63 protein-coding genes and 1 tRNA gene (1 of these 64 cut by a window edge) are annotated in these 53,928 nt (G+C 65.1%); 36 read left to right on the top strand and 28 right to left on the bottom strand.

Translation table 11 applies throughout. From position 1 onward, the window contains the following. The 5 genes from WFP39_RS11855 to WFP39_RS11835 form a co-directional block, all read left to right on the top strand. A protein-coding gene (locus WFP39_RS11855) for a hypothetical protein (protein ID WP_336919856.1) crosses the window boundary here: on the top strand, positions 1-162 show its 3' portion. It extends 144 nt beyond the left edge of the window; 162 of the gene's 306 nt are visible here — the last part of the coding sequence; the start codon falls outside the window, past its left edge; it ends in the stop codon at positions 160-162. 31 nt (positions 163-193) lie between these two features. Further along, the gene (locus tag WFP39_RS11850; RefSeq protein ID WP_336919855.1) at positions 194-436 is read left to right on the top strand and encodes a helix-turn-helix domain-containing protein; all 243 of its coding nucleotides are present in this window, start codon (positions 194-196) and stop codon (positions 434-436) included. Between the two features lie 159 nt (positions 437-595). Further along, positions 596-2,314, top strand: a complete 1,719-nt coding sequence (locus WFP39_RS11845; RefSeq protein WP_336919854.1) for a site-specific integrase — start codon at positions 596-598, stop codon at positions 2,312-2,314. Further along, the gene (locus WFP39_RS11840; protein ID WP_336919853.1) at positions 2,311-3,363 is read left to right on the top strand and encodes a hypothetical protein; all 1,053 of its coding nucleotides are present in this window, start codon (positions 2,311-2,313) and stop codon (positions 3,361-3,363) included. The genes WFP39_RS11845 and WFP39_RS11840 overlap by 4 nt, the downstream gene beginning before the upstream one ends. 2 nt (positions 3,364-3,365) lie before the next feature. Continuing rightward, the gene (locus WFP39_RS11835) at positions 3,366-4,973 is read left to right on the top strand and encodes a recombinase family protein (RefSeq protein ID WP_336919852.1); all 1,608 of its coding nucleotides are present in this window, start codon (positions 3,366-3,368) and stop codon (positions 4,971-4,973) included. Here WFP39_RS11835 and WFP39_RS11830 read toward each other — a convergent pair. Both WFP39_RS11830 and WFP39_RS11825 read right to left on the bottom strand, forming a co-directional pair. Then, positions 4,944-5,020: transfer RNA gene (locus tag WFP39_RS11830), tRNA-Arg, on the bottom strand. The genes WFP39_RS11835 and WFP39_RS11830 overlap by 30 nt on opposite strands. Positions 5,021-5,100: 80 nt before the next feature. Next, complete coding sequence (locus WFP39_RS11825) at positions 5,101-5,520, bottom strand: DUF6152 family protein (protein WP_336919851.1); 420 nt, start codon at positions 5,518-5,520, stop codon at positions 5,101-5,103. Positions 5,521-5,733: 213 nt separating this feature from the next. Between WFP39_RS11825 and WFP39_RS11820 the strand changes: the two genes are divergently transcribed. The 12 genes from WFP39_RS11820 (at position 5,734) to WFP39_RS11765 (ending at position 16,319) form a co-directional block, all read left to right on the top strand. After that, complete coding sequence (locus WFP39_RS11820; protein WP_336919850.1) at positions 5,734-6,519, top strand: hypothetical protein; 786 nt, start codon at positions 5,734-5,736, stop codon at positions 6,517-6,519. Positions 6,520-6,580: 61 nt separating this feature from the next. Next, complete coding sequence (locus tag WFP39_RS11815) at positions 6,581-6,961, top strand: hypothetical protein (protein ID WP_336919849.1); 381 nt, start codon at positions 6,581-6,583, stop codon at positions 6,959-6,961. 46 nt (positions 6,962-7,007) lie between these two features. After that, a complete protein-coding gene (locus tag WFP39_RS11810; RefSeq protein WP_336919847.1) occupies positions 7,008-7,511 on the top strand; it encodes an MmcB family DNA repair protein in 504 nt (167 codons plus the stop codon). Positions 7,512-7,621: 110 nt separating this feature from the next. After that, entirely contained in the window at positions 7,622-8,341 is a 720-nt protein-coding gene (locus tag WFP39_RS11805; RefSeq protein ID WP_336919846.1) for a sterol desaturase family protein, read from the top strand. 8 nt (positions 8,342-8,349) lie between these two features. Then, a complete protein-coding gene (locus tag WFP39_RS11800) occupies positions 8,350-8,763 on the top strand; it encodes a DUF2141 domain-containing protein (protein ID WP_336919844.1) in 414 nt (137 codons plus the stop codon). A 119-nt stretch (positions 8,764-8,882) separates the two neighbouring features. Continuing rightward, a complete protein-coding gene (locus WFP39_RS11795; RefSeq protein ID WP_377923270.1) occupies positions 8,883-10,259 on the top strand; it encodes a PAS domain-containing protein in 1,377 nt (458 codons plus the stop codon). A gap of 61 nt (positions 10,260-10,320) precedes the next feature. Next, the gene (locus tag WFP39_RS11790; protein WP_336919842.1) at positions 10,321-11,715 is read left to right on the top strand and encodes a M48 family metalloprotease; all 1,395 of its coding nucleotides are present in this window, start codon (positions 10,321-10,323) and stop codon (positions 11,713-11,715) included. 10 nt (positions 11,716-11,725) lie between these two features. Next, positions 11,726-12,418: a DsbA family protein gene (locus WFP39_RS11785; protein WP_336919840.1), complete on the top strand. Its 693-nt coding sequence runs from the start codon at positions 11,726-11,728 to the stop codon at positions 12,416-12,418. 147 nt (positions 12,419-12,565) lie between these two features. Then, on the top strand, positions 12,566-13,822 hold the full coding sequence (locus WFP39_RS11780; protein ID WP_336919879.1) for a sensor histidine kinase: 1,257 nt from the start codon (positions 12,566-12,568) through the stop codon (positions 13,820-13,822). Next, a complete protein-coding gene (locus WFP39_RS11775; protein ID WP_336919838.1) occupies positions 13,819-14,619 on the top strand; it encodes a LytR/AlgR family response regulator transcription factor in 801 nt (266 codons plus the stop codon). Before WFP39_RS11780 ends, WFP39_RS11775 begins: the two co-directional genes overlap by 4 nt. Before the next feature lie 138 nt (positions 14,620-14,757). Next, on the top strand, positions 14,758-15,621 hold the full coding sequence (gene nadC, locus WFP39_RS11770; protein WP_336919837.1) for a carboxylating nicotinate-nucleotide diphosphorylase: 864 nt from the start codon (positions 14,758-14,760) through the stop codon (positions 15,619-15,621). Then, positions 15,618-16,319 (top strand): ribonuclease T2 family protein, encoded by a 702-nt coding sequence (locus WFP39_RS11765; protein WP_336919836.1) that lies wholly within the window; start codon positions 15,618-15,620, stop codon positions 16,317-16,319. The genes nadC and WFP39_RS11765 overlap by 4 nt, the downstream gene beginning before the upstream one ends. A 4-nt stretch (positions 16,320-16,323) precedes the next feature. Here WFP39_RS11765 and WFP39_RS11760 read toward each other — a convergent pair whose 3' ends face one another. Further along, entirely contained in the window at positions 16,324-16,782 is a 459-nt protein-coding gene (locus tag WFP39_RS11760) for a nucleoside deaminase (protein ID WP_336919835.1), read from the bottom strand. 140 nt (positions 16,783-16,922) lie between these two features. Between WFP39_RS11760 and rpmB the strand changes: the two genes are divergently transcribed. After that, on the top strand, positions 16,923-17,210 hold the full coding sequence (gene rpmB, locus WFP39_RS11755) for a 50S ribosomal protein L28 (protein ID WP_336919834.1): 288 nt from the start codon (positions 16,923-16,925) through the stop codon (positions 17,208-17,210). A gap of 67 nt (positions 17,211-17,277) precedes the next feature. On the opposite strand, the gene WFP39_RS11750 is transcribed toward rpmB, so the two are convergent. From WFP39_RS11750 to xseA, 4 genes are read right to left on the bottom strand one after another with little or no spacing between them, the layout of a single operon-like run. Beyond that, on the bottom strand, positions 17,278-18,204 hold the full coding sequence (locus tag WFP39_RS11750) for an esterase-like activity of phytase family protein (RefSeq protein ID WP_336919832.1): 927 nt from the start codon (positions 18,202-18,204) through the stop codon (positions 17,278-17,280). Positions 18,205-18,227: 23 nt separating this feature from the next. Continuing rightward, the gene (locus WFP39_RS11745) at positions 18,228-19,097 is read right to left on the bottom strand and encodes a M23 family metallopeptidase (protein ID WP_336919831.1); all 870 of its coding nucleotides are present in this window, start codon (positions 19,095-19,097) and stop codon (positions 18,228-18,230) included. Then, entirely contained in the window at positions 19,094-19,297 is a 204-nt protein-coding gene (locus WFP39_RS11740; protein WP_336919830.1) for a DUF2093 domain-containing protein, read from the bottom strand. The genes WFP39_RS11745 and WFP39_RS11740 overlap by 4 nt, the downstream gene beginning before the upstream one ends. Before the next feature lie 27 nt (positions 19,298-19,324). Beyond that, the gene (xseA, locus tag WFP39_RS11735) at positions 19,325-20,773 is read right to left on the bottom strand and encodes an exodeoxyribonuclease VII large subunit (RefSeq protein ID WP_336919828.1); all 1,449 of its coding nucleotides are present in this window, start codon (positions 20,771-20,773) and stop codon (positions 19,325-19,327) included. Between xseA and purD the strand changes: the two genes are divergently transcribed. Further along, the gene (purD, locus tag WFP39_RS11730; RefSeq protein ID WP_336919827.1) at positions 20,772-22,070 is read left to right on the top strand and encodes a phosphoribosylamine--glycine ligase; all 1,299 of its coding nucleotides are present in this window, start codon (positions 20,772-20,774) and stop codon (positions 22,068-22,070) included. The genes xseA and purD overlap by 2 nt on opposite strands. 185 nt (positions 22,071-22,255) lie before the next feature. Here purD and WFP39_RS11725 read toward each other — a convergent pair whose 3' ends face one another. Further along, complete coding sequence (locus WFP39_RS11725) at positions 22,256-23,257, bottom strand: adenosine kinase (protein ID WP_336919826.1); 1,002 nt, start codon at positions 23,255-23,257, stop codon at positions 22,256-22,258. A gap of 82 nt (positions 23,258-23,339) precedes the next feature. On the opposite strand from WFP39_RS11725, the gene WFP39_RS11720 reads away from it, so the two are divergent. The 3 genes from WFP39_RS11720 to WFP39_RS11710 all read left to right on the top strand — a co-directional run bounded on the left by WFP39_RS11720 (position 23,340) and on the right by WFP39_RS11710 (position 25,534). Continuing rightward, positions 23,340-24,035 carry an EI24 domain-containing protein gene (locus WFP39_RS11720; protein WP_336919825.1) on the top strand — a complete coding sequence of 232 codons (696 nt, stop codon included), beginning with the start codon at positions 23,340-23,342 and terminating at the stop codon, positions 24,033-24,035. Between the two features lies 1 nt (position 24,036). Continuing rightward, positions 24,037-24,525 (top strand): hypothetical protein, encoded by a 489-nt coding sequence (locus WFP39_RS11715; RefSeq protein WP_336919824.1) that lies wholly within the window; start codon positions 24,037-24,039, stop codon positions 24,523-24,525. Positions 24,526-24,589: 64 nt separating this feature from the next. After that, positions 24,590-25,534 carry a hypothetical protein gene (locus tag WFP39_RS11710; RefSeq protein ID WP_336919823.1) on the top strand — a complete coding sequence of 315 codons (945 nt, stop codon included), beginning with the start codon at positions 24,590-24,592 and terminating at the stop codon, positions 25,532-25,534. On the opposite strand, the gene WFP39_RS11705 is transcribed toward WFP39_RS11710, so the two are convergent. From WFP39_RS11705 to WFP39_RS11665, 9 genes are read right to left on the bottom strand one after another with little or no spacing between them, the layout of a single operon-like run. After that, on the bottom strand, positions 25,531-26,013 hold the full coding sequence (locus WFP39_RS11705; RefSeq protein WP_336919822.1) for a hypothetical protein: 483 nt from the start codon (positions 26,011-26,013) through the stop codon (positions 25,531-25,533). The two genes, WFP39_RS11710 and WFP39_RS11705, sit on opposite strands and share 4 nt — an antisense overlap. A gap of 4 nt (positions 26,014-26,017) precedes the next feature. Then, on the bottom strand, positions 26,018-26,374 hold the full coding sequence (locus tag WFP39_RS11700; protein ID WP_336919821.1) for a HesB/IscA family protein: 357 nt from the start codon (positions 26,372-26,374) through the stop codon (positions 26,018-26,020). Next, on the bottom strand, positions 26,375-26,872 hold the full coding sequence (locus WFP39_RS11695) for an SUF system Fe-S cluster assembly protein (protein ID WP_336919819.1): 498 nt from the start codon (positions 26,870-26,872) through the stop codon (positions 26,375-26,377). Further along, the gene (locus WFP39_RS11690) at positions 26,872-28,086 is read right to left on the bottom strand and encodes an aminotransferase class V-fold PLP-dependent enzyme (RefSeq protein WP_377923271.1); all 1,215 of its coding nucleotides are present in this window, start codon (positions 28,084-28,086) and stop codon (positions 26,872-26,874) included. Before WFP39_RS11690 ends, WFP39_RS11695 begins: the two co-directional genes overlap by 1 nt. A 2-nt stretch (positions 28,087-28,088) precedes the next feature. Beyond that, complete coding sequence (locus WFP39_RS11685; RefSeq protein ID WP_336919816.1) at positions 28,089-28,841, bottom strand: SufD family Fe-S cluster assembly protein; 753 nt, start codon at positions 28,839-28,841, stop codon at positions 28,089-28,091. Then, complete coding sequence (gene sufC, locus WFP39_RS11680; protein ID WP_336919814.1) at positions 28,838-29,581, bottom strand: Fe-S cluster assembly ATPase SufC; 744 nt, start codon at positions 29,579-29,581, stop codon at positions 28,838-28,840. The genes WFP39_RS11685 and sufC overlap by 4 nt, the downstream gene beginning before the upstream one ends. Positions 29,582-29,584: 3 nt before the next feature. Continuing rightward, positions 29,585-30,115 (bottom strand): endonuclease domain-containing protein, encoded by a 531-nt coding sequence (locus WFP39_RS11675; RefSeq protein WP_336919813.1) that lies wholly within the window; start codon positions 30,113-30,115, stop codon positions 29,585-29,587. Continuing rightward, positions 30,115-31,635: a Fe-S cluster assembly protein SufB gene (sufB, locus tag WFP39_RS11670; protein WP_377923269.1), complete on the bottom strand. Its 1,521-nt coding sequence runs from the start codon at positions 31,633-31,635 to the stop codon at positions 30,115-30,117. Before sufB ends, WFP39_RS11675 begins: the two co-directional genes overlap by 1 nt. Beyond that, positions 31,632-32,069, bottom strand: coding sequence for an SUF system Fe-S cluster assembly regulator (locus tag WFP39_RS11665; RefSeq protein ID WP_336919876.1), 438 nt, complete (start codon positions 32,067-32,069; stop codon positions 31,632-31,634). Before WFP39_RS11665 ends, sufB begins: the two co-directional genes overlap by 4 nt. A 384-nt stretch (positions 32,070-32,453) precedes the next feature. Between WFP39_RS11665 and WFP39_RS11660 the strand changes: the two genes are divergently transcribed. The 4 genes from WFP39_RS11660 to WFP39_RS11645 all read left to right on the top strand — a co-directional run bounded on the left by WFP39_RS11660 (position 32,454) and on the right by WFP39_RS11645 (position 38,814). After that, positions 32,454-33,485 carry a quinone-dependent dihydroorotate dehydrogenase gene (locus WFP39_RS11660; RefSeq protein ID WP_336919812.1) on the top strand — a complete coding sequence of 344 codons (1,032 nt, stop codon included), beginning with the start codon at positions 32,454-32,456 and terminating at the stop codon, positions 33,483-33,485. 10 nt (positions 33,486-33,495) lie between these two features. Beyond that, entirely contained in the window at positions 33,496-35,211 is a 1,716-nt protein-coding gene (gene ggt, locus WFP39_RS11655) for a gamma-glutamyltransferase (protein WP_336919811.1), read from the top strand. Positions 35,212-35,309: 98 nt separating this feature from the next. Next, the gene (locus WFP39_RS11650) at positions 35,310-37,109 is read left to right on the top strand and encodes an AMP-dependent synthetase/ligase (protein WP_336919809.1); all 1,800 of its coding nucleotides are present in this window, start codon (positions 35,310-35,312) and stop codon (positions 37,107-37,109) included. 82 nt (positions 37,110-37,191) lie between these two features. After that, the gene (locus WFP39_RS11645) at positions 37,192-38,814 is read left to right on the top strand and encodes a cation:proton antiporter domain-containing protein (protein ID WP_336919807.1); all 1,623 of its coding nucleotides are present in this window, start codon (positions 37,192-37,194) and stop codon (positions 38,812-38,814) included. Positions 38,815-38,820: 6 nt separating this feature from the next. On the opposite strand, the gene WFP39_RS11640 is transcribed toward WFP39_RS11645, so the two are convergent. From WFP39_RS11640 to WFP39_RS11625, 4 genes are all read right to left on the bottom strand, one after another. After that, positions 38,821-39,351: a hypothetical protein gene (locus WFP39_RS11640; RefSeq protein WP_336919805.1), complete on the bottom strand. Its 531-nt coding sequence runs from the start codon at positions 39,349-39,351 to the stop codon at positions 38,821-38,823. 103 nt (positions 39,352-39,454) lie between these two features. Then, the gene (locus WFP39_RS11635) at positions 39,455-40,237 is read right to left on the bottom strand and encodes a thiazole synthase (protein WP_336919804.1); all 783 of its coding nucleotides are present in this window, start codon (positions 40,235-40,237) and stop codon (positions 39,455-39,457) included. Between the two features lie 42 nt (positions 40,238-40,279). Continuing rightward, positions 40,280-40,495 (bottom strand): sulfur carrier protein ThiS, encoded by a 216-nt coding sequence (thiS, locus tag WFP39_RS11630; RefSeq protein WP_336919803.1) that lies wholly within the window; start codon positions 40,493-40,495, stop codon positions 40,280-40,282. 22 nt (positions 40,496-40,517) lie between these two features. Next, positions 40,518-40,913, bottom strand: a complete 396-nt coding sequence (locus WFP39_RS11625; RefSeq protein ID WP_336919802.1) for a MerC domain-containing protein — start codon at positions 40,911-40,913, stop codon at positions 40,518-40,520. A gap of 125 nt (positions 40,914-41,038) precedes the next feature. Between WFP39_RS11625 and WFP39_RS11620 the strand changes: the two genes are divergently transcribed. The 5 genes from WFP39_RS11620 to rpsI all read left to right on the top strand — a co-directional run bounded on the left by WFP39_RS11620 (position 41,039) and on the right by rpsI (position 44,395). Beyond that, positions 41,039-42,127: a COX15/CtaA family protein gene (locus WFP39_RS11620; protein WP_336919800.1), complete on the top strand. Its 1,089-nt coding sequence runs from the start codon at positions 41,039-41,041 to the stop codon at positions 42,125-42,127. Further along, positions 42,124-42,444 (top strand): divalent-cation tolerance protein CutA, encoded by a 321-nt coding sequence (gene cutA / locus WFP39_RS11615; protein ID WP_336919799.1) that lies wholly within the window; start codon positions 42,124-42,126, stop codon positions 42,442-42,444. The genes WFP39_RS11620 and cutA overlap by 4 nt, the downstream gene beginning before the upstream one ends. Before the next feature lie 62 nt (positions 42,445-42,506). Then, positions 42,507-43,250 carry a hypothetical protein gene (locus tag WFP39_RS11610; protein ID WP_336919798.1) on the top strand — a complete coding sequence of 248 codons (744 nt, stop codon included), beginning with the start codon at positions 42,507-42,509 and terminating at the stop codon, positions 43,248-43,250. Positions 43,251-43,412: 162 nt separating this feature from the next. Beyond that, positions 43,413-43,892: a 50S ribosomal protein L13 gene (gene rplM / locus WFP39_RS11605; RefSeq protein ID WP_336919797.1), complete on the top strand. Its 480-nt coding sequence runs from the start codon at positions 43,413-43,415 to the stop codon at positions 43,890-43,892. Then, positions 43,892-44,395 carry a 30S ribosomal protein S9 gene (gene rpsI / locus WFP39_RS11600; protein ID WP_336919796.1) on the top strand — a complete coding sequence of 168 codons (504 nt, stop codon included), beginning with the start codon at positions 43,892-43,894 and terminating at the stop codon, positions 44,393-44,395. Before rplM ends, rpsI begins: the two co-directional genes overlap by 1 nt. A 94-nt stretch (positions 44,396-44,489) precedes the next feature. Here the strand turns inward: rpsI and WFP39_RS11595 are convergent, their stop codons facing one another. From WFP39_RS11595 to WFP39_RS11585, 3 genes are read right to left on the bottom strand one after another with little or no spacing between them, the layout of a single operon-like run. Next, entirely contained in the window at positions 44,490-44,876 is a 387-nt protein-coding gene (locus tag WFP39_RS11595; RefSeq protein ID WP_336919795.1) for a response regulator, read from the bottom strand. Positions 44,877-44,927: 51 nt separating this feature from the next. Further along, a complete protein-coding gene (locus WFP39_RS11590) occupies positions 44,928-45,755 on the bottom strand; it encodes a metallophosphoesterase family protein (RefSeq protein ID WP_336919793.1) in 828 nt (275 codons plus the stop codon). Between the two features lie 50 nt (positions 45,756-45,805). Continuing rightward, entirely contained in the window at positions 45,806-46,072 is a 267-nt protein-coding gene (locus WFP39_RS11585) for a hypothetical protein (RefSeq protein WP_336919791.1), read from the bottom strand. A gap of 278 nt (positions 46,073-46,350) precedes the next feature. On the opposite strand from WFP39_RS11585, the gene WFP39_RS11580 reads away from it, so the two are divergent. Next, complete coding sequence (locus tag WFP39_RS11580; RefSeq protein WP_336919790.1) at positions 46,351-46,668, top strand: UrcA family protein; 318 nt, start codon at positions 46,351-46,353, stop codon at positions 46,666-46,668. Positions 46,669-46,745: 77 nt separating this feature from the next. Here WFP39_RS11580 and WFP39_RS11575 read toward each other — a convergent pair whose 3' ends face one another. From WFP39_RS11575 to WFP39_RS11565, 3 genes are read right to left on the bottom strand one after another with little or no spacing between them, the layout of a single operon-like run. Next, complete coding sequence (locus tag WFP39_RS11575; protein ID WP_336919788.1) at positions 46,746-47,495, bottom strand: LytR/AlgR family response regulator transcription factor; 750 nt, start codon at positions 47,493-47,495, stop codon at positions 46,746-46,748. Continuing rightward, complete coding sequence (locus WFP39_RS11570; protein ID WP_336919787.1) at positions 47,492-48,802, bottom strand: sensor histidine kinase; 1,311 nt, start codon at positions 48,800-48,802, stop codon at positions 47,492-47,494. The genes WFP39_RS11575 and WFP39_RS11570 overlap by 4 nt, the downstream gene beginning before the upstream one ends. Positions 48,803-48,855: 53 nt before the next feature. Further along, on the bottom strand, positions 48,856-50,376 hold the full coding sequence (locus WFP39_RS11565) for a fumarate hydratase (RefSeq protein WP_336919786.1): 1,521 nt from the start codon (positions 50,374-50,376) through the stop codon (positions 48,856-48,858). Positions 50,377-50,553: 177 nt separating this feature from the next. Between WFP39_RS11565 and WFP39_RS11560 the strand changes: the two genes are divergently transcribed. Genes WFP39_RS11560 through WFP39_RS11545 form a run of 4 tightly spaced genes read left to right on the top strand, consistent with a single transcriptional unit; the run spans position 50,554 to position 53,537 of the window. Continuing rightward, positions 50,554-51,165 (top strand): protein-L-isoaspartate O-methyltransferase family protein, encoded by a 612-nt coding sequence (locus tag WFP39_RS11560; protein WP_336919784.1) that lies wholly within the window; start codon positions 50,554-50,556, stop codon positions 51,163-51,165. A 2-nt stretch (positions 51,166-51,167) separates the two neighbouring features. Beyond that, complete coding sequence (locus tag WFP39_RS11555) at positions 51,168-52,631, top strand: TolC family outer membrane protein (protein ID WP_336919783.1); 1,464 nt, start codon at positions 51,168-51,170, stop codon at positions 52,629-52,631. 46 nt (positions 52,632-52,677) lie between these two features. Beyond that, a complete protein-coding gene (locus WFP39_RS11550) occupies positions 52,678-53,118 on the top strand; it encodes a DUF2497 domain-containing protein (protein ID WP_336919781.1) in 441 nt (146 codons plus the stop codon). Between the two features lie 5 nt (positions 53,119-53,123). Further along, the gene (locus tag WFP39_RS11545) at positions 53,124-53,537 is read left to right on the top strand and encodes a (2Fe-2S) ferredoxin domain-containing protein (protein ID WP_377923268.1); all 414 of its coding nucleotides are present in this window, start codon (positions 53,124-53,126) and stop codon (positions 53,535-53,537) included. A gap of 4 nt (positions 53,538-53,541) precedes the next feature. Here the strand turns inward: WFP39_RS11545 and WFP39_RS11540 are convergent, their stop codons facing one another. Then, complete coding sequence (locus WFP39_RS11540) at positions 53,542-53,850, bottom strand: hypothetical protein (protein ID WP_336919874.1); 309 nt, start codon at positions 53,848-53,850, stop codon at positions 53,542-53,544. Between the last annotated feature and the right edge of the window lie 78 nt (positions 53,851-53,928).

The following is a 53,928-nucleotide window of genomic DNA, read 5'->3' as shown; positions in this document are numbered from 1 at the left end:
AAGCGCAAGCGGAAAGGCCATCAGGATGCACCGTCAAACGTCAGCAGCTCAAGCGTTGTCAGCAACCTCCCGACGAACCTTCCTGTGCTGCGTGACGAAGTCGCAATTCTGCGCGCGCATCTGTCACACGAAATCGATCAGATCCTTTTTGGTGAACAGTGACCGCGCGCGTCGTCCAGGAGAACACGTCGCTATGCCCTTCAAACTGAAAAAGAAGCCCACTGCTCCCAAGACCAAGCCGACCGCACCCTCAGCGAAAAAGCCGAAAGAGTTTTTCACGGTCGCCGAACTGGCAGTTCGGTGGAGCGTATCAGAACGACAGGTTCGTCGATGGATCGAGGAAGAGAAGCTCATCGCTCACCACTTTGGTCGGGCTGTTCGCATATCGGCCGCAAACGTTGCACTGTACGAAGCAAGCTGCGCTGTGGGCGTCTGACGTCTCGTCCTGTCATGTGATCGGGGGCGGGATCGGCGCAACGGTGAAACACTAAAGCCCCATTTTCAATAAAAATGGATGCTGGGAACATCACCAAAACGTCCCCCTGACCGCCCCTGTCATCACCAGTCATCAACCTACCTAGAGGAGGGCTTCACCATGCCTTCGCATGGCACCCCCACGTTGACCTTCGCCGCATTGATCCGCCTGATCATGGGGCGCGAGGAAATACCCCTAGCCAAACGGAGTGAGTTATGTTCCGCCATCAGGAAATTCGCCGAAGTTTGCAGCCTTACGCCGGGTGATATCATCGCCGATCCGGCAATCATTCGCGCCTTGGCCGCAAAGGCACCGTGGCTGCTCAGAGGCTATTCAAAGGGCAGCTGGGCGAACATCATGTCACGTGTTCGCAAGGCGCTGGAGCTTGCCGGGGTAAAAGTTCATCGCCAGCGTAGGAATTTCACCCTGAGCCCCGCTTGGGAAGAGCTCGTAGCGCCCCTGTCTACGCGTGACCGACGCGATATCCGCCGCTTCGCTGGCTGGTGCTCGGTCCGAGAAATCAGCCCGCAAGACGTCACGCCTAGCACCTTCGAGCAGTTCTACGCCTACCTTGAGCAGCAAATGATCCAGCGCAATCCGCGCGAGCGCGGGCACGTGGCCCGACGCGCGTGGAGCCGAGCAATCGCCTTGCCAGGATCGCCCTACCAACCAGTCCCCGCGCCCGAACCGATCACGAAGTGCGCTTTACGTTGGGAGGATTTTCCGCAAACCCTGCAAGACGAGGTCCGCGCCTACGCGGTGAAAGCAGTCACAGCCGACCCGTTCGATGAAGGGCATCGGCCGATCAAGCCAATAACGCTGAGTAACTACCTGACTCGGCTGCGGGTGATGGCCACGACGCTAATCGAGGCAGGCGTCCCAGTCGATCGCTTCCAGACGCTTGCAGACCTGATCGATCCGTCACTGGTGAAGCGAGCCTTCACGCTTAGGCTTCCAGACGGGGAGATTGATGACAGAGCACGCAAGGATTTGGGCGGAATGGCTGTCGGCGCGCTCAGTGTCGCCCGATATCTCGACCTCGATGATCACACGAGGGAGGAGCTCAAAAACCTAGCGAGGAAGGTGCGCTTCCGTTCGAGTGGCATGTGCGAGAAGAACAAGGCACGCCTGATCCCGCTGTTCGATCCGTTGGTCCGGCGAAAGCTTCTCAACCTTCCAGTCAGGATCGCAGATCAACTCGGCAAGGTGAAAGAGCCGACCGTGCGTCAGGCGCAGCAAATGCAGATGGCCGTACTGCTGGATTTGCTGCTTCATGTGCCATTGCGCATCCGTAATGTCTCGGAGCTCGACATCTCGAAAACCATCGTTCCTCCGGTAGCTGGCAGCGTCGGAAATTGGCGCATCGCAATCGATGCAACCGACGTGAAGAACGGATGGGCGATTGATGCCGAGCTTGGGGATGAGCTTGGCGACATGCTTGATCGCTACGTGAACGTCTTCCGGCCCGTCCTTTCAAAAATGCCGAGCACAGCGTTCTTCATCAGCCAGAGCGGCCTTCGCAAGGGGCCATCAGTGCTCTCGAAACAGCTTGCTGCGTTTGTGCGCCGGGAAATCGGCGTCACAATCCACGCTCACCTTATGCGCCATCTCGCCGCACACCTCTACCTGATCGCCAACCCCGGTGACTACGAGACGGTTCGCCGCCTGCTTGGGCACAAGCACCTCGAAACAACGGTCAGCTTCTATGAGGGGCTGCTGACGGATGACGCTTTCGCCCGGTACGACGCGCTGATCGCGGAGCTGCGCAAACAGGCGGACATCAAGTCGTCAAAACCTTCCAACGACAGCGACGACCTCGAAGAGGGGGACTTCCTGTGATCAAGCAAGCCTTCTCTCCGCTTCCAGTCGACGAATGGCCGGATCGTGATCAATCCTTGTGGGATGAAGCCAAGCAGTCTGCTGGACCATTCGACGACGACGACGGATTTGCTGCCAATTGGCGTCCTCCGACCATCAAAGGCTGTGAGCGTGGCTACGGCGTCTGGCTTGGCTGGCTCGCGACCAACGGACAGCTAAATCCCGATCTTCACCCGTGCGATCGCATCACGAAAGACCGGATCAGTGCGTTCGTGCTGGAATACGGGGTCGGCCGGGCGGAATTGACGGTCGCGGCCACCATCCGGAATTTGGCCTATGTGCTGCGTGCCTGCGCGCCGCCTCATGGTGTTGAATGGCTGACGAAGCTTGCGCACCGTATGATGAACCGTGCGAAGCCCTCACGCCCAAAACTGCCTCGGATGGCCCGCGTGACCGATGTCGATCTGCTCGCCGAACAATTGATGTCCGCGGGTCTGCAACAAATGCGGAAGGGGCAAAGGAGCGGTGCCGTGGCATACCGCGATGGCCTGATGATCGGCTTGCTGATCAATCGCCCAATGCGGCTCCGAAATCTCGCAAGCCTGCGGATCGGCCATAGCTTCATAATTGACGACTTTGGCATGAGGATGATCTTCACGCCCGAGGAAACGAAAAAAGGTGTGCCGCTCGATTGGTCCGTGCCCGAAAGGCTCGAACCCGCTGTACTCACCTACCTCGAAGAGGTCCGACCCGCCCTCTTGAAGGAGGGAATTGACGATGAAGGTTGGTTCTGGGTCGGACGGCGGGGCCGTCGGATGCCGGATACCGACATCAGCATTCGTGTGACGAAAACCACTCGTAAGCATCTCGGCCGAGACCTCTCGCCGCACTTGTTCCGCGACTGCGTTGTCACAGAAATCGCTTTAGAGCGCCCCGAATGGATTGGCCTCAGCAAGAACCTGCTGGGGCACAAGTTGCTGGCTTCCAGCCAGAAATACTACAACCAAGCCACCAGCTTCACGGCCTTCGCCCGCCATGGCGATGTCATCCGCGAGTTTCGAGGGAAATGACGATGACCCGCGCAGCCATCTACGTCCGCGTCTCCACCGTCCGGCAGGCCGAGCGCGATCTCTCGATCCCTGACCAGATCGCGCAATGCCGGACATGGTGTCAGCGCCATGACATCGAGGTCGTGCGCGTGTTCTCGGAACCGGGAGCTTCGGCACTCGACGAGGACCGGCCCGTCTTTCAGGAAATGATCCACACCGCCCGCCGATCAGACAAGCCGTTCGACATGGTGGTGGTACACTCCCTCAGCCGGTTCAGCCGGGACAGCCTGCATTCCGAGCTCTATGTCCGCGAGCTGCGCAAGGCAGGTGTGGAACTGGTCTCGATCACGCAGGAGGTGGCGCAGGACGCCTCAGGGGAGATGTTCCGCAAGCTTCTGCACATCTTTGACGAGCACCAGAGCCGGGAGACTGCAAAGCACGTTCACCGGGCGATGCTGGAAAACGCGCGGCAGGGTTTCTGGAACGGCGCGAAGCCACCCTACGGCTACGGTGTCGAGATCGCGGAGCGGCGTGGCAACAAGGACAAGAAGGTCCTCGTCATCGACGAAGTCGAGGCGCGGATCGTACGGATGATGTTCGATATGGCATCAGGGGCTCAGGGAAAGCCCATGGGCATCAAGGCCATCGCCACCTGGCTCAACGAGAGAGGCATCCTGCGAAGGGGCCGTAAATTCACTACCGGTGGTGTCCACGCGATCCTGACGTCCACCACCTATCACGGACTGCACCACTTCAACCGCAAGGACAGCCGCAACGGCAGGCCTCGCCCGCCGTCGGAATGGGTGGCCTTCGAGGTCCCCGCCCTGATCGACGAGAAGACCTTCAACGCGGTGCAAGCCCTGATGCAGAGCCGGTCACCGAAACGGATTGCCCCGCGCGTCGTCAACTCGCCTACTCTCCTCGCCGGTATAGCCCGCTGTGGGCATTGCGGGTCCGCCCTTATCCTCAACACCGGGAAAGGCGGGCTCTATCGCTACTACTGCTGTTCCCGGCGTCTCAAGGAGGGTTCCTTGAGCTGCAAAGGCCTGCGCGTGCCCATGGACAAACTCGACGACCTCGTAATCGGCGAGGTCACGAAGCGGGTCCTGCAGCCCCAGCACCTTATGGAACTGCTCGGCGAATATCTCCGCACCGCCATGGAGCGCGAGGACCGGAACCGCGATCGGCTCCGCCAGATGCGGCATGACCAAAAGGAAGCCGAAGCCGGGATCGCCCGTCTTCTGGAGCTGGTCGAGAAAGGGCTGATGGACGCAGGCGACGCATCACTGCGCGACCGTCTGGTCAATCTCCGCTTCCGCCGGGACGAGCTGGCCGACGAGATATCCGACCTCTCCCGTCGTCTCACTATGGCCGAACCCGTGATCACGCCGGAGAAGATCGAACAGATCGCAGTACTGTTGCGGGAGAAGCTGTTCAGCGGCTCGGCCGACCTGCGGCAAGCTTATGCACGGCTGCTGCTCAACGAGGTGCGGGTCGATGACCGGCAAATCCGCATCAGCGGCTCCAAAGCCGTGCTGGCACGAAGCGCATCTGCAGGTGTGGGCGAGACCACACCTGCAGTTCTATCTTTTGTTCGGGAATGGCGCACCCGACAGGATTCGAACCTGTGACCTCTGCCTTCGGAGGGCAGCGCTCTATCCAGCTGAGCTACGGGTGCGTGTCGCCGCCGCCTAGCAACGGGCGGGCGATGCGCCAAGCTTAAATCTGCTCTGCTTGCCTTGGGCCCTTGGGAAAAGGTCAGTTCTGCACCGATCCGCGTTCGCCGAATTGCGACAGGCGGCGACCGTCGGGCCGCGTCACGGTTACGTTGAAGCCGCCGTTACGCCCGTCACGCAGCGGGTAATGCGTCAGGCTGATCACCTGGCCTGGTGCGAGCGATGTGCGCGACCAGCCGTAACGCACCAGATGGTTGGGGCTCATCCCTTCGAACGCCCAGCGGTTGCCCTGCGCATCGCGCACATAGAGGAAGGTGTGCGGATTGGTCCATTCCCAGCGTTCCACCGTCACGTTCTGCATGGTGACTTCCTGCCCCCAGGCGAACATTGCGGTCGAATGGTGCGCCGATCCCGGAACCGTCATCGCGGCGCCGCCCGCCAGGGCCAGTGCGGCGGCCAGCGCGGCAAAGCGCATCCGGCGGCCAGTGGTGGTGCTTTTCATGCGTCTTCTCTCCTCGCGACAGGTCACGCACCGCGTGCCCGAGCTTCCCGGCGCGCATAGTGCCAGCATTGGCCGGACAGAATCAACCCGCCTGCTTGACTTGATACGAATTGCGACATCAATTGCATGGGCAAAGGCAACGCAGGCGGTAATGCTGATGCCGCAGGATCGCGCAAGACCGATCGCGCAAGACGACGAATGGGGAGGGACGGAATGAACTTGGCCATTAACCGGGCAGGCTGGGTGAAACGTGTAGCGGTCAGCATGGCGGGCGCAGCGGTGCTGATAGCACTGCCTGCCATGGCGCAGGACACGTTCACGCCGCCCCGCGCCACGGCCTATGCCGAAGCGACGGCGCTGCCCGACTGGACGGGCATCTGGTATCCCGATTGGGGCGCGCTGTTCTCCAACCGCGCGGTACCGCCCGTGCTCACGCCGCAGGCGCAGGCCGCTTACGACGCTTATCGCGAATCGATCCGTGAGAACGGGCCGAATCAGGAAGCGCAGGCGCAGTGCCTGCCGCCCGGCATTCCCGGCGTGATGCAGCAACCCTATCCGATCGAGATCCTGTTTTCGCCGGGGCGGGTGACAATCCTGACCGAAGCCTACGACCAGATCCGCCGCATCTATACCGATGGGCGCGGCCATCCGGAGGAGCCGGACCTGTTCTTCAACGGCAATTCGATCGGCTTTTGGGATGGCGACACGCTGGTGATCGACACGATCGGCCTGCATCCGCGCACCAATATCATCGCCGGCATCCCGCATACCGAAAAGAGCCATGTGCACGAACATATCTGGATGCCCGCGCCCGGCCAGCTGATGGTGGAATATACGATCACCAATCCGGACGTTCTGGCGCGCCCCTATGTCACGCGCATTGCCTACCGGCTCGATAACGAATTCCCCATGCGCGAATATGTCTGCGCAGAGAACAACCGGCTGGAATCGGGCGAGCACGGGGCAAATATCGATCTGGGCTTTGACGATATCGAATAGTGGCGGCGCGCGCGGCGCCTGCTAACCAAATCGCAAGGCCGCGCGCGCTAGACTGTGCGCCATGGCAACAGCAGCGCCCCGCCCCGAACATCCGGCAAGCCCGAATACCACCAGCCTGCGCTGGGCGGCGCTCAGCGATGCGGGCGCGGTGGTGGCGGCGCTGGCCGGGGTCGGACCGGAAGCGCCTGACCTTCGCCTGCGCAATTTCCCGCTGCTCATCCGTGAATGCCCCGCCTGGCGGCGCCAGTTGGCGCTGAACGCGGTGGACGATCTGGCGGCGGTCATGGAGCCGGGGATTGCCGCCCTGCTGGCGATCAATGCGCGCGGGGCCGACCCGCGTCCTGCGGCGCGCGCGCTGTGGGCCGAATTTCAGGCGGCCCGCACGGCCGTGCTGGCCCTGCTGCCACAGACCGGCGGAATGGGGCCGCTGCGCAGCGCATAAGCACGCGCGGCTTGACCGTGTTCCTCTTTCGTTCCATCTTCGCGCCATGCTCGATTCGCCCGCACTTCCTGCCGCACCCATTTCTGGCCCACGCGCGCTGGCGGTGGCGCGCGGGATTGGCCGCCTGTTTGCGCGCAACGGCATCTGGGTGATCCCCGAAATGCCGCTACGCAATGGCCGCCGCGCCGATCTGATGGGGCTGGATGCCAAGGGGCGCATCGTGATTGTCGAAATCAAGACCGCGCGCGGCGATCTGATGGGCGATGGAAAATGGCCCGATTACCTCGACTTCTGCGACCGGTTTTTCTGGGGGCTTCCGCCCGAACTGGATCGCGCCTGCCTCGACGGGGACGATTTCCGTCCGGATATGTGCGGGGTGATCGTGGCGGATGAATATGATGCCGAGATTATCCGCCCTGCCCCCAGCCACCCGCTCGCACCCGCGCGGCGCAAGGCCGAGGTGGAAAGGCTGGCCCGTGCCGCCATGCGCCGCCATGCCGTGCTGACCGATCCGCATTGCGCCGCCTGGGCCAGCGGCCACGCCGAATAGCGGCAAGGCGCGCCTTCGCGTGATCGGGCGGCAACGCGCTGGCAAGCAATGCCGGTATACCCGTCGCAAAGGCTTTGGTCTGCTGCACCGGGTTTGCTAACAGGGCTGCGATGCTGCTTGCGATCTTCTTTTCCGCTCTGGCGATGACCTTGATCGTGGGTCTGCGCTATCTGGCAACCAGCGGCCTGTTTGCCTTTGCCACCTCGCGCGTGCGCCCCGGCCTGTACAAGGGGCTGGATGCGCAAATCCGCCGCGAAATCTTCTGGTCGCTTGCCTCGGCGGCGATTTACGGCGTGCCAGCGGGCGTGGTCGCGTGGATGTGGCGGGATCTGGGCTGGACGCGCATCTATACCGACTGGAACGCGTTTCCGCTCTGGTATCTGCCAGTTTCGCTGTTCCTCTATCTGTTCCTGCACGACACCTGGTTTTACTGGACGCACCGCTGGATGCACATTCCGCGCTGGTTCAAGCGCGCCCATGCGGTGCACCACGCCAGCCGCCCGCCCACCGCCTGGGCCGCGATGAGCTTTCACCCGATCGAGGCGCTGACCGGCGCGATTGTGATCCCCGCGCTGGTGTTTCTGGTGCCGATCCATGTCGCCATGCTGGGGCTTGTCCTGTTGATCATGACCGTTATGGGCGTGACCAACCACATGGGGTGGGAGATGTTTCCGCGCTGGCTTGTTCATTCCCGCGCAGGGAATTGGCTGATAACGGCCAGCCACCACCAGCGGCATCATGACGAGTATCTATGCAATTTCGGCCTGTATTTTCGTTTTTGGGACAAGTTATGCGGCACCGATCGCGGTCTTTCGCCCCGCTCGCTTTAGCTGCGCTGGTGGCAACGGGTCTGTCCGGCCCGGCATCCTCGGTCGAGGTGACGACCAGCGTGCGCGTGGCCGTGTCCGATCTGCGCAATGGGCAGGGGCTGGTTCAGGCCTGCCTCACCGCCTTTCCGCAGCATTTTCCCGATTGCCGCGACGATCCGCAATCGCACCGGCTGACCGTGCCGGCGCGGGCCAATCTGGTGCTCGAATTCGACCGCGTGACGCCCGGCACCTATGCGGTGTCGCTCCTGCATGATGAAAACAGCAACGGCCGCGCCGACCGGATGCTGATGATCCCGCGCGAAGGCTTCGGCTTTTCCCGCGATGCGCCGGTGCGCATGGGGCCGCCGGGCTTCGACCAGGCCTCGTTCCCCGTCGGCACCAGCCCGGTCACCAAGACGGTGCGGATGCGCTATATGCTGTAATGGCTGTGCGGCCTTGGCCGTTTTGTTGCGCCAATCCGCAAGGTTCCCCGCGCAACTTCACCGAAAATTTACCACAAGCGTCCAGAAGAAGCCCCTAATTTAACGGGGATACGCCTTCGATGGACAGCATGCGCAGCGCTTTTGATTCGCACGATACGGCCTTGGATGACGAGGTCGTGCACGACGCCCCGCCCGCGCCCGTTGGCGGGGACGAGCGCCGGATGCAGGTGCGCGCCTACAATTTCTGGGCCAGCCTGCTCGATAACCGCAATTTCCCCCATGTCGACGATCTCGACCCGCTCAGCCTGCCCGATTTCGGCCCGCACGGCGTGCTGCTCGACTTTTCCACCGGGATCGAAAACCCGGCGGTTGCCTTTCTGGGCGAAAAGCTGGCGCAGGAATGCGGCGGCGATGGTGCGCCCATCCGGATGCTCTCCGATGTGCCCGCACGCTCGCTGCTGTCGCGCATAACTGACCATTATATGCAGATCCTCGCCAACCAGGCGCCGATCGGGTTCGAGGCGGAATTCGTCAACCAGCGCGGTTCCACCATCATGTATCGCGGCATCCTGCTGCCCTTTTCCAGCGATGACGAGACGATCGATTTCATCTTCGGCGTGATCAATTGGAAGGAACTGGCCGACGCGCAGATGGCGGACGAGTTGCTGCTGGAAATCGACCAGTCGCTTGCTGCCGAAACGGTGCCGCCGCGTGCCGCGCCCGAACCGCTGCCGATGGCCGACTGGGCCGATGGCCCCGCCGCCGCCATCGCACCGGCTCAGCCCGCCTATGCCGCGCGCGATCAGCATGGCCTGCCCGTGCCGTCCTTCGGCCTTGATGATCCGGACGCCTTCGATCAGCCCGAAGCCGGGGCACCGGTGGGCGCGGCAATGGGGCTGGCCGATTGGCTGGCCGCCGCGCGCGAGCAGGCCCTGCAGGCGCGGAGCAACGAAGACCGCACGCGCGGCGCCTTGTATGAGGCGATCGGCCGTGCCTATGACTTCGCGCTGGCCGCTGCCGATGCTCCGGAAGAATTTGCCGAACTGGTGGCCGATGCAGGCCTGCCGATGCAGAGCCGCGCGCCGATGACGCCGGTGGTGAAGCTGGTCTTCGGCGCGGATTACGACAAGACGCGGCTTGCCGAATATGCCAGCGCGCTGACCCATGCCCGCCGCGTGGGGCTGGGCCAGGGCGAACTCGCCGCCTATCTGGCGCGGGCCGAAGGCGGGTTGAAAGGCGTCCTTGCCGAAGAACGGCGCCTGCGCCGCGAAGGCACGCCGGCCAACTCGCGCCGCATGGCAACCGGCCCGCGCAGGGCGATTGCCAGCCGCCTGCGCGCACTGCCCCCGGCTCCGCTGGATGCCGTGCCCGGCGAAGGGGCGGAATTCGCGCTCATCCTGGTGCGCCGCACGCCCGAAGGCACGGTGGCGCTGCTGGGCGAAGTGCCGCAGGACATTGCCCTGATCGAACGCGCGGCGCGCAAGCTCACCGGCTAAACGCGCCCGCAACCTGCCATCTTCATTTTGCGTTCAGGGGCGGGCGGGTTACCAAGGGGCCATGCGCCCCCTGCTTTCCCACTCCGTGCCGCGCCTTGTGGCGCATTGCGCTGCGGTTTTCGCGCTCCTGCTTGCCAGTGTGCAGCCAGCCGCCGCGCAAAGCATCCTGCGCGATGCCGAGACCGAGCAATTGCTGCGCGACATGATCGACCCCCTTGCCGAGGCTTCGGGCCTTGGCGCCGGATCGGTGGAAGTCGTGCTGGTGAACGACAATTCGATCAACGCTTTTGTGGCAGGCGGACAGCGCGTCTATATCCATACCGGGCTGATTGCCGCTGCGGATACCGCCAACGAGGTGCAGGGCGTGATGGCGCACGAGCTGGGCCATATCACGGGCGGCCACATCATCCGCTTCAGCGAAGGGGCGGGCAATGCGATGCGCATCTCGCTGCTGTCGGCGCTGGCAGGCATTGCCGCCGCGCTGGCGGGCGGGGGCGAGGCGGCGATGGGCGTAATGGCGCTGGGCCAGCAGATGGCAATGGGCCAGTTCCTCGCCTTCACCCGCACGCAGGAAGCCAGCGCCGACGCGGCGGGCGCGCAGTATCTCTCCGCCGCAGGGATCTCCGGGCGCGGCAGCCTGGAGTTTTTCCGCAAGCTGCAAAGTTATGAATTCCGCCGCGGCATCAGCCAGGATCGCGAATATGAATATGCGCGCACCCACCCCATGTCGGGCACGCGCATCGCGGCGCTGCGCGACGGATATATGGACGATCCCGCCTGGGATACGCCCAACGATCCGGTGCTGGAAGAACGGTTTCAGCGGATCAAGGCCAAGCTGTTCGGCTTTCAGGCAACGCCCGAACGCACATTGAATGCCTTTCCCGTCTATATGACCGGGGTGCCCGCCCGCTATGCCCGCGCCTATGCCTATCACAAGGATGCGCGGATCGAACAGGCGCTGGCCGAGACCGATGCCCTGCTGGAGATGGAGCCGGACAATCCCTATTTCCTTGAACTCAAAGGTCAGATCCTGCTCGAATCGGGCCGGCCGCTCGAAGCACTGGCGCCGCTGCGCCGGTCGGTCGAACTCACCAATGCGGACCCGCTGATCGCGCCGATGCTGGGCCATGCGCTGCTTGCGACAGAAGACCCGATCCATTTGGAGGAAGCCGAACGCGTGCTGCGCGCCGCCGTGGGCCGCGACCGGCGCAATCCCTTCGCCTGGTATCAGCTCGGCGTGGTTTACGGCCAGCGCGGCGATATTCCGCGCGCGCAGCTTGCCAGCGCCGAGCAGCAGATCATGAGCGGCAATCCCCGCAGCGCACTGATGAGCGCGCAGGGTGCCGAACAGGGTCTCCCCATGGGCTCGCCCGACTGGCTGCGCGCACAGGACGTGGCGATCGAGGCGCGCGCGCAGATCGAGAGGCAAGTTGAACGGCGCGGCAATCGCGACTAGCACCGGGATCATGCGCTGGATTGCCACAATCGCCGTTTCGCTGCTGGCCGGGTTTGCCGGGGCGGCGCTGTTCACGCTCACCCCGCTGGCTGACCGGGCGGGGGAGGCGTGGCTAATGCGCGATCCCGAAGTGCTGACGCGCGCAATGGACGAATTGCAGCGCCGTGCCATGGCAGAGCGGATTGCCCCGGTGCGTGCGGAAATGGAAACGCCCTTCCCTGGCGCGGTGCTGGGCAATCCGCAAGGCACGGTGACCCTGGTCGAATTTACCGATTACGCCTGCACCTTCTGCCGGCAAAGCGTGGCCGATGTGGACGCGCTGATCGCCGCCAATCCCGATCTGAAAGTGGTGATCCGCGAATTGCCGATCCTCTCGCAGGACAGCGTGGATGCCGCGCGCATGGCGCTGGCCGCCGCGCAGCAGGGCCGCTTTGCCCAGTTCCACGCCGCGATGTTTGCAGCTGGGCAGGTGACGGCGGACACCATCACCGCCGCCGCCACGCAGGCGGGCGTCGATCTGGCGCGCGCCCGCGCCGCCATCGATGCGGGCGTTTTCGACAGCCAGTTGCAGAACAATGTCTTTCTGGCCCAGACGCTGGGCATCAATGGCACGCCGTTCTTCATCGTGGGCGACCGGGCATTGAACGGGGCGGTTGGCCGCGAGGCGATTGCCCGCGCGCTGGACGAGGCCCGTGCCTCGTAATGCGCACAAGACAGGAGGGCGCGCCCTTTGGCAGTGACCCGCTTTTCGTCCATCCGGCGGCAATCGCGCCCTGCGGGGAAGGGGGCGGGCGGCGGCACCACCATGTCTGCGCCGCAGCCGGCGGGCGGCATCAGAGGCGGCGCGTCGATGGCGGCGCTGCCTTTCCGCCCCACGCCTTTTTTTGCGGACAAGAACCGGGCCTTCTGGCGCCTGCAACTGATCGGCTGGGGCGGGGCGATGGCGCTGCGGTCGGCCACCGCGCTCACGAACAATCCGGACCGGCCGCTCGACTTCCTGGTGCTGGTGACGATCGCCACGATCACCGGCTTTTCGATCAGCCTGATCCTCTCGGTCGTCTACAGCTACCTCATCACCCGCCGCCCGCTGATCACCTGGAGCCTGACCGCGCTGGCGCTGGCGGTGGCGGTGTTCGTGTCAGCCTTCATCAACGCCTGGACGATCAGCCTCAGGCCCGAAGCGGCCGATACCAGTTTCACCAGCCTGGTGCTGGGCGTGTTCTACCTCGACATGACGCTGCTGGGCGCGTGGTCGGCGCTGTATTACGCGATCAATTTCTTCCTGCAGGTGGAAGAACAGAATGACCGGCTGGAAAGGCTGGAAGCGCAGGCCACCGCCGCGCAGCTTGCCATGCTGCGCTATCAGCTCAACCCGCATTTCCTGTTCAATACGCTCAATTCGATCAGCACGCTGGTGCTGCTGAAACAGACCGCGCCCGCCAATGCGATGCTTACCCGCCTGTCCAGCTTCCTGCGGCACACGCTGGTTACGCAGCCCGGCGCGAAGGTGACGATCGCGCAGGAGGTGGAGACGCTGCAGCTTTATCTCGAAATCGAGCGGATGCGGTTCGAGGAACGGCTGCGCACCGAATTCCGCATCGACCCGGTGGCGCAGCGTGCGCTGATCCCGTCCATGCTGCTGCAACCGCTGGTCGAAAACGCGATCAAATACGGCGTGTCGGCGCAGGAAGAAGGCGCACGCATTTCGGTCGCCGCGCATTTGGTGGGCAACCGCCTACGGCTGACCGTGGCGGATACCGGGCCGGGCCTGCAGGGATCATCGCGCCGCGACATCATCGAAAACAGCCCCGCGAACGGCAAGCACGTCTCCACCGGCGTCGGCCTTGCCAATATCCGCGACCGGCTGGCGCAGGCTTACGGCGAGGAACACCGTTTCGACATCGTGACCCCGCCGGGCGGCGGCTTTACCGTCATCATCGAAATCCCCTTCGAACCCGAAACACGCCCCCAGACGGGCGGCGGCTTTGAAGGTGGCGCCAGACAGGGGGAATCGCACATGGCCGGAGGCACGCCCGCCATTCCCGAAAAAACGCATGGCTCCCCGGAACCCGAACCGGGGCCGCTGCATATTGGATTACCGAAATGACTATTCGCACAATTCTTGTCGACGACGAAAAGCTGGCCATTCAGGGCCTGCAACTGCGTCTGGAAGCCTTCGCGGACGTGGAGGTAATCGGCACCTGCGCCAACGGACGCGAGGCGATCCGCGCCATCAAGACAGAAAAGCCCGATCTGGTCTTTCTCGACATCCAGATGCCCGGTTTTGACGGGTTTTCGGTGGTCAAAGGCGTGATGGAGATCGAGCCACCGTTGTTCGTTTTCGTCACCGCTTACGAGGAACACGCGATCCGCGCGTTCGAGGCCAATGCGGTCAATTACCTGATGAAGCCGGTGGACGAGGCAAAGCTGGCGGACACGATCGAGCGCGTGCGGCAGCGTCTGGCCGAAAAACGCAGCGCCGAGGAAGCCGAGAAGCTGAAGGACGTGCTCGCCGAAGTCAGCCCCGAAAGCCTGGAGGAAATCGCCAGCAGCGAAGAAACCGAGACATCCTCGCGCTATGAAAAGATGATCAACATCAAGGATCGCGGGCAGATTTTCCGCGTCGATGTGGACAGCATCGAACATATCGAGGCGGCGGGCGATTACATGTGCATCTACACCGGCGACAATTCGCTGATCCTGCGCGAAACGATGAAGGATCTCGAACGGCGCCTCGACCCGCGCAATTTCCAGCGGGTGCACCGCTCCACCATCGTCAATCTCGACCTGGTGCGGCAGGTGCGGCCGCATACCAACGGTGAGTGCTTCCTGGTTCTCGAATCAGGCGCCGAGGTGAAAGTCTCACGCTCCTACCGCGACGTGGTGGCGCGCTTCGTGCACTAGCTTGCTTTGCGAAGGGCCATCCGGCCCCCAGGAGCGTTGAACGGTCCTCGGTGCTGTTCGCTCCGCCTTCGGCTGCACGGCGCGTGCGGGCGCGCGTTTGCGCTTTGGCTGGCGCGTGCTTGCGGCTAGAGGACGGGCATGGCTGACTTTTCCCTCCCCGGCTTTGACCTTGCCGCCTTTGTCCGTGCGACGCTGGACGAGGATCTGGGCGTGGGCCTGCCCGGCGGCGGGGTGGATGTGACCGCGACCAGCGTGATCCCCGCCGATGCGCGCTTTTCGGGCGTGATGGACAGCCGCGACGCCATCGTGGTCGCGGGCCTGCCGATTGCCGCCGCCTTCTTCCGCGCACTTGATCCCGAAATGGAGATCGAACTGCTCGCCAAAGAGGGCGAGGCGGTGGAGGCCGGAACCGATATCATGCGCCTGTCGGGCAATGCCCGCGCCCTGCTGACCGCCGAACGAAGCGCATTGAACACCGTGCAGCATCTGTCCGGCATTGCCACGCTGACCCGCGCCTATGTCAATGCGATGGGCGAAACTTCCGCCCGCCTGCTCGACACGCGCAAGACCATTCCGGGCCTCAGGCACCTTGAGAAATACGCCGTGCGCATGGGCGGCGGCACCAATCACCGCAGGGGATTGTGGGATGCGGCGATGATCAAGGACAACCACGTGCTTGTGGCAGGATCGGTGGGCGAGGCGGTGCGCCGGGCGCGCGATGCGGGCGTGGCCGACATCATCTGCGAAGTCGACCGGCTCGACCAGATCGAACCCGCGATCGTTGCGGGGGCGAGCCATCTGCTGCTCGACAATATGGATGCCGCCACCTTGCGGCAGGCGGTCGCCCTTGTGGCAGGCCGCGCCAAGACCGAGGCCAGCGGCGGGATCACGCTTGCCACGATTGGCGAAAAGGCGGCGAGCGGCGTCGATTTCATCTCGGTCGGGCGGCTGACGCAAAGCGCGCCCGCGGCAGATATCGGCCTCGATTTCGATCTGCTGTGAAGCGGCTGGCGGCGCTCCTGCTCCTGGCCGCCCCCACCCCGGCGTGGGCGCAGGCCTATCAATGCACCCTGCCACCGGCGCCGCAATCCGTCCCCGCGATCACGCCCGACGGCCCCGCACGGCTGATGCCGGTCACCGGCTATACGCTGGCCCTGTCGTGGAGCCCGCAGTTCTGCCGGGGCCGCGAGAACAGCCGCGCCCACGCCCGGCAATGTTCGGGGCAGAGCGGGCGCTTTGGCTTTATCGTCCATGGCCTGTGGCCCAATGGGCGCGGGGAAAGCTGGCCGCAATGGTGCCCCACCAACCGCCAGCCTGACCCGGCCAGCGTGCGCCAGATGCTCTGCACCACGCCCGATGCCCGCCTGCTCGCGCATGAATGGGCAAAGCACGGCGCTTGCATGGTGGGCACCCCGCAAACCTATTTCCGCGTCACCCGCCTGCTTTACGACGATCTGCAATGGCCCGATTTCGACCGGCTTTCGCGCCAGCGCAATCTGACGGCGGGCGATGTGCGCGCCGCCTTTGCCCGCGCCAATCCGGGCTGGAGCGCGGACAGCATCGGCCTGCTGGTGAACGAGCAAGGCTGGCTGCGCGAAATGCGCCTGTGCATGGGCCGCAATTTCCGCCCCGCCCCCTGCACAGCGCGCCGGCTCGGCCCGCCCGATTCGGCCAGCGTGCGGATCTGGCGCGGTTTATAAGGCTCTAACTGCGCCGCGCTTCGAAAAAGCCGCGCAGCAATTCGCTTGCCTCTGCCGCGCCCGGCCCCGCCACCACTTCGGGCCGGTGCAGGCATTGCGGATGATCGAACACGCGTGCGCCCTGTTCCACTGCGCCGCCCTTGGGATCGCTGGCGGCGTAGACCAGCCGGGCGATTCGCGCATGGGCAATGGCGCCCGCACACATGGCGCAGGGTTCCAGCGTGACGAACAGATCGCACCCCGTCAGCCGTTCATTGCCAAGCGCAGCGGCGGCGGCGCGCAGGGCCACAATCTCGGCATGGGCGGATGGATCGGCATCGATTCGCGTGCGGTTGTGCCCGCGCCCGATAATTGCGCCGTCCTTGACCACTACCGCGCCCACGGGCACTTCGCCCAGAGCGGCGGCCAGCCGCGCTTGGTGCAGCGCCTCTGCCATGGGCGGGGGAAGGGGCCAGCGGGTCATGGCGCAAGCGCTAAACCGCCCGCGCGGACTGCGCAACCGCGCGCCATTTGCTTGACGGGTGCGCCCCTGCTCTGTATGCGCGCGCCTTTCCCGGCATCGTGCCGCATCCGATTCACCGTTTTGTACGAGAGAGTTTTGTCATGTCGCGCATTTGCGAACTCACCGGCAAGGGCCGCCAGGTTGGCCACAATGTCAGCCACGCCAACAACAAGACCAAGCGCGTCTTCCTGCCCAATCTGCAGAATGTCACGCTGATCTCGGAAAAGCTCGATCGCAGCTTCAAGTTCCGCGTGTCGACCCACGGCCTGCGTTCGGTGGAGCACAATGGCGGTCTCGACAACTGGCTGCTCAAGACCAATGACGAGAAGCTGTCGGCCAATGCGCTCAAGGTGAAGCGCGAGCTGAAGAAGGCGATGGCCGCCGCCTAAGCGCGCCCGCGTTTTCATTTTCGGAAAGGGCGCCCGGCGGATTGGCCCGGCGCCCTTTTTCGTGCGCCTATTGCGCGGGCTGCCAGATCAGCCGCGCCACCAGCGTGCGTTGCAGCGCGGCCTGGTTGTCGTCCGACGCAATCCAGATTTCCACCGTTCCATCATCCTGCGCACGCACACCCAGCGCCTCGTAATTCTCGCGCGGCAGGATCGTGTCGAGATCGAGCAGCCTTTCGAGCGGCCATCGCCCGCCCGGCGTAATCCGCGCCGGATCGCCAAGATAGAGCCGCGCGGTAAACGGCGGCAGGCTGGGCCGAAGCCCACGCGCCAGCACCAGCACGCGCCCGTCGGGCAATTGCGCCATGGCGGTGGCGTAATAGGGATCGGGCAGGGTGAAGCGGAAGCGTGCCGCCGCGCCATCGGCCGTGGGGTCAGATGCGAACAGCAAGCCGTCACCGCGATGTTCAGGCAGCACGATGAAGCGCCCGTCCTTCAGGCGCACCAAGGCCTCCGCCCCGCCATTCACCGGCCAGGGCTGCATTTCGGGCGGGCGGCGCGCAGCGATCCGGTTGCTCGCCACATCATAGCGGACAATGGCGTTGAAGTTTTCAAACCCCAGCCAGTAATCGCCGGTTTCGGGATCGCGCGTGGCCGATTCGATATCGCGCCGCACATTGCCGAAATCGCCCACATCCCACACCTGCGCAAACACGCGCCGGTCGCCCGGATGGCGCAGCACGCCATCCTCCACCGCCAAAGTCAGCCGCGTGCCCCGGTCGGAAAACAGCCGCAGCAACCCGTCCCCCAGCGGCAGAAGCGCGGAAAAGCCGCCAAACTCCATCGAGGGGCTGGCGAGTTGCCACAGCCCTGCACGGGTGAAGTCGCCTTGCCGCGCAGGCAGAGCCACTTCGACCGCGCGCACTGTCACATCTTCGGGCGGAGCGGTCACCGGCCCGCCGCGCAGCCAGATCGGCCCCAGCAGCAGAAGCGTCAACAGAACAAGGGCTGCACGACGATTCAGGGCATCGGCCCGGTCAGCAGAATGGGGTCGAGCCGAGCCTCGCGCCATTTTACACCCCAATGAAGATGCGGGCCGGTGGCGCGCCCGCTGGCGCCGATGCGGCCAATCGGCTGGCCCTGCCGCACCGTCTCGCCCTCGCGCACAAGGATCGCCGAATTGTGCAGGAAGGCGCTGTTGAGGCCATTGCCGTGATCGATGATGAGGAGATAGCCCTCCAGGCTGAAGGGCGTATCGGTGGCCAGCACCACCACACCGTCCGCCGGGGCGACAAAGGTGGTGCCGTCGCCGCCCGCAATGTCGATGCCCGAATGGTAGGCGCCCGGCTCCCCGCGATAGACGCGCTGCGAGCCGAAACGGCCCGAAATGCGCCCTCGCACCGGCCAGATGAATTGCTGCCGCCAGCCATCGGACACTGCGTTCACTTCGCGCGCGGCGTTGATGCGCGCCAGTTCGGGCAGGCGGCGCTGCATGAAGGCCTCGCTCGCCCCGCCGGGGCTGCGGGCGACATTGACGTGTTCGATCTGCCAGTTGCGCGGGGCAAGGGTGAGGGGGGCGACCACATGACTGCCATCGGGCATGTCGGCCACCAGTTCCACCTGCCCGCCTGCATCGCGATCAAACCCGGCGAAGAAATGGCCCTGCGCGTCAAGCACCAGCGCCTGATCGCCCAGCCGCGCTGCAACCGCGCCCGCAGGGGCCTGCCCGCGGATCCAGCCGCCTTGCGTCAATTCGCCCGCATAGGTGAAGGCGGGCACCGCACTTGCCTGCACGGCGGACTGCGCGCTGCTGTCGGCGGAAAACAAGGCAAAACTGCCGCCCGTTGCCGCCACGGCCGCCAGCGCGGCCAGTTTCAAGGGGCGCTTCATTCGCCTTCGAGCGCGCGGCGCGTCGAAATCTCCGCGCTGGCGTAGGGCTCCTGCCGTTCCACGCTCCAGTAGCGCAGCTCGTCAAGCGCGATCTTCTCTCCGCTCACCGCGCAGACCACATACTGGCCGTGGCGGATCACGCGAAAGCCGTTGGGGCCATAGATCAGGGTGGCGGGCTGGTCGGAAGCGGACATCAACATGGGTGTGGCCTTATCAAGCGGGGCGGGTCAAAACAATTCCTCTTGCCCGCTGGCCGGATCGCCATCGCGGGGCTTGCGCGGGGCGGCGGGGCGTTTGGCCCCGGCGGGAACAACGGACAATTCGCCATCAGCAAAGCGTATAGCCAAGTGCGCCTGACTGCTGGCTGAAGCGCGGCTGGTGACCGCGTGGCCGCTTGCATCGAGCACCATCGCATAACCGCGTGCGAGCGGGCGTTCGGGGTGCAATTGCTGCGCCAGCCGGGCCAGCGCGGCAAGCCTCGCCTGCCGCTCGGCCAGCGGGCGCTGCACCAGAGCAGGCGAAAGGCGCACCGCATCCAGCCGCCTTTCCCCGTCGCGCAAGGCCCGTTGCAGGATCGCAGGCGTCAGCCGCAGCTTTGCCAGCCGTTCGCGCCCGGCAGAGGCCCGCCCCTGAAGCGCGCGGCGCAAGCCATCGCCCGCCAGATCGAGCCGCTGGCTGGCAGCTTGCAACAGATATTCGGGCCGGGGCAGGCGCTGGCTGCGCGCCTCCAGCCGCTCGCGCCCCAGCGCCACGGGCCTGAGCGCGCTCTTGCGCTGGCGCAGACCCAGTTCGGCCAAGGCCGTGGCGAGATCGGCGCGCACCGGCACCGCCATTTCCGCCGCCGCGGTGGGCGTGGGCGCGCGCCGATCGGCGGCGAAATCGCACAACGTCGTGTCGGTCTCGTGCCCCACCGCGCTGATCACGGGGATCGGGCTTGCGGCGACGGCGCGCACCACCTCCTCCTCGTTGAAGGCCCACAGATCCTCGATCGATCCGCCCCCGCGCGCCACGATCAGCAAATCAGGCCGCTTGTCCAAAGGCATCGCGCCAAAGCCGCGCACTGCCGCCGCCACTTGGCCCGCCGCACCCTGCCCCTGCACCAGAACCGGCCAGACGAGCACATGGCTGGGAAAGCGATCCGCCAGCCGGTGCAAAATATCGCGGATCACCGCGCCGGTGGGGGATGTGACGACGCCGATGGTGCGCGGGAGGAAAGGCAGCGGCCGCTTGCGGCGTTCATCGAACAGGCCCTCTGCCGCCAACCTGGCGCGGGTCTTTTCCAGCAGGGCCAGCAGCGCGCCTTCGCCCGCGATCTCCATGCTGTCCATCACGATCTGGTATTTGGAGCGGCCGGCGAAGGTCGTGATCTTGCCCGTCACCACCACTTCCACACCGTCTTCGGGAACAAAGGCGAGACGCGCGGCCTGCCCCTTCCACATCACGGCGTCGAGCACCGCGCCTTCATCCTTCAGGCTGCAATAGAGGTGGCCCGATGCCGCGCGCTTTACGCCCGACAATTCGCCGCGCAGACGGACAAAGCCGAACCGGTCCTCCACCACGCGTTTCAGCGCGGCAGAAATTGCGGTGATGGACAGGGGAACCGAATTGTCCCCAGGCGCACTCTTGGCTACCAGCCCCTCACCTGCAAATTCGGAAATCGGATCGGAACTGGGCATGAATATCCTCTTGCTGGGATCGGGCGGACGCGAACATGCGCTGGCCTGGAAGCTGGCGCAATCCCGCGCGATCACCGAAGATGGCGGAAAACTCTTCGCCTGTCCCGGAAATCCGGGGATCGCGGCCCATGCCGACTGTTTCGACATGGATGTAACCGATCACGATTTGGTGCTGGCCTTTTGCGAGCAGGAGCATATCGGCCTGGTCGTGATCGGCCCCGAAGCGCCGCTGGTGGATGGCCTGGCCGATTCCCTGCGCGCCGAAGGCTTCGCGGTGTTCGGCCCGTCAAAGGCCGCCGCCCAGCTTGAAGGCAGCAAGGGCTTTACCAAGGATCTGTGCGCGCGCGCCAATATCCCCACCGCCGGATATGTCCGCACCACTTCGCTCGAACAGGCCAAAGCCGCGCTGGACGGTTTCAAGCCGCCCTATGTGCTGAAGGCCGATGGGCTGGCCGCAGGCAAGGGCGTGGTGATTGCCGAATCGCTGACCGATGCCGAGGCAGCGCTGGCCGATATGTTCGGCGGCGCGTTCGGTGATGCGGGCGCGGAAGTGGTGATCGAGGAATTCATGGCCGGCGAGGAGGCAAGCTTCTTCGCGCTGACCGATGGCGCCACCATCCTGCCCTTTGGCACGGCGCAGGATCACAAGCGCGTGGGCGATGGCGACACCGGCCCCAATACCGGCGGCATGGGCGCCTACAGCCCCGCCCCGATCATCACCCCCGACATCCGCGCGGAGGTTTTCAGCCGCATCCTGACGCCCACGGTGCAGCAATTGGCCGCCGACGGCACGCCCTATTGCGGCGTGCTCTATGCCGGGCTGATGCTGACCGAGGAAGGCCCGAAACTGGTTGAATACAACTGCCGCTTTGGCGATCCGGAATGCCAGGTGCTGATGATGCGGCTGGAAGAAGACCTTGCCGAATATCTGCTCGCCTGCGCCACGCAAGCGCTTGGCAGCATGGAGCGTCCGCGCTTTTCGCACGACACCGCGCTGACCGTGGTGATGGCGGCAAAGGGCTATCCCGCAACGCCGGAAAAGGGCGGGCTGATCGATCTGAAAGACGCCGAGGCGGAAGGCGCGATCGTGTTCCACGCTGGCACCGTGCGGGACGAGGAGGACGGCACATTGCGCGCCAATGGCGGCCGCGTGCTCAATGTCACCGCGCGCGGCGCAACAATCGCAGAGGCCCGCGAAAAGGCTTACGCGGCAGTCGACAGGATCGATTTTGCCAGCGGATTCTGCCGCCGCGACATCGGCCACAGGGAATTGGCGCGGGCAAAGGCGCGGGGCTGAAACCGCCGCTTTCCTACACGCCCCGCCCGCATTCACTCTCGGCGCGGCTCTTTCCAATGTCGATCATACTGCACAGCACAGGCGTGTTTTGCTTCTCGCAAGTGTCAACTTCGCAAAATTGGCCCAACAGGCTGATTTGACGAGGTTATTTTGGCGAAATGCCCGCCGTCACGGTGTCAACTTCGTCAGCTTTGCCCCAGTTTTTGCCGCATCAATTCGGCCAGATCAGCTTCGGGCCGTGCGCCGTAATGGCTGATGATTTCGGCCGCTGCGATAGCCCCCCGACGCAGGCACATGGCGAGCGGTTCGCCCTTTACATGGCCATAGAGGAAACCGGCGGCGAACAGATCGCCTGCGCCGGTGGTATCGACCACGTGATCGACCGGTTCGGCGGCAACCGCAGCCCGCTCGCCCTGCGCCACGGCCACCGCGCCCTTTTCGCTGCGGGTGACGACCAGCACCGGCACTTGCGGGGCAAGCCGCGCAAGGCCCGCTTCGAAATCATCCGCGCCTGTCAAGGCTGCGAGTTCGGCTTCGTTGGCAAACAGGATGTCGATCAGGCGATCGGCAATCAGCGTGCGGAAATCGTCGCCGTGGCGGGCGATCACGAACCCGTCGGACAGGGTGAAGGCGACCTTGCGCCCCGCCGCCTTTGCGCTTTCGATCGCCCGGCGCATCGCGGCGCGCGGTTCTTCCGGGTCCCACAAATAGCCTTCGAGATAGAGGATACCGGCACCCCCGATGGCTTCCTCGTCCAAAGCGGCGGCGGGCAGGAACTGGCTCGCGCCCAGGAATGTGTTCATCGTGCGCTGGCCATCGGGCGTCACGAAGATAAGGCAGCGCGCGGTGGAAGGCTGGCCCGGCCTTGCAGGAGTGTCGAAATCAATGCCGACCGCGCGGATATCGTGCGCGAACACGGTGCCCAGCTGGTCATCCGCCACCTGCCCCACAAAGGCGCATTGCGCGCCCAGCGCCGACAAGCCCGCCAGCGTATTGGCGGCGGAACCGCCCGAAATCTCCCGCGCCGGGCCCATCGCATCGTACAGGTCGCGCGCCTGATCCTCGTCCACCAGCGTCATGCCGCCCTTGTTCAGGCCCAGCTCCTCGATCAGCTCGTCCGAACAGGAGGCCACTACGTCGACAATGGCATTGCCGATGGCGATTACATCATAGCGTGGTGCGGTCATGCGAATTCCCGTCGATCATCAGGTGAGACATTTGTGCAGCTGCAATTGACACCGGGGCGCGCAAAAGCAATCGCATTTGGCAATGACGGGCATTTTCTCCGCCTTGCTGCTGGCGCTGCGCCAGCTTTCCGATCCGGCAGTGTTGCGCGTGCTGGGCAAGAGTGTCGCGGTGACGTGCGCGCTGTTCCTCGCTTTGGCAGCGGCGGGATGGTTTGTGTTCGACCGGGTTCTGCAAGCTTTGGGATTGGGCGAAGCGCTGTTTGCCGGGGCGGACGATCTGCGCGCGCTGGCCTCGGCGCTGCTGGCGCTGGGCGGCTTGTGGCTGGTATGGCGCGTGGTGGCGATGCTGGTGATCCAGTTCTTCGCCGCCGAAGTGGTGCATGCGGTGGAGGCGCGGCATTACCCGCACGCGGCCAGCGCGGCGCGGTCGCTCACCACCGCGCAGGAGACGAAGGCAGGGCTGCGGGCAGGGTTGCGGGCGGTGCTGTTCAACCTTGCCGCCGTGCCGCTGGCCTTGCTGCTGCTGTTCACCGGGATTGGCCCGGCGCTGGTGTTCTGGGTGGTCAATGCGGCGCTGCTGGGGCGCGAATTGCAGGACATGGTCTGGCTGCGGCATTGCCATACAGCGGACGCAGATTGCCCGGTTTCCGGCACGCAGCGCTTTCTGCTGGGCGGCGCGGTGGCTGCGCTGATGCTGGTGCCCTTCGCCAATTTCCTTGCCCCCGTGCTCGGCGCGGCAGCGGCGACGCATCTGGTGCACCGCCGGGACGGCACATGAGATGAGCGGAACGCTGCGCTTTCTGGCGACCATCGCCGCCACGCTGGCCCTTGCCGCCTGCGCGACCACGCCCGCCCCGCCGGCGGGTGGGGGTGTGCCCCCGCCAGTGCGCCCGCAAGTGCCTCCGCCATCGGCTTCGGTGCCGCCCACCGTGCCCTTGCCCCCGCCGGTCGACGGGTTCCGCCAGCCGGAAATCATGCGCGGCCCTGGACTTGACGGGGTGGTGCGCGAACACGCGCCCAGCCTGATCCGCCAGTTCGGCACGCCGCGGCTGGACGTGGCCGAAGGCGATATGCGCAAGCTGCAATTCTCAGGCCCAGCCTGTGTGCTCGACATCTATCTCTACCCCTTGCGTCCCGGCGCGGATCCGGTGGCGACATGGCTCGAAGCGCGCCGGGCAAGCGACGGGGCACAGGTCGATCTGCTTGCCTGCATGCAGGCGCTACGGCGCGCCGGCACGGGCGAGGGGCGCGGGGAAGAAAGGGGGTAACCCCAATTTAAGCTTGTCCTGCGACAAGGTGTCATCCGCCTCACAGGAAAAGCATACTCCGCCCATGACCATGCATTTTGCCGATCTTGCCCGCACCGCCGCCAGCGATGGCACCATTGGCGATGCCGAAGTGCAGGCCCTACGCGCCGCCGGCTGGGCCGATGGCCGCATCTGCCGGGCGGAGGCTGAGGCGATCCTTGCCGCCAATGCCGCCATCGCCGATCCCTCGCCCGCGTGGAGTGACTTCTTTGTCGAGGCGCTGCGCAACTTCGTGCTGAACGGCACCCCGCCGTGCGGCTATGCGAGCGCGGAGGAGGCCGCATGGCTGATCGCGATGGTCAGCGCCGACGGGCGCGTCTCCTCGCTGACCGAGCTGGAACTGCTGGTGCAGATTATCGAAGGCGGCCTTGGCGTGCCGCATAGCCTCAAGCACTACGTGCTCGGCGTGGTCGAGGCCGAAGTGCTCACCGGCACCGGCCCCTTGCGTTGCGGCGGCGAGTTGTCCGCCACCCATGTGACCGAGGCCGAGGCCCGCCTGATCCGCCGCGTGATCTTCGGCAGCGCCAGCGACCGGCCCGCCGCCGTGAGCCGTAGCGAAGCCGAAATGCTGTTCCGCCTGAAGGATGCGACACTGCACCAGGCCAACGCACCCGAATTCGAGCGCCTGTTCGTGCAGGGCGTGGGCAATTACCTGCTGGGCTATGCCAGCGCATCAGCCCATGTCAGCCGCGAGCGGATGCTGGAACTGGAAGCCTTCGTGGCCGACAACCGCCCGCAGGTGGGCCGGTTCATGGGAGCGATGGCCAAGGCGGCGCCCAGTGCCTTTGGCGTCATTTTCGGGCGCAAGACCGATGCGCTGCCCAGCCGCGCCGCGCAGGTGGCCGAAGCGGCCGAGTTCACGGCCGTGGAGCGCGATTGGCTCGACGCGATGATGGCCGCCAACGGCGAGGTGGACGCCTATGATCGGGCGCTGCTGGCCTTTCTCGCGGAAGAGACGGGCGAAGCCTAAAGCTTGCCCGCAGCAAGAAGCGCGCGCCACCGCCTTTGCCGGTGCGTATACAGCAACCGCGCGAAACCTGCGGCGGCAAAGGTGAGCGCGCCCGCTTCCACATCTACCCGGTCGGTATAGCGACTGCCTTTGCCTTCCGGCTCCACCAGCATCGTGTGATCCCAGCGCCGGATAAGCCCGCCCGGTCCGCCATCGCGCGCACAGGCCCGGCCATTGTCGCGCAGGGCATAGCGGCCCGCCGAAGGATCGCAGGGCAGTTGCTCGATCCCCACGATCTGGTCGTCGAGCGGGATGAGGCCAAAGAGCTTCACGCCCATCTGGTATTCGCCAGGCTCCCATTCCGGCGGAAAGGCACACCTGCGAGGCGTAAAGCGCAGAAGCGGCGCAGATACCGCTTCCAGCACGGCAGGGCGCTTCACCCGTGCAAACACCTCGGCCGGGGGAAGCGACAGATGCGTGGACAGCTCGATCAGCGTCAAGGTTTCAAACCATGAAACTCTCGCCGCAGCCGCACGCGCCCTTGGCATTGGGATTGTCGAACACGAAACCGGCGGTGAAATCATCTTCGCGCCAATCCATCGTGCTGCCCACAAGGTAAAGCACGCTGGCGGCGTCGATGTAAAAGGTGCCGCCGGGCGTTTCGATCTTCTCGTCAAACGGGGTTTCGGCGGTGACATAGTCGACCGAATAGGCAAGGCCCGAACAGCCTCGGCGCGGGGTGGACAGCTTCACGCCGATCGCCCCTTCCGGCGCGCGCGCCATCAGATCGGCCACGCGCTGTTCGGCAGCTGGGGTGAGGATGACAGCGGCAGGCCGCGCGCGGGATTTGGTCTCGGTCATCTAGAGCATCCCCAGTTCAAGCCGCGCCTCATCGCTCATTTTCGAGGCGTCCCACGGCGGGTCCCAGGTGATGTTCACCTCGGCATCGCGCACGCCGGGGATGGCGCCGATCCGCAGCTCGATCTCGCCCGGCATGGTTTCGGCAACCGGGCAATGCGGGGTGGTGAGCGTCATGGTGATCGCCACATCGGCATCGGGGGTGACATCGACCCCGTAGATCAGGCCAAGGTCATAAATGTTCACAGGTATTTCGGGGTCGTAAATATCCTTCAGCGCGGCAATCACCGCTTCGTAAAGGTCGCCGCCCGGCTCGCCCGGAGCAAGCCCGGCAGGCTTGGCCGCCAGGAAGCCTTCGAGATAGTCGCGCTTGCGCTCCAGCTTTTCGCTGGCGGTTTCGACCACCGCATCTTCTACCTTCGCGCGCGGGGGCTTCTCCACGGTGTCGACCACTTCCGCAGGCGGCGGGGTGAGCTGCGCGTTCTCCTGATGCTCGTCCATCAGCCAAAGATCCTTCTGGTGCGTTCAATGCCGCGAACAAGCGCGGCGATGTCCTCTTGCGAACTGTAAAGGCCGAAACTGGCGCGCGCGGTGGCGGGCACGCCCAGATGCTCCATCAGCGGCTGTGCGCAGTGGTGCCCGGCGCGGATCGCCACATCCTCCTCATCCAGAATGGTGCCAAGATCATGCGGGTGCACGCGATCAAGCAGGAAGCTGACGATCCCGGCGCTGTCAGCGGGCCCGAACAGCGTCACATCGTTCATCGCGCCCAAAGCGTCGCGCAACTCAGCCACCAGCGCGCTTTCATGCGCGTGGATCGCGGAAAGGCCAATGGCATCGACATAATCGCAGGCCGCGGCAAAGCCCACCGCCTCCACAATCGCGGGCGTGCCCGCCTCGAACCGCTGGGGTGCGGGAGCATAGGTCGTGCCCGCGAAGCTGACCTTGTCGATCATCGCCCCCCCGCCCTGATAGGGAGGCATGTCGGCCAGTATCTCCGCCTTGGCCCACAGCGCGCCGATGCCGGTGGGCCCGTAAAGCTTGTGCGCGCTGAACGCGTAGAAATCGCAATCCAGCGCCGCGACATCGACGCCGATGCGCGCCACCGCCTGACAACCATCGACCAGCAGCTTGGCCCCCACGCCATGCGCCAACTCTGCGGCGCGCGCGATGTCGAGCACGCCGCCGAGCACGTTGGAGACATGCGCCAGCGCCACCAATTTATGCGCAGGCGTCAGCAGGGCGGCGGCGGCATCAAGGTCGATCCGGCCATCATCAGTAAGCGGGCAGACATCGATATGCGCGCCCTTGCGCTGCGCCAGCATCTGCCACGGCACGATGTTCGAATGGTGCTCCAACTGCGAAAGCAGGATACGGTCGCCCGCGCCCACATTCGCCTCGCCCCATGTCGCCGCAACCAGATTGATCGCCTCGGTCGCGCCGCGGGTGAACACCACCTCGTCCTCCGCCCCGCCGATGAAGGCCGCCACGCGGCGGCGCGCGGCTTCGTAAGCCAGCGTCATCTCGGCGCTGCGCGAATAGACGCCGCGATGCACGGTGGCGTAGTCCTTGCCCAGCGCCGCAGTGACCGCGTCGATCACCGCCTGCGGCTTCTGCGCGGTGGCGGCGGTGTCGAGGTAATGCCACGGCTTGCCCGTGGGGGTGACCAGGCCGGGGAAATCGGCGCGATGATCCGTGGCAAGGCGGGTGAGCACGGTCACAGCGCCGCCCCCTGCAATGCGGCCAGCGCCTGTTCGAGCAGCGCCTCGCCCGCCTGCGGCTCGGCAGCGGCAAAGGCATCGGCGATGAAGGCACGCACCAGCAGCGCGCGCGCCGCATCGGGCGCGATCCCCCGGCTGGCCATGTAGAAACGCGCCATCTCGTCCATCTGGCCGATCGCCGCGCCATGCGCGCATTTCACATCGTCGGCGTAGATTTCCAGTTCAGGGCGGGCATTGGCGGCGGCCCCGCGTTCGAGCAGCAGGCCCTTGAAATCCTGCGCTGCATCGGTCTTCTGCGCATGGCGGGCGACATCCACGCGGCCGAGGAAATTGCCCGTCGCCTTGCCCCAATGCACGGCGCGCACAACCTGGTTGCTCGTCGCTTCGGGCTGCGCATGGCGCAGGCGGGTGACGATTTCGCGCACCGCATCCCCGCCGCCAATGGTGACCCCGCCAAATTCGAAATGCGCACCCCGGCCCAGCGTCACGTCAATATCGAGCCGTGCGTAATCGCCGCCCGCGACCACCGCGAACAGTTCCGCGCGTGCCCCTTCGCCCAGCGTCACGCGCAGGCGGTGCATTTCGGGCGCGCCGCTGGCGAGCACCAGCGTATCAGCAAGACTCTCGCCCGCAGGCACGGCAATCGCGCGCCACTGTTCCAGCGCGTCCGGGGCCAGCCGGGCGAGTGCGGGAATATCGGCGTAACGCCATTCCTCGGCCTTGGTGGTGGGAAGGGTAGCGACAGTCATGCCGCCACCGCCTCGTAGCCTTCGCTTTCCAGCTCCAACGCCAGTTCCGGCCCGCCGCTTTTGACGATGCGGCCCTTGGCGAGCACATGCACATGGTCGGGCCGGACATAGTCGAGCAGGCGCTGGTAATGCGTAATCAGCAGCACGGCCTTTTCAGGCTTGCGCATGATCGCGTTGATCCCTTCGCCCACGATCCGCAGCGCATCGATGTCGAGGCCGCTGTCGGTCTCGTCGAGCACGGCGAAGCGGGGATCAAGAATGCCCATCTGCACCATTTCGTTGCGCTTCTTCTCGCCGCCCGAAAAGCCGACATTCACCGGCCGCTTGAGCATTTCCATGTCCATCTTGAGCAGGCCCGCCTTCTCGCGCGCCAGCTTGAGGAAATCGCCGCCGCTCAGCGGTTCCTCACCGCGGCTCTTGCGCTGGGAATTGAGCGCTTCGCGCAGGAATTGCACATTGGACACGCCGGGGATTTCGACCGGATATTGGAAGCCGAGGAAGAACCCCGCCGCCGCGCGTTCGTGCGGTTCCATCGCCAGCAGATCCTGCCCGTTAAAGGTCACGCTGCCGCCGGTCACCTCGTAGCCGGGGCGCCCGCCCAGCACATAGGCGAGCGTCGATTTGCCCGCGCCGTTGGGGCCCATGATCGCGTGCACCTCGCCCGCATTCACGGTGAGGGTGAGGCCGTTGAGGATCTTCTTCCCGTCAATTTCGGCGTGGAGGTTGTCGATTACCAGCATTGCTTATGTCCTGTTCCGGGTGGGTGCGCGGCCAGCGCTGCGCCCGGCGCGCATCTGGTCGCTATGCGCGCGGCGGGCCTTTTGCTTGTCGGCAATGCGCGTCCGCATCACCTGCGTCAGATTGGCAAGCACGGCATCGATATCGGTGAGGATGTCGGCGGCGGGAATGCGCAGCAGCTTGATGCCGACCGCCTCCATGCTCTTGTCGCGGCGGGTGGCGAGCACTTCGTTCTGCCCCTCCTCGTCAATCGCGATGGCAAGGCCGAGATTGTGGCAGTTGAAATCGACAATCGCGCTGCCGACCACGGCGTGCCGCTTGAAGCTGTAAGGGCCAAGATCGGCGGCGGTGAACTTCGCCGCCAGCGCCTTGTGCGCCGGGGTCGAATGGCGCCGCAGTTCGCGCGCCTGCTCGTGCAGCACGTCGAGGCGGCTCTCCGAAATCTCCCACCCGCGGCCCTTCTTCTTGAGCGCGGGGGCTTCGGCGGGGGTGTCCTCCCCTGGGGTGGGGAGCTTGAGGGTTTTGCGTTCAGTCATCACCCCACGCTCCCCTCAAGCGAGATGGCCAGCAGCTTCTGCGCCTCGACCGCAAACTCCATCGGCAGCTCTTTCAGCACGTCCTTGGCGAAGCCGTTGACGATCAGCGCCACGGCTTCCTCCGCGCCCAGGCCGCGCTGCATCGCGTAGAACAGCTGGTCGTCCGAAATCTTGCTGGTGGTCGCCTCGTGCTCGATCTGCGCGGTGGGGTTCTTCACCTCGATATAGGGCACGGTATGCGCGCCGCATTGATCGCCCAGCAGCAGGCTGTCGCACTGGGTAAAGTTGCGGACATTGTCGGCATTGGCGCCCACGCGCACCAGCCCGCGATAGGTGTTGTTCGACTTGCCCGCCGAAATGCCCTTGGAAATGATCGTGCTGCGGCTGCCCTTGCCGTTGTGGATCATCTTGGTGCCGGTATCGGCCTGCTGGTAATTGTTGGTGACCGCGACCGAGTAGAATTCGCCCACGCTGTCCTCGCCATTGAGCACGCAGCTTGGGTATTTCCACGTCACCGCAGAACCGGTCTCCACCTGCGTCCACGAAATCTTGCTGCGCGCGCCCTGGCACAGCCCGCGCTTGGTGACGAAATTGTAGATGCCGCCCTTGCCCTCGGCATCGCCCGGATACCAGTTCTGCACGGTCGAATATTTGATCTCCGCATCTTCCAGCGCGACCAGTTCCACCACAGCGGCATGCAGCTGATTCTCGTCGCGCATCGGCGCGGTGCAGCCTTCCAGATAGCTGACGTACGAACCCTTTTCCGCCACGATCAACGTGCGTTCGAACTGGCCCGTATTTTCGGCATTGATGCGGAAATAGGTCGACAGCTCCATCGGGCAGCGCACGCCTTCGGGGATGTAGACGAAGGTGCCATCCGAAAAGACCGCGCAGTTGAGCGTCGCAAAGTAGTTGTCGTGCATCGGCACCACGCGGCCCAGCCACTTCTTCACGAGATCAGGATATTCCTTGATCGCCTCGCTGATGCTGCGGAAGATCACGCCGGCGGCTTCCAGCTCTTTCCGGAAGGTGGTTGCCACGCTGACGCTGTCAAACACCGCGTCCACCGCCACCTTGCGCGCGCCGGTCACCCCGGCGAGCACTTCCTGTTCGGCCAGCGGAATGCCCAGCTTGTCGTAGACCGCCTTGATCTCCGGGTCGAGCTCGTCAAGGCTGGCCAGCTCCGCCTTCTTCTTTGGCGCGGCGTAGTAATAGGCGTCCTGGTAATCGATTTTCGGATAGCCCAGCTTCGCCCAGTTCGGCTCCTCCATGGTCAGCCAGTGGCGGAAGGCCTTCAGCCGCCAGTCGAGCATCCATTCCGGCTCCCCCTTCTTGGCGGAGATGAAGCGGACCGTGTCCTCGGTCAGGCCCTTGGGCGCGAAATCGGTTTCGATGTCGGCTGACCATCCGTGCTCGTATTCGGCCACCTTGGCCGCAGCTTCGCGCGCGGCTTGGTCCTGAACTTCGGCTTCCGGGACTTCGGCTTCCGGCACCTCTTGAGTCTGCATATTCTCGCTCATGCTGCGGCCTCTTCCTTCTGGCGGGCCAGTTCAGACAATTTCACCTGCGCCAGCGCGCCGCGCAGCGCATCGTTTACGACCGGCCAGTGCGGGCGCACATTGCAGGTGCCTTCCAGCGCACAGTCCTGCTTGCCCGCATCCACGCAAGCCGTCAGCGCAATGGGGCCTTCGACCGCCTCGATAATGTCGGCCAGCGTGATTGCGGCCGCCGGGCGCGCCAGCTGGATGCCTCCACCCGCGCCGCGCTGGCCCTTGATAAGGCCCGCCTTCGATAGGATCGTCACCAGCTTCTGCACCGTGGGCAGCGGCAATGCGGTTTCAGCCGCCAGATCCGCGGCGGAAATGCGCGACCCCGCCGCCCCCAGCGAACCGCAATGGCGCGCGGCGGCACACATGGTTACCACGGCATAATCGGCCATGCTGGACAGACGCATAAGGCTCCACCGCTTCATCAGCCCGCCTAATCGGACTGATTCGTTCCGATTTCACCTAGTGATGCGAATCCGCGCTTTCAACGCCCGAATGCCTGTTGCGAGTCGTTAGCATGTAAGCGGCAAAAAAAGGGGCGGCCCGCCTTGCACCATGTGCAAGATTGGCCGCCCTGATAGTCGAGAACCCGTCGCGTTGTCGCGGCGAGCCCTTCGGGTCGCAGGCGCAAACTAGCAGAATGGTTGCGCCACCACTTGTATGAAAGCGACAGGCGGGGCGCAAAATCGGCCTGATTGCGCCATTTCGGATGATTTCGGCGGCAACCAGTGTGCCGCGATCAGCCGATCGCGCGAATCGACACGGCCCCGCGTCTTTGCCATAGGGTCGCCATGCTGTACCGCCTCATCCGCCCGGCCATTTTCGCACTCGACGCCGAACGCGCGCACCGCCTCACCGTTGCCGCGCTCAAGCTTTGGGCGCCCGATGCGCCCGCTTCCCCGGCCATGGGGCCGCTGGCGACGACTGTTGCGGGACTGCGCTTCCCCAATCCGGTTGGCATGGCGGCCGGGTTCGACAAGGATGGCGAAGTGCCCGATGCGCTGCTGGCGCTGGGGTTTGGCTTTGCCGAAGTCGGATCGATCACGCCGCGTCCGCAAGAGGGTAATCCCAAGCCCCGCCTCTTTCGCCTGGTGGAGGACGAGGCGGTCATCAACCGCATGGGATTCAACAATCACGGCGGGGACGAGGCGGCAGCGCGTCTCGCCGCGCGCGAACGGCGCGGCGTTGTCGGCATCAATATCGGCGCCAACAAGGACAGCGCCGACCGCATCGCCGATTACGCGCATATGACGCGCCTGATGGCCCCGCTGGCCGATTATCTCGCGGTCAATATCTCCAGCCCCAATACGCCGGGCCTGCGCGCATTGCAGGACGAAGGCGCGCTGACCGAACTGATCGACGCGGTGATGGAAGCGCGCGGGGACGCGGGCGTGCCGGTCTTCCTGAAGGTCGCGCCCGATCTCGAACCCGCCGATGTCGATGCGATTTCCCGCATCGCGCTCGACAAGGGGCTGACCGCGCTGATCGTTTCCAACACCACGATTGCGCGCCCGCCGCTGCGTTCGGCCCATGCCGGCGAGGCGGGCGGCTTGTCGGGCGCACCGCTGAAGGATGCCGCGCTTGAGCGCCTGCGCGATTTTCGCCGCGCGACCGGCGGCGCGCTTCCGCTGGTGGGCGTGGGCGGCATCGCCACGGCGGAGGATGCCTTTGCCCGAATCCGCGCGGGCGCATCGCTGGTTCAGCTCTATTCCGCGATGATCTATGCCGGGCCGGGCATTGCCCGCCAGATCTGCCAAGGGCTGCAACAACGCTTGAGTCAATACGGTTATGGCAGCATTGCCGACGCCGTCGGCACTGAATAGCGGTTTTCCGATGCGCTTCGTCCGCCAACTGGCCCTTTTGTTCGCCCCGCTCGCGCTGTCCGCCTGCGCCGCGACCGCCGAACCTGCGTTGCAAACAGCCACCACTGCGCCCTTTGCCGGCGTAGTCAGCGCCGCCGATCCGCGCGCGGCAGAAGCGGGGGCGGCGATGTTGCGGATGGGGGGCACCTCCACCGATGCGGCAATTGCGACCATGCTGGCGCTTACCGTGGTGGAACCGCAAAGCAGCGGCATTGGCGGGGGCGGCTTCTATGTGCGCGGCACTCCTGATGGACAGGTCATCACGCTCGACGGGCGCGAAACCGCGCCTGCCGCCGCCACACCCGAATGGTTTCTGACCGCCGAAGGCGCGCCCCGCCCCTTCATGGAAGCCGTGATGAGCGGACTTTCGGTGGGGGTTCCGGGCAATATTGCTCTCGCAGCAGAGGCGCACGGCCGTTACGGTGCGCTTGAATGGGCAGCGCTGTTCCAGCCTGCCATCGCCCTGGCCCGCGACGGGTGGGAGATTACCCCCCGCTTCCGCGAATTCCTCGTGTCTGCGCGAAACCGCGCCGCCTTCACGGCCGAGGGGCGCGCGCTGTTCTATGACGCAGCGGGCGAACCCTTGCCGGTGGGTGCGCGGGTTGTGATGCCCGAATTGGCCGACACGCTGACACAGCTTGCCGCCGCCGGGCCGCGCGCCTTCTACGAAGGGCCGATGGCCGATGGCATGGCGGCGGTGATGGCCAAGGCCACGCCGCACGATGCCGCCGTGACGCCGGCCGATTTCGCCAGTTACTCCGCCGTGTGGCGCGAAAGCCCCTGCGGCACGTACCGGCAATACCGCATCTGCGGCATGGGCCCGCCATCATCCGGCGCGACCACGGTGTTTGCCGTGCTCAAACAGTTGGAGCGTTTCGATCTCGCCGCGCTGGGGCCGGATTCGCCGATCAGCTGGCACCTGTTCGCGGAAAGCCAGCGCCTCGCTTATGCCGATCGTGAGCGGTATCTGGCGGACAGCGATTTCGTGTCGGTGCCGATGGCAGGCCTGATGGACGGCAATTACCTGGCCGAACGCGGCGCGATGATTTCGGCCACCGCGCGGATGGACAGCGTGGCGGCAGGCACCCCGCCCGGCACCCGCGCGATTGCGGCGGACGGGTTCGGCCCTGAAGAAAACGGCACGAGCCATTTCGTCGCGGTGGACCAATGGGGCACGGCGGTATCCTATACCTCCACGATCGAAGGGCCGTTCGGATCGGGCCTGATGTATGGCGGCTTCTACCTCAACAACGAACTCACCGATTTCAGCCTGATCCCGGCGCGCGATGGCATCGCCGTGGTCAACCGCGTGGAAGGCGGCAAGCGACCCCGCAGCTCGATGGCGCCGACGCTGGTCTATGGCCCCGATGGCACGCTGGTGCTGGCCATCGGCGCGGCAGGGGGGGCAACGATCCCGGTGCAGGTGGCGAAAGCGCTGATCGGCGTGCTCGACTGGGGCATGCCGGTGGAACAGGCGATCGGCCTGCCGGGCCTCTACGCGCCGGGTTCGGATATTGTGGTGGAGGAGGATTCACCCTTGCTGGCCTTCCGCGCCGAATTGGAGGCGCTGGGTCACACCATCCAGACGCGCCGCCTGCCGTTCAAGGCCAATGCCGCGCAATTTGCCGGCGGCACTTGGCAGGGCGCGGCCGATCCGCGCAGCGAAGGCGCGGCCGTGCATCCCTGATCCTTTCGGGAACCTTGCCCTAAGCGTTTCCCCCCCCTAGTTTCCTCTCCGAAACACAGGACCGGAAATATCCGGCGGTCTTACGGGAGTTCGCCAGGGTGCAGTTGCAGGACATCGAGAATGCCAAAAGTCTGGTGGGCCTGTTCCTCCAGCGCGCCGACGAACAGGGCGACAAGCCGTTCCTGACCGCCAAGACAGGCGGCACATGGCAGTCGATCAGCTATGCCGAAGCCGCGCGGCGCGTCTGTGTGCTGGCCGAAAATCTCGTGAAGCTGGGCCTGAGGCCCGGCGACCGCGTGATGCTGGTTTCGGAAAACCGGCCCGAATGGGCGCTGGCCGACCTTGCCATCATGGCGGCGGGCGGCATCACCACGCCTGCCTACACCACCAATACCGAAGGCGACCATTGCCACATCCTCGATGACAGCGGCGCGCGGATGGTGATCGTTTCCACCGAAAAGCTGTCGAAGCCGCTGATCGCCGCCATGCTCCGATCGGGGCAAGCCGAACATTTGCTGGCGATCGACCCCATCGCCACCTCGCAAAGCGGCAGTTTCGCCATCCACCAGATGCCTGCGCTGATGGAAGGCGATGGGGTGGCCGCGCGCGGCGCGGTCGAGGCGCGGCTCGCCAGTGTCACACGCGACGATATCGCCTGCATCATCTACACCAGCGGCACCAGCGGCAGCCCGCGCGGGGTGATGCTGCATCACGGCGCCATCCTCCACAATGTCGATGCAGCGGGCCATGTGCTGGCGGAGGATTTTGGCTGGGGGGAGGAGCGCTTCCTTTCGTTTCTGCCCCTTAGTCATGCGCTGGAGCACACTGCCGGCCTGTATCTTCCGCTGGGTCTCGGCGCGGATATCTGGTTTTCCGAGGGCCTCGACAAGCTGTCGAGCAATCTGGAGGAGGCGCAGCCCACTTTCATGATCGTGGTGCCGCGGCTGTTCGAAATCCTGCGTGAAAAGATCATCAAGGGCGTGGAGAAACAGGGCGCGGCGGCCAAGTTCCTGCTGACCCGCGCGATTCATCTGGGCGAACGGCAGATTGCGGGTCGTCCGTCATGGAAGGACGCACCGGTGAGCGCGCTGCTGGGCGCGACAATCCGGCCCAAGGTGCGCGCGCGCTTTGGCGGGCGAATCAAGGCACTGGTATCGGGCGGTGCGCCGCTCAACCCCGAAGTCGGCGGTTTTTTCCAGGCCATGGGCCTGACCATGCTGCAAGGTTATGGCCAGACCGAAAGCGCGCCGGTCGTCTCGTGCAATTATCCCGGCGCCGGTATCGCTCTGCACACGGTCGGCCCCCCTCTGCGCGGGGTCACGGTGAAGATTGCCGACGATGGCGAAATCCTGGTGCGCGGCGAACTGGTGATGAAAGGTTATTGGAAAAACCCCGAAGCCACCGCCGCTGCGCTCGCCGACGATTGGCTGCATACCGGCGATATCGGCCATATCGACGCCAAGGGTCGCATCGTCATTACTGACCGCAAGAAGGACATCATCGTCAACGACAAGGGCGACAATATCGCCCCGCAAAAGCTGGAAGGGATGCTCACCCTCCAGCCCGAAATCGCGCAGGCCATGGTGAGCGGCGACAAGCGTCCGCACATGGTGGCGCTGATCGTGCCCGATGCCGATTGGATGAAACAATGGGCCAGGGATAACGGGGCCGAAAGCGCCGACATGGCCACCTTGCGCGAAAACCCGGCTTTCGTGAAAGCCTTGAAGGCCGCAGTTGACCGCACCAACCAGGAACTCAGCGTGATCGAGAAGGTGCGTCGCTTTATCGTGGCGGACGAGCCGTTCAGCGTGGACAACGGGCAGATGACCCCAACCATGAAGATCCGCCGCAATCCCATCCGCGCGGTCTATCAGCAACGACTCGACGCATTATATTGACCCTGGCCGCACCATGAGCGGATGACACGGGCATAATTCGTTCCATATTGGCAGGACAGCCAGTCCAGCCAGACGAGGATCGATGCCCCATCACACACCGCTGATCGGAACCATTGTCGCAGGGCTTGTCGCCGCCTTCATCATGGGCGCGATCGCGCACCGCCTGCGCGTATCCCCGGTGGCGGGTTACCTGTTTGCTGGCGTGCTGGTGGGGCCGTTCACCCCCGGATATGTTGCCAATGCCGCACTGGCCAACGAACTGGCCGAAATTGGCGTCATTCTGCTGATGTTCGGCGTGGGGCTGCATTTCTCGCTGCGTGATCTGCTTTCGGTCCGGCGTATTGCTGTGCCTGGCGCCATTATCCAGATTGCGACTGCCACCGCGCTGGGCACGGCGCTGGCGCTGTGGCTGGGCTGGTCGCTGGCGGCGGGGCTGGTGTTTGGCCTTGCGCTGTCCGTCGCCAGCACGGTGGTGCTGCTTCGCGCCATGCAGGCGCGCAATCTGGTGGAGACGCAGCGCGGGCGCATCGCGATTGGGTGGCTGATCGTGGAAGACCTCGCCATGGTGTTGGCGCTGGTGCTGCTGCCGACAATCGCGGGTCTGTTTTCGGGCGATCCCGACGCGCAGGCCAATGTCGCCGCCACGCTTGGGATTACTGTTGCCAAGGTGGGCGCCTTCATCGCGCTGATGCTGGTGATCGGCAAACGGGTGATCCCGGCTGCGCTGCATTGGACAGCGCATACCGGCTCGCGCGAGTTGTTCCGGCTGGCGGTGCTCTCCATCGCGCTGGGCGTGGCCTATGGCGCGGCGCTGATCTTCGATGTCTCGTTCGCGCTGGGCGCCTTTTTCGCCGGCATGATCCTTGGCGAGACGCATCTCAGCCGCCGCGCGACCGAGGAAACCTTGCCGCTGCGCGATGCCTTCGCCGTGCTGTTCTTCGTATCAGTGGGGATGCTGTTCGATCCCAATACAGTGATGGAACAGCCGCTGCCCGTGCTGCTGACCGTGCTGATCATCGTGGTGGGCAAATCGATTGCGGCCTGGGGCATCGTGCGCGCCTTCGGGCATGACAACACCACCGCTTTGACCATTGCCGCCAGCCTGGCGCAGATCGGGGAGTTTTCGTTCATTCTTGCCGGTCTGGGCACACAGCTGAACATCCTTCCCAGCGAAGGACGCGACCTGATTCTGGCGGGCGCGATCCTGTCGATCCTGATCAACCCCTTCATTTTCAGCGCGGTCGCCGGGCGGAAAGGTTCCGCGCGGCTCAGCGAGGCGGTGAAGGAAATCGCACCCGCCGTTGAACCCAAGCCGGGCCACACTATCCTGGTCGGCCATGGCCGGGTCGGCAGCCGCATCGCCGAACAGCACAAGGGCGAGATCGTCGTGATCGAGGACGAAGGTGACAATGCCCGCGCCGCGCGTGCGGCAGGCCGCGTGGTGATTCACGGCAACGCCGCGGATGGATCGGTGCTGCAAAGTGCAGGCATTGCCGAGGCCCGCAGCCTGATCATTGCCATTCCGGAAGGCTTCGAAGGCGGGGCGGTGGCGCAATTGGCCCGCGAACTGAATCCCGCGATCACCATCATTGCCCGCGCCCATTCGGACGCCGAAGTTGCCCATCTGGAACAGGCGGGCGCCAGCCATGTGGTAATGGGCGAGCGCGAGATTGCCCGCGCCATCCTTGCCATCCTGCCCCGCTGATCGCGGTCAGGCGGCATCGTCGGTGATGCGTTCGGGGAAGAAGGCGGGTTGCCTGTCCGACCATGCAGGCGCGGTGGCCGCCGCCTCGCTCAGCGACTGGAGCAGCATTTTGCGGCGACCCGGCTGGATTTGCGGCAAGGCCGCCGCGCCGCAAAAGGCTGCGGGCAGGAACGGACGCACGCCCGCACCCAGCATTCGTTCGTAGAGGAAACGGTAGGCGGAAAAGCTTTCGATCTGCTCCTGCGCCAGGTCCTGCGCGGTGATTTTCACCAGCGCGCCCATGAAATTGCCCAGCGTCGTATCGATCGCCCCTTCGGCCGGTATAGCGGTGCCCAGGCTGCGCAATTCGCGGTAGGCGATGTATTGTGTGCGGATCGCCGCGCTGCCGCCGGACTCGCCCGCCCAGTCGCGAAACGCATCGCCCCGGCCCATGAACACATCGAGCGCGCGGGTGATAAAGCGCTGTTCACTCGGTGTAAAACCGGCAAATTCGCGCATTTCGCAAATGCTGGGCGACGTTGTCTGCGAACGAGCCATGAGCGGCCTCCTGCGGGTTGCAAAGGCTATCATGCGCGATCATGGTTAAGGGCCGGTTTACGCCGCCGCCCGTCTGAATCGGGCGGTCCGCAGAAGCGCGGATTCAGATCAATCCGGCAAGAGGGCTCGACGGATCGGCATATTTGCGCGTCTTCATCCGGCCCGCCAGATAGGCCTCGCGCCCGGCAATCACCGCGTGGCGCATGGCGCGGGCCATACGCACCGGATCCTGCGCCTCGGCAATCGCGGTGTTCATCAGCACGCCGTCGCAACCCAGCTCCATCGCCACCGCCGCTTCGGATGCGGTGCCGACGCCCGCATCGACCAGAACGGGCACTTTCGCGCCTTCCACGATCAGGCGGATCGTCACCTTGTTCTGGATGCCAAGACCGCTGCCAATCGGCGCGCCCAGCGGCATGATCGCCACCGCGCCCGCATCTTCCAGCTGCTTGGCGGCGATGGGATCGTCCACGCAATAGACCATCGGCTTGAAGCCTTCATTTGCCAACAGTTCGCAGGCCTTCAGCGTTTCGCGCATATCGGGATAGAGCGTGCGCGCCTCGCCCAGCACTTCCAGCTTGACCAGGTCCCAGCCCCCCGCCTCACGCGCCAGGCGCAATGTGCGGATCGCATCGTCGGCGGTGAAACATCCGGCGGTGTTGGGAAGGTAGGTGATCTTTTTCGGGTCGATGTAATCCATCAGCACCGGCTGGGTGGGATCGGATATGTTTACCCGGCGCACCGCCACGGTGACGATTTCGGCCCCGCTGGCTTCCACGGCTGCCGCGTTCTGCGCGAAATCCTTGTATTTGCCCGTGCCCACGATCAGGCGACTGGTGAACGTGCGGCCGGCGACGGTCCAGGTGTCGGTTGCAGAATCGGTCATGGCAGTGGCGGTATCGGCAGCAGCGCGACAGGACAAGGGCGATCAGCCGCCGCCGACGAAATGCACGATTTCCAGCACATCGCCATCGGCAAGCCGCGCGTCCTCCAGCGTGGAGCGCGGCGCGATCACACCGTTATGTTCCACCGCGACCTTGGCAACCTTCAGCCCCAGCTCGCGCACGAAATCGGCAATCGTGGCCGCCGAGGTGCGCCGGGGTTCGCCGTTGACAGTGATGGAAAGGATGGCCGCATCGCTCATGATGGGCGGGAGATAGCGTGCGTCAGGCTTTTCGCAAGTTCAGGATATGCGCGGCGGCGACCAGCACCACGCCAATCACGGTCAGCACCGCTTCTTCATAGCCGTGACCCACCGCCACGGCAGCGCCCATGAAAGAAAGGCCGGTCATCGCCACGACAAAGGGGCCGGGCCGCCGGTGGCGCACCGCACCTATGCCGATCGCCACCCCCGCCACCAATGTCGCCAACAGCAGGCCGACCTTGTGAATTGCGGGATTGAGCAGGAAAGTCGCCCCCGCTCCCAGACCGGCTACCAGCACAAGTCCCAGCACACAATGCACCACGCACAAGCACGACAGCAACACGCCCACCCGGTCGAGGCGGTCTTGCACGAAGGTCTGCACCTGATCGCGAATCCGGGGAAAGAGTGTTCCGAGCATCCGCGCCGATGTATGTAATGCTGTAACATGGCGCAAGGTTTTTCCGGCAGCGCACGCGGATTTCCGGCAGTGTGCAGGCGAAAAGCCATCTTGCGATTCACGCAGGCCGGGCGCACATCGCGCCCATGTCGACAGCATCGCTTTCTTCCGCGCCTGTTTCGCAGGCTCGCCGTTACACCCCGCTGACACTGGCTCGCTGGATGTTCGCAGTGGCCGCGCTCGTCACGCTCATCGTGGCGGTGGGCGGAATCACCCGATTGACCGAAAGCGGCCTGTCGATCACCGACTGGCGGCCGGTTACGGGAACGCTCCCCCCGCTCAGCGAGGCGCAATGGCAGGCCGAGTTCGAAGCCTATCAGCAGATCGGCGAATATATGCACGAAGCCGGCCCGCGCGGGATGACGCTGGACGATTACAAGTTCATCTATTTCTGGGAGTGGGTTCACCGCCTGCTGGGCCGCGTGATCGGCCTCGCGCTGTTGGTGCCGCTGGTGTTCTTCTGGGCCAAAGGCGCGATTCCGCAGGGCTACAAGCCGCGCTTTGTCGCGCTGTTTGCCCTCGTCTGCCTACAAGGGGCGTTCGGCTGGTTCATGGTCCGCTCCGGCCTGAACGAGGAGATGACCGATGTCTCGCACTTCTGGCTCTCGATCCATCTGCTCACGGCGTTGTTCACCCTGGGCGGGCTGGTATGGACCGCACGCGACCTGCTGGTGCTGCACCGCAATCCCGGCGCCCGGCCCGCGCGCCTGACCGGGCTGACGCTGGCGGTGCTGGCAATTGTTTTCGTTCAGTTGCTCCTGGGCGCGTGGGTGGCGGGTCTTAATGCCGGTCTGGCTTCCGATAGCTGGCCCTTGATGAGCGGGCAGTTCCTGCCACAATTCAACTGGGACGCGGGCTTTTTCTACACTCTCACGCATGAACCGTTTCTGCTGCACTGGCTGCACCGCTGGTGGGCTTGGGTCGCGGTGATCGCGCTGATCGTGCTGGCGCGCGCGGTGAAGCGGGCGGGCGATCGGCGCGCTTCGGTCTATATCCATTCGGCTTTCGGAACGATGGTGCTGCTGGGCATCGCCACGGTGATGAGCGGGGTGGCGCTGTGGCTGGCCGTGGCGCATCAGGTGGTCGGCGCCTTGCTGGTGGCTGCCTTTGCCTGGGGGGCACACCGACTTGGGACAAGCGAGGCCGCCCCGGTGAGCGAGCCTGCTCGGCCATGAGCGGGGGGCTGCTGGTCTGGTGCCCCTTCCCGGCTGAGGAGGAGGCGCGGCGAGTGGCCGGCACGCTGCTGGACGAAGAACTGGTCGCCTGTGCCAATCTGATCGGCCCGATGACCTCGTTGTTCCGGTGGGAAGGCGAGCGGCAGGAATCGGCGGAAATAGGCGTCCTGTTCAAGACCCATCCGTGCCTCCGCGCCGATATGACCGCGCGGCTTGCCCAATTGCATTCCTATACAAGCCCTGCGATCATGATATGGGAAGCGGAAGCGTTTCCCCCGGCCACGGCAAGCTGGCTGGCGGATCTTGGGGGGTCTTGAACAACAACGGATGCGGCAGGCGCCTTGCCTGATAGGAAAGCCAAAGGGCGATGAGCCGGGATATGACGGGGGGACGAGGGTTCAACAGCGATCGGCGCGTGATGCTGAGGCTGGCAGCAGCAGCCGCGATCCTTCCCGTGCTGGCCAGCCGGTCCCCCGCTCTGGCAGCCCCGACAGATGGCACCCCGGCTGCGATTGCGCCTCCTTCGTGCACCATGCTCTACCGTCGCACGCTGGAGCGGCAGATGGCGGGCGGGGCGATCTTCACGGTGACACGCGAATACGCGGTTCGCTTCCTGCCGTTTGCTGCTGGGTTCCAACTGGCAGGCCACCAAGTGGCGGTCCGCGCCACCGCCCCCGGCGCACTCGCCCGCTTTGCCGCGCTGGAGGAAGAACGCGTGGACGATCGCCTGTTCCCGCTCGTCCTCGATCGCGCCGGCCTGATCGTGGAAGGCGAAAGTATCGCGGAAAGCACCCAGCTGGCGCAAAGCCTGGCCGATGCCCGCGCGCAGCTGCCGCAAGATGCCGCCGAAGCCGCGATCGCGCTGGGGGCCATCCATGCGGCAGGCGCCAGCCTCACTTCGCAACTGCCCCGTGACTTGTTTGCCCCCGCCAAGGACAGGCGCGAGGCGCGCGAGACGATCGTCCTCCCCTGGGGCGATGCAGGGGAAGTGCGCACCCTTTTCGAAGCCGCCCGCGATCCTGGCACCGGTCTGATGCGCGAGGCGCGGCGCGAAGTGGTCACCAGCCTCGCCGGGGATGAACGCCGCACCGCCGAAATCTGGGCGCTGTTGCCGCTGGAATAGGCGCAAACCAGCGCGCAGGCATTGTCACGGTATTATTTTACCTCTCCGCAAACCCGCAGTATTGCTTGACTTGTTAACGCACTGCCGACAAAGGACGCGCCTTCGCACAGGGCATTTTGCCCTGCGCGCGACAGATTCGCGTAAATCAAGGAAATGCAGGCCATGAAGGCTCTCTCCAAGCAGACCCGGTCGATCAAGCCGGCCGAGGTCGAAAAGAAGTGGCACGTGATCGATGCCGAAGGGCTGGTCGTTGGCCGCCTCGCCACGATCGTTGCCAATATCCTGCGCGGCAAGCACAAGCCGAGCTACACCCCGCACGTCGATTGCGGTGATCACGTGATCATCCTCAACGCCGACAAGGTGCGCTTCACCGGCAACAAGCTGGGCCAGAAGGTCTATTACAAGCACACCGGTTACGCCGGCGGCATCAAGGCGGTCACCGCCGAAAAGGTGCTGGGCAGCCGTTTTCCGGAACGCGTGCTGGAAAAGGCGATTGAACGCATGATCCCGCGCGGGCCGCTGGGCCGCGCGCAGATGAAGGCGCTCCACCTCTATAACGGCACCGAGCATCCCCACGCGGGCCAGCAGCCCGAAGTGCTCGATGTTGCCTCGATGAACCGCAAGAACAAGGCTGCCGCATAATGGCCGATGAAACCAACACCGTGTCCGATCTGTCGGATCTGAGCTCGCTTGCGGTCGATACTTCGGCTGCCCCCGCTGCCCCCGCCACCCCCCTGCGCGAGCAGGAACTGGACGCGCAGGGCCGCGCCTATGCCACCGGCCGCCGCAAGGACGCCGTGGCCCGCGTGTGGCTGAAGCCCGGCACCGGCAAGGTGACCGTGAACGGCCGCGACCAGGAAGTGTATTTCGCACGTCCCACGCTGCGCCTCGTCATCAACCAGCCCTTTTCGATTTCGGAACGCGAAGGGCAGTATGACGTGATCGCCACGGTCAAGGGCGGCGGTCTTTCGGGCCAGGCTGGTGCGCTCAAGCACGGCATCAGCCAGGCGCTGACCAAGTACGAGCCCGCGCTGCGCGGTGTCATCAAGGCCGCCGGTTTCCTCACCCGCGACAGCCGCGTGGTGGAACGCAAGAAGTACGGCCGCGCCAAGGCACGCCGCAGCTTCCAGTTCTCGAAGCGTTAATCCGCTTCCTTCGAGGCCAGATACAAGAGGGCGGTCCGCGAAGGGCCGCCCTTTTTTCATCAGGCCGCCCCTTTTTCCATCAAGCCGCGCTTGCTCAGGCGCGCGGGCCCGCGCTGTCTGCAAGCAGCGTTTCTGCCGTGCGGACGAGCTGGTCCATACTCACCGGCTTGGCAAGAAAGGCGGATGCGCCAGCGCCGCGCACCCGCGCTTCCTCCTCCTGCCCGACAAAGGCGGTGATCGCCACGATGGGGATCTGAGACAATTGGGCATCCCGGCGCAGCAACCGGATCAGGCGCAGCCCCGAAATACTTGGCAGCTGGATATCCATGGTGATGAGGTCAGGCGCAAAGCGAGACGCCTCGGCCATCACGCGCGCTCCGTCATCGACCAGGCACACCTCATGGCCACGCGCGGACAGCGCCTCGTGATAGAACATCCGGTTGAGCAGGTCGTCCTCGACCACCAGGATCTTGTGGGCCATGCGCGCTGCAACGCGCGGTTTCGGAAATGGTGCCCGCCTCCGCAAGTTTACCTAGTCGGTGGGCGCATCACCGGGCGGTTCCGCGTCGGCAGGAACCTCGTCGATCTGCATGGCCGCGCTGTCAAGCCCCGCCAGGTTGCGGACGGTCACCGTAAGCTGCGCCCCATCCCACGCCAGTTCGTTGAAGCTGGCAGGCGTTGTGCGCAACCGGCGTGACAGCGTTCCCGCACCAATCATGCGGACTGCCCCATACGGCGTTGGTTCCATGATGTCGAACGCATCGTGGACATGGCCCGACAGCACGCCGACCACATTTCGCCGCGCCAGCTCGACCAGCGCTGCTGCGCCGCCGCGTGTCAGCGCGGTGCCGTGCGTTCCCGCCTCGCGCAGGGGATGGTGCACGGTCACAAGTGCGCGCATCCCGGCCGGAAGCGCGTCAATCTGAGTGAGGCAATCCGCCAGCGCGCGGCCACTGATCCAGCCTTTCGACCAGTTGAAGCGCGGCTGCGCCGGCACATTGCTGTTGAGCGGCACCAGCGCGATCCCCGGAAGACCGGGCCGGGCCAGCTCAATCCGGCGTTCCACCACTTCACGAAAGGCGCGGAACCTGCCCAGCGGGTTGAGATAGCGCGAGGGCAGGTGATAGCCGGGCAGATCGTGATTGCCCGGCTCCACCGTCACCGGCACATCCAGACTGTGAATCCAGCGCTTTGCCGCGGCGAATTCATGCGGCCGCGCGCGCATGGTGATATCGCCCGTAATCGCCACCGCATCGGGTCGGCGCGCGGCAATCTCGGCCTTTACCCAGTCGAGCGCGTGCGCATCTTCATGCCCGAAATGGACATCGCTGAGGTGGAACAGGCAAAGCGGGCGGGTCATGCGGACACGGCGTTAGCAGATAGCGCCGGCAATGCGCTACCCGCGGCCCGCTACATCCTGCGCGTCAGGATCGCCCAGGCGCTGCCGGCATTGCAGGCGGTATAGAATGCATAGGCAAAGGCCCAGCTGCCATTGCGCCAAGTGGCCGTCATCGCCACCACCAGCACCGCATATTCCAGCAGCAAGGTCACGCGGCCCCGACCCGCAGTGCCCCGTCCACCGGTAAAGGCACGCACTGCCGGGTGGTCGCTGTCCAGCACGGCGCGGTGCAGGGCGAAATTGGCGATGCCGAGAAGGAAGACAATTGCAACGGCCATCGCGATGCCATGCCGTCCGGCGGCGCGTCTGGCAATTCCTTGCGCCGGGAAAGTCATTCGTCGGGCGGAAGGCAGCGTTTTGTCGGACGCACACCGCGCTTGTCGACCCGCGCGCGCACCCGGTCGAGCGGCACGCGCACCAAGCGCGGGGGCGCCCTATTCCTCCATCTGCGCCGCGGCCGAACCAGTCCCACCGGTTGCGGCGCAACCTTTTCGCGAAGGGATTTTCGCGGATGCGCTTTCTTGGAAAGGCGGGAGAATTCAAGGAGGAGAAACCCATGTACAAAACCGCATCGATCAGCCTTTGCGCCGCACTTGCCGCCATGGTCGCCATATCCAGCCCAGCCGCAGCACAGCAGCGCGATACGCGCAGCACCGCCGTCACCCACCGCGATCTCGACCTGTCGAGCGTGGAAGGCCGCGCCGAACTGAGCCGCCGTATCGACCAGGCGGCGCGCCAGGTGTGCGGCGTGGGCGAACGCCAGCTCGGCTCGAACATCATGACCCGCGAATCGCGCGAATGCTACCGTTCAACCAAGCGCGAGATGGAACAACATTTCGCACAGATCATTGAAGACAATACCCGCGCGGGCTGATTGCCCCCAAGCCGCAGCCTGCCGACGGGGGAAGGGTGCTCTTTTCGAAGGGCGCCCTTCTTGGCATCCGCACAGGCTCAACGTCCGGCCATCGCCTTCACGCGGCGCAGATAGGTGCGACCGATGCGCAAGGCGTCGCCATCGGGCAATTCCACGCACCACACGCCCAGCCCTTCGTGGCGCAAGGAACGGATCATGTCGCGCCGCAGAATGGTGGAACGGTGAATGCGGATGAACCGTTCCGGATCGAGCCGCGCCTCCAGCCCCGCAATCGTCTGCAGCAGCAAATAGGACGAGTTGCCGACATGCAGGCGCACATAATCGCGCTCGGCATCGATGCGGTGCACATCGCCGGCATCGATGCGCAGCAATTCGGAACGGTGCGGCACCCAGAATTCGGTCTGCCAGGCCGTGGGTGCGGGGATCGCCCGGCGGGCGCTGCGCCGTTCCAATGCGCGGGCAATGGCGCGCTCCAGCCGTTCCACACCCACCGGCTTGAGCACATAGTCCACCGCATCGAGGTCGAAGGCTTCAACCGCAAAATCCTCGTGCGCGGTGACGAAGATGACGGCGGGGGGATTCGCTTGCCCCGCCGCCGCCACCAGCTCGCGCGCCACGCCGAGGCCATCCAGGCCCGGCATCGTCATATCGAGCAGCAGCAGATCGGGTGCCAGCTTCTCCACCAGACGCAAGGCCGCGCGCCCGTCGCTGGCGGTGCCGACTACCTGCAATCCCGGCAATTCGGCGCAGAGCACCTGCATCCGCTCGATCGCCAGCGGCTCGTCATCCACGATCAGCGTGCGCAAAGATCCTGTCGCTTCGCTCATTTGGCTGCTTCCACCAGTTGGGCGGGATGAAATGCCGGGTGTCGCGCTGCTTTGCGGATCAGTGGCAGGTGCAGATGGGTGGCGTAACCGCAGACCGCATCAGCGCCAAGGGGACCCGATACCACTGTCGCCTCGCGCCCGAACCGCGCCGCCAGCCGTTCGCGCACATTGGCAAGGCCGATGCCAAAGCCCTTGCGCGGCGTCGCGCTGCGCCCCGCATCCTGTCCGTTATCGGCCACGCTTAGGACCAGGCGCCCGTATTCCTCGCGCGCGCTGATCGTGATGCGCACTGGGGCGGAGCTGGGGGCGACCGCGTGCTTGACCGAGTTTTCGACCAGCGGTTGCAGGATCATTCCCGGCACCAGCACATCCTCCAGCTCGGCAGGAATCGCATATTCGGCCACCAGCCGCTGCGGAAAACGCACCGCCTCGATGTCGAGGTAGAGCTTCTGCAAGGCCACTTCCTCGGCCAGCGGCACATCGGCGGTGGGATCATTGGCCAGGCTGCGGCGGTAGAAGTGGCTCAGCATCTGGATCATCCGCTCGGCGCTATCGATCTTGCCGGTCAGGACCAGCGCAGAGAGCGAATTGAGCGTGTTGAACAGGAAATGCGGGTTCACCTGATAACGCAAGCTGCGCAATTCCGCAGCGCGCGCGGCATTGCGGAACTCCTGCTCGCGCCGCTCCGCCGCACGCGCCTTTTCCCCCGTCAGCAGCGCCAGATAGAGCGCACACCAGGCCAGCATCATGAAATAGCGGCCATAGGCGACCTCGATCACCTCCTGCCAATAGGTAGCCTGCAACCGCTCGGCCGGGACGGTAACGATGCCGCCGCCGTTTTGCGCGGGCGGGCCGGGCATCGAACTGGCGGGAATATCTACCAGCAGATCGCCCGACTGGTCACGATAGACATAAAAGCCGCGCTGCTGCGCCGCGCGGGCAAAGACGCGCTGCTCCATCGAGGCGAACACAAGCTGGTTGGCCTGCGCAATCAGCAGGGCGACCGGCAGCGACAGGATCAACGCCGCGCCGATCTTCACCCACAATGCGCGCGCATCGAACAGCCGCAGGATCAGCCACAGGCCGAGCGTGATGACCGCGCCCGCGCCCGATGCCAGCACACGGCGCCAGAACGCCTCGGTCGTAAAGCCCAGATCGACCAGCTCGCCGCGCAGCGTGGTCAGGATCACATAGCAGATCCACAGGCCCAGGATCGAGGCCAGCACCGTGCGAAACGGCACGCGAGCGTGTTCCAGTGCTGTGCCCTGATCCTCCATCGCGCCACCATGCCCGCGCAGGCCGGGCATTTCCAGCGCCGCGCCGCGCCTTGTCGGGGGGAATCAGCGCTTGATCGAGAAGGTCAGCCCAAAAGCCCTTCCTCGGCAATCCGGCGCTGCCAATGCAGCGGGGCGAGGCGGTGCACATTGTTGCCTTCGGAATCGACCGCCACGGTCACCGGCATATCCTTTACCGTGAATTCGTAGATCGCCTCCATGCCCAGATCCTCGAACGCCACAACGCGCGATTCGCGGATCGCGCGCGCCACCAGATAGGCCGCGCCGCCCGTCGCCATCAGATAGGCAACCTTGTGCCTGGCAATGCAATCGACCGCGCCCTGCCCGCGTTCGGCCTTGCCGATCATGGCAAGCAGGCCAAGGTCGAGCATCATGTCGGTGAACTTGTCCATCCGCGTGGCGGTGGTGGGGCCGGCGGGGCCGACCACTTCGCCCATCACCGGATCGACCGGGCCGACATAGTAGATCGCGCGCCCGCGGAAATCGACGGGCAGCTCCTCGCCGCGGGCCAGCATGTCCTGAATGCGCTTGTGCGCCGCGTCGCGCCCGGTCAACATCCGGCCATTCAGCAAAAGCCGGTCGCCCTGCTTCCAGCTGGCAACTTCCTCGCGCGTGAGATTGTCGAGATCGACCCGCTTTGCCGCGGCATCCGGTTCCCAGTGCACATCGGGCCAGGCGTCGAGATCGGGCTGTGGCAGAAAGGCTGGCCCGCTGCCGTCCAAGGTGATGTGCGCATGGCGGGTGGCAGCGCAATTGGGGATCATCGCCACCGGCTTGCCCGCCGCATGGCACGGCCAGTCGAGGATTTTCACATCGAGCACGGTGGACAGCCCGCCCAGCCCTTGCGCCCCCACGCCAAGGGCATTGACCTTGTCGTAGATCTCGATGCGCAGCTTCTCGATATCGTTCTGCGGGCCGCGCGCTTTCAGCTGCGCCATGTCGATCGGCTCCATCAGCGACAGCTTGGCCAGTTTCATGCAATGTTCCGCCGTGCCGCCAATGCCGATGCCCAGCATCCCCGGCGGGCACCAGCCCGCGCCCATCAGCGGAATCTGTTCCAGCACCCAGTCGACGATATTGTCAGACGGGTTCATCATCTTGAACTTACTCTTGTTCTCGCTGCCGCCGCCCTTGGCCGCGACATCGATAGACACGGTGTTCCCGCGCACCATTTCCACGCTGAGCACACAGGGCGTGTTGTCGCGCGTGTTGCGGCGGGTGAAGGCGGGATCGGCCAGAACCGATGCGCGCAGCTTGTTTTCGGGAAGATTGTAGGCGCGGCGCACGCCTTCATCGACCACGTCCTGCAAATCGCGATCCGATTCGAGCCGGCAATCCTGCCCCCATTTGACGAAGACATTGACGATGCCGGTATCCTGGCAGATCGGCCGGTGCCCTTCGGCGCACATACGGCTGTTGGTCAGGATCTGGGCGATGGCATCTTTTGCCGCAGGGCCCTGTTCGGCCTTGTAGGCTTCGCCCAGCGCGTGGATGTAATCCATCGGGTGGTAGTAGGAGATATATTGCAGCGCATCGGCCACGCTGGCGATAATGTCGTCCTCGCGGATGATGGTGATGCCGTTCATCGAAGCCTGACTCCTGCTGATACAATTTTCGACACGCCTTGGCCTTTCGGCCTGCTATTGCGCAAGCGCAACGGCCACAGGCGAAAGCGCGTAGGGCCATACGCGAAAGTTCCCTTGGCGACAGGCCCTCTTACGCTTAAGGCACGCTCCGGCAAGAGAGACGAGAGAAACGATACGGTGACCCTGCTCGAATCCCCCCAGACTACCGCCGATGGTTTTGCTGCTGCACGCCAGGCGATGATCGACAGCCAGTTGCGCACCAGCGGCGTGACCGAAGTGAACACGATTGCCCGGATGCGCGCGGTCCCGCGCGAGGATTTCGTGCCCGCCGCCGTGCGCGACTTCGCCTATATGGACCGCGCCGTGCCGCTGGGCGATGGCCGTTTCCTTGCCGCGCCACTGGTCAATGGCACGATGCTGCAGGAAGCGGCGCCGCAGCCCCACGATGCCGCCATTCTGGTGGACGGCGGCAGCGGCTACATGGCCGAACTGCTGCGCCCGCTGGTTGCCAGCCTCAAAGTGCTCACCCCCGCCGAAGCGCTGGCCGCGCCGCGCGGGCAAGCCAAGGCCGACCTCATCGTGATCGACGGCGCGATCGAACAGATGCCCGATTCGCTCGCCAAGCGGCTGGCCGATAATGGCCGCGTGGTAACGGGGCTGATCGAAAACGGCATCACCAGCGTTGCGCGCGGTCGCAAGGCCGGTGGAAAGGTGGTGTTCCTCAAGCTGGCCGAAATGGGCATTCCGCGCCTGCCCGAATTTGCCAAACCCAAGGGCTGGAGCTTCTGAGCATGGCCCGCAAGGCAGCGATCACCGGCCTGAAGGCGGCCACCCTGGCCTGCGCATCGCTGCTGGTAACGCCGCCGGCCATGGCCGATACGCTGCGCGACGCGCTGGCGCAGGCCTATGCCAGCAACCCGCAATTGCAGGCCGCCCGCGCACAGTTGCGGGCCACCGATGAAAGCGTGGTGATCCAGCGCTCGGCGGGCCTGCCCTCGGCTGACGTGTCGGGCAATCTGACCGAATTTCTGAAACAAAGCTCGGCCAGTTTCATCGCACCCGAACGTTCGCTGTCGGCCAATCTAAACCTTGGCGTGCCGCTGTTTTCCGGGGGCAGCGTCCGCAACGGCATCCTGGCGGCGGAAAACCGCATCGAGGCAGGCCGCGCCGATCTGCGCAGCACCGAAAGCGCGATTTTCGCACAGGTCGTGGCGGCCTATATGGATGTGATCCGGGGCGAGGCGATTGCGGGGCTCTCCGCCAACAATGTCGCCGTGCTCGAAGTCAATCTGCAAGCCACCAGCGACCGGTTCGAGATCGGCGACCTGACGCGCACCGATGTCGCCCAATCGGCCAGTCGGCTGGCGCTGGCCCGCGCCGATCTGCGCACCGCGCAGGCCAATCTGGCGATCGCGCGGGAGAATTACATCGCGCTGGTGGGGCAGGCTCCGTCCGATTTGCAACCGCCGCCGCCGCTGCCGGGCCTGCCCGCCAGTGTGGACGATGCGGAGGAACTGGCGCTGGCGAGTAATCCCGATCTGATCGCCGCGCGCGAGCGGGCCGAGGCCGCGGGCTTTGATGTGCGTGTCGCCGGGGCGGGACGCCTTCCGCGTCTTGAAGCCTTTGCGACCGGCGGCTACCAGAACTTTCTGGGCACGCTGGGCGCCATCCCCGGTTCCGGAACGGCGCAGCAGGTGAATACCAGCGCGCAGGCCGGCATTCGCGTGACCGTGCCGCTGTTTCAAGGCGGGCGCGTGGCCGCGCAGCAGCGGCAGGCGCAGCAGCAGGCGCTGGCCGCGCTCGAACAGGCGATCGGCACCGAACGGCAGGTGCTGGCGCAAGTGCGCGCCGCCTGGCAGAACTGGCGTGCGGCCAATGCGATCATCGCGTCCACGCAGGCGGCAGTGGATGCGGCCGAACTCAGCCTCGAAGGCGTGCGCGCCGAAAACACCATCGGCAATCGCCAGATCCTCGACGTGCTCAACGCCGAACAAGAACTGCTGGCCGCGCGCGTGCAATTGGTGACGGCCCGCCGCAACGAGTATGTCGCCGGGTTCAACCTGCTCGCCGCAATGGGCCGGGCCGAAGCGCGCGATCTGGGTCTCGATGCCAATGGCCCGCTCTACGATCCGGTGGTGAATTACGACCGGGTGCGCGGGCAGGTGTGGGACTGGCAGCGCGATCCCGAACCGTTGCCGCGCGGCACGCGCACCGTTGACATCGGCCCGCAGGATGGCGAAATCTCCGCCAACTGATCGCGGATGCGGGGCCAAACCAGGTTCGAGAGGGGGGTAGGGCAATATGCGGCACGAAGGCGAACCCTCGGTCGAGGAAATCCTTGAATCGATCAAGAAAGTGATCGCGCGCGACAACCGCGACAGCGCGGATGCCCTGCGCCGCCGGCGCGAGAATGACGGCGTCAGCCCTCGCCCTGCCGCGCCGCTTGCCGAACAGCAGGATGACGATGTGCTCGACCTGTCTGCGCTGGAGGAGGAGGCCGGGGAAGCTCTGACCACAGCCGAAGCCGCCGATGCCATGCGCCAATCGCTCGCCGCGCTGGCAATGCTGGCCGAGCCGGGAGCCGCCCCACGCATCGTGCGGTCGGGGGAAACGTCGCTCGAGGGATTGGTGCGCGAAATGCTCCGCCCCATGCTGGCGCAATGGCTTGACGCGAACCTGCCCGGCATTGTGGAGCGGCTGGTCAAGGCGGAAATCGCCCGCATCGCCGGCAAGCAGCGCTGAACGCATTGCCTTCATCTGCCGATTCGAAGCGTGCAGCCACGTCCGATGCGGCTTTGGCCGCGCGCGCCTTTGGCCTGATCGGGGGCGACGGGATTGCCCGCCACATCTTCCTGTGCGCATTGTCGGAAAAGCAGAAATGCTGTTCGCGCGAGGCGGGGGAGGAAAGCTGGGCCTTTCTGAAAACGCGGCTGAAGGAATTGCGCCTGGTCGGCCCGCGCGGAACAGTGCAACGCACCAAGGCCGATTGCCTCCAAATCTGCGTGGGCGGCCCGATTGCCGTCGTCTGGCCCGATGGCGTCTGGTACCATTCGTGCACGCCGCAAGTGCTGGAGGAGATCATCCAGCAGCATCTGATCGGTGGAACGCCGGTGGAGCAGTACCGCCTGCGCAGCCCGCGACAGGCCCCTGACAGGGTCTAGAAAGCTACTGAAAATCCTCAGGCTTGGGATGGATGGCTTCATCCGCCTGTTCCACCGCCTCGTCGTGGCCCGTGCCGCTGGAGAGGAACACCAGCCCCATCAGCGCGCTCATCAACAGCATCGCCGCGCCAATGCCCAGCGCGGTGGCGATGAAGAAGTGCACCGAAACCATGCCCACTTCACGGTAAAGCAAGGCCAGCGCGACGATCACGATCGCGGTAGTGAGCAGGAACATGCCGCGCATCAACCGCCGGTAGCGCGCCCAGGCATGGGCGGCGGTCTGCGGGTCATCAAGCGGGGATCGGTAAGGCATGGTATGCGCCATGCACCCTCGCGCAGACAGATGCAACGCAGCACAAAGGAACTGCGGCAGGCCGCCCCGACGCTGCGA

The sequence above is a fragment of the Alteraurantiacibacter lauratis genome (assembly GCF_037154155.1).
Lineage (GTDB): Bacteria > Pseudomonadota > Alphaproteobacteria > Sphingomonadales > Sphingomonadaceae > Alteraurantiacibacter > Alteraurantiacibacter lauratis.
Note: the sequence above shows the minus strand (reverse complement) of the source record. Positions and strands in the feature narration are given on the sequence as shown.

Coding starts and splice junctions, on each gene's coding strand:
- WFP39_RS11850 (WP_336919855.1), top strand. CDS start 194: ATGCCCTTCAAACTGAAAAAGAAGCCCACTGCTCCCAAGACCAAGCCG.
- WFP39_RS11845 (WP_336919854.1), top strand. CDS start 596: ATGCCTTCGCATGGCACCCCCACGTTGACCTTCGCCGCATTGATCCGC.
- WFP39_RS11835 (WP_336919852.1), top strand. CDS start 3,366: ATGACCCGCGCAGCCATCTACGTCCGCGTCTCCACCGTCCGGCAGGCC.
- WFP39_RS11825 (WP_336919851.1), bottom strand. CDS start 5,520: ATGAAAAGCACCACCACTGGCCGCCGGATGCGCTTTGCCGCGCTGGCC.
- WFP39_RS11820 (WP_336919850.1), top strand. CDS start 5,734: ATGAACTTGGCCATTAACCGGGCAGGCTGGGTGAAACGTGTAGCGGTC.
- WFP39_RS11815 (WP_336919849.1), top strand. CDS start 6,581: ATGGCAACAGCAGCGCCCCGCCCCGAACATCCGGCAAGCCCGAATACC.
- WFP39_RS11810 (WP_336919847.1), top strand. CDS start 7,008: ATGCTCGATTCGCCCGCACTTCCTGCCGCACCCATTTCTGGCCCACGC.
- WFP39_RS11805 (WP_336919846.1), top strand. CDS start 7,622: ATGCTGCTTGCGATCTTCTTTTCCGCTCTGGCGATGACCTTGATCGTG.
- WFP39_RS11795 (WP_377923270.1), top strand. CDS start 8,883: ATGGACAGCATGCGCAGCGCTTTTGATTCGCACGATACGGCCTTGGAT.
- WFP39_RS11790 (WP_336919842.1), top strand. CDS start 10,321: ATGCGCCCCCTGCTTTCCCACTCCGTGCCGCGCCTTGTGGCGCATTGC.
- WFP39_RS11785 (WP_336919840.1), top strand. CDS start 11,726: ATGCGCTGGATTGCCACAATCGCCGTTTCGCTGCTGGCCGGGTTTGCC.
- WFP39_RS11780 (WP_336919879.1), top strand. CDS start 12,566: ATGGCGGCGCTGCCTTTCCGCCCCACGCCTTTTTTTGCGGACAAGAAC.
- WFP39_RS11775 (WP_336919838.1), top strand. CDS start 13,819: ATGACTATTCGCACAATTCTTGTCGACGACGAAAAGCTGGCCATTCAG.
- nadC (WP_336919837.1), top strand. CDS start 14,758: ATGGCTGACTTTTCCCTCCCCGGCTTTGACCTTGCCGCCTTTGTCCGT.
- WFP39_RS11760 (WP_336919835.1), bottom strand. CDS start 16,782: ATGACCCGCTGGCCCCTTCCCCCGCCCATGGCAGAGGCGCTGCACCAA.
- rpmB (WP_336919834.1), top strand. CDS start 16,923: ATGTCGCGCATTTGCGAACTCACCGGCAAGGGCCGCCAGGTTGGCCAC.
- WFP39_RS11745 (WP_336919831.1), bottom strand. CDS start 19,097: ATGAAGCGCCCCTTGAAACTGGCCGCGCTGGCGGCCGTGGCGGCAACG.
- WFP39_RS11740 (WP_336919830.1), bottom strand. CDS start 19,297: ATGTTGATGTCCGCTTCCGACCAGCCCGCCACCCTGATCTATGGCCCC.
- purD (WP_336919827.1), top strand. CDS start 20,772: ATGAATATCCTCTTGCTGGGATCGGGCGGACGCGAACATGCGCTGGCC.
- xseA (WP_336919828.1), bottom strand. CDS start 20,773: ATGCCCAGTTCCGATCCGATTTCCGAATTTGCAGGTGAGGGGCTGGTA.
- WFP39_RS11725 (WP_336919826.1), bottom strand. CDS start 23,257: ATGACCGCACCACGCTATGATGTAATCGCCATCGGCAATGCCATTGTC.
- WFP39_RS11720 (WP_336919825.1), top strand. CDS start 23,340: ATGACGGGCATTTTCTCCGCCTTGCTGCTGGCGCTGCGCCAGCTTTCC.
- WFP39_RS11715 (WP_336919824.1), top strand. CDS start 24,037: ATGAGCGGAACGCTGCGCTTTCTGGCGACCATCGCCGCCACGCTGGCC.
- WFP39_RS11710 (WP_336919823.1), top strand. CDS start 24,590: ATGACCATGCATTTTGCCGATCTTGCCCGCACCGCCGCCAGCGATGGC.
- WFP39_RS11700 (WP_336919821.1), bottom strand. CDS start 26,374: ATGACCGAGACCAAATCCCGCGCGCGGCCTGCCGCTGTCATCCTCACC.
- WFP39_RS11695 (WP_336919819.1), bottom strand. CDS start 26,872: ATGGACGAGCATCAGGAGAACGCGCAGCTCACCCCGCCGCCTGCGGAA.
- WFP39_RS11685 (WP_336919816.1), bottom strand. CDS start 28,841: ATGACTGTCGCTACCCTTCCCACCACCAAGGCCGAGGAATGGCGTTAC.
- sufC (WP_336919814.1), bottom strand. CDS start 29,581: ATGCTGGTAATCGACAACCTCCACGCCGAAATTGACGGGAAGAAGATC.
- WFP39_RS11675 (WP_336919813.1), bottom strand. CDS start 30,115: ATGACTGAACGCAAAACCCTCAAGCTCCCCACCCCAGGGGAGGACACC.
- sufB (WP_377923269.1), bottom strand. CDS start 31,635: ATGAGCGAGAATATGCAGACTCAAGAGGTGCCGGAAGCCGAAGTCCCG.
- WFP39_RS11665 (WP_336919876.1), bottom strand. CDS start 32,069: ATGCGTCTGTCCAGCATGGCCGATTATGCCGTGGTAACCATGTGTGCC.
- WFP39_RS11660 (WP_336919812.1), top strand. CDS start 32,454: ATGCTGTACCGCCTCATCCGCCCGGCCATTTTCGCACTCGACGCCGAA.
- ggt (WP_336919811.1), top strand. CDS start 33,496: ATGCGCTTCGTCCGCCAACTGGCCCTTTTGTTCGCCCCGCTCGCGCTG.
- WFP39_RS11645 (WP_336919807.1), top strand. CDS start 37,192: ATGCCCCATCACACACCGCTGATCGGAACCATTGTCGCAGGGCTTGTC.
- WFP39_RS11640 (WP_336919805.1), bottom strand. CDS start 39,351: ATGGCTCGTTCGCAGACAACGTCGCCCAGCATTTGCGAAATGCGCGAA.
- WFP39_RS11635 (WP_336919804.1), bottom strand. CDS start 40,237: ATGACCGATTCTGCAACCGACACCTGGACCGTCGCCGGCCGCACGTTC.
- thiS (WP_336919803.1), bottom strand. CDS start 40,495: ATGAGCGATGCGGCCATCCTTTCCATCACTGTCAACGGCGAACCCCGG.
- WFP39_RS11625 (WP_336919802.1), bottom strand. CDS start 40,913: ATGCTCGGAACACTCTTTCCCCGGATTCGCGATCAGGTGCAGACCTTC.
- WFP39_RS11620 (WP_336919800.1), top strand. CDS start 41,039: ATGTCGACAGCATCGCTTTCTTCCGCGCCTGTTTCGCAGGCTCGCCGT.
- cutA (WP_336919799.1), top strand. CDS start 42,124: ATGAGCGGGGGGCTGCTGGTCTGGTGCCCCTTCCCGGCTGAGGAGGAG.
- WFP39_RS11610 (WP_336919798.1), top strand. CDS start 42,507: ATGACGGGGGGACGAGGGTTCAACAGCGATCGGCGCGTGATGCTGAGG.
- rplM (WP_336919797.1), top strand. CDS start 43,413: ATGAAGGCTCTCTCCAAGCAGACCCGGTCGATCAAGCCGGCCGAGGTC.
- rpsI (WP_336919796.1), top strand. CDS start 43,892: ATGGCCGATGAAACCAACACCGTGTCCGATCTGTCGGATCTGAGCTCG.
- WFP39_RS11595 (WP_336919795.1), bottom strand. CDS start 44,876: ATGGCCCACAAGATCCTGGTGGTCGAGGACGACCTGCTCAACCGGATG.
- WFP39_RS11590 (WP_336919793.1), bottom strand. CDS start 45,755: ATGACCCGCCCGCTTTGCCTGTTCCACCTCAGCGATGTCCATTTCGGG.
- WFP39_RS11585 (WP_336919791.1), bottom strand. CDS start 46,072: ATGGCCGTTGCAATTGTCTTCCTTCTCGGCATCGCCAATTTCGCCCTG.
- WFP39_RS11580 (WP_336919790.1), top strand. CDS start 46,351: ATGTACAAAACCGCATCGATCAGCCTTTGCGCCGCACTTGCCGCCATG.
- WFP39_RS11575 (WP_336919788.1), bottom strand. CDS start 47,495: ATGAGCGAAGCGACAGGATCTTTGCGCACGCTGATCGTGGATGACGAG.
- WFP39_RS11570 (WP_336919787.1), bottom strand. CDS start 48,802: ATGCCCGGCCTGCGCGGGCATGGTGGCGCGATGGAGGATCAGGGCACA.
- WFP39_RS11565 (WP_336919786.1), bottom strand. CDS start 50,376: ATGAACGGCATCACCATCATCCGCGAGGACGACATTATCGCCAGCGTG.
- WFP39_RS11555 (WP_336919783.1), top strand. CDS start 51,168: ATGGCCCGCAAGGCAGCGATCACCGGCCTGAAGGCGGCCACCCTGGCC.
- WFP39_RS11550 (WP_336919781.1), top strand. CDS start 52,678: ATGCGGCACGAAGGCGAACCCTCGGTCGAGGAAATCCTTGAATCGATC.
- WFP39_RS11540 (WP_336919874.1), bottom strand. CDS start 53,850: ATGCCTTACCGATCCCCGCTTGATGACCCGCAGACCGCCGCCCATGCC.